The sequence below is a fragment of the Salinicoccus sp. ID82-1 genome (assembly GCF_021991715.1).
In the GTDB taxonomy this organism is placed as follows: Bacteria; Bacillota; Bacilli; order Staphylococcales; family Salinicoccaceae; genus Salinicoccus; species Salinicoccus cyprini.
The window spans coordinates 342,937-385,158 of record NZ_JAGFLY010000003.1 but is presented as its reverse complement, the minus strand read 5'-3'; the positions used below and the strand labels follow the sequence as shown (position 1 = coordinate 385,158).

Below are 42,222 nucleotides of genomic sequence, written 5' to 3'. Positions count from 1 at the left end.
ATATGGCATTCAACTGAATATTGTCCGGTGGCGATGGCGGAGAGGCCCCACCTGTTCCCATGCCGAACACAGCAGTTAAGCTCTCCAGCGCCGATGGTAGTTGGACTGACGTCCCGTGAGAGTAGGACGCCGCCGGGCAGTATCTTTTTTTATTACAGATTTATTCCACAGTAGCTCAGTGGTAGAGCTATCGGCTGTTAACCGATCGGTCGTAGGTTCGAATCCTACCTGTGGAGCCATTTTTTTGTTTAAATACATATACTATTGTGGCCCGTTGGTCAAGCGGTTAAGACACCGCCCTTTCACGGCGGTAACACGGGTTCGAGTCCCGTACGGGTCATTTGAATGGAGAATTAGCTCAGCTGGGAGAGCATCTGCCTTACAAGCAGAGGGTCGGCGGTTCGAACCCGTCATTCTCCACCACGGAGGGGTAGCGAAGTGGCTAAACGCGGCGGACTGTAAATCCGCTCCTTCGGGTTCGGCAGTTCGAATCTGCCCCCCTCCATTTTTTCTAATAGCATTGGGCTATCGCCAAGCGGTAAGGCAACGGTTTTTGGTACCGTCATTCGTAGGTTCGAATCCTGCTAGCCCAGCCATTAGAGCCATTAGCTCAGTTGGTAGAGCATCTGACTTTTAATCAGAGGGTCAGAGGTTCGAATCCTCTATGGCTCACTAATGACATCTTCCACCAGGAAGGTGTCTTTTTTTTTATTCCTGATATTTTTATGCACGTCCCATTACACAATTGCATAAAAATCCAATGTTGTATACTATAGAAAGTATGAGGTTATAACAAAGGGGGATTTTTATGAATCAGAATGTACATATAATAGGTGCCGCAACAGCATTCGGTCAGCCTCGGTTGGGGGTTGACCTCGGTCCTGATGCGATCAGGTATGCAGGGATCGTACAGAGGTTGAAAGAATTGGGCATATCTGTTGTCGACAAGGGCAATATCAGAGGGGATTTCGATATTGAAGCAGGACAGGAAATTGAAGTGAGAGATGATAATCTACTGAACTATGATGCCGTTAAACGATTTAATACAGCGCTTGCTGGTTTAGTGGATGATACAGTTGGGAATGGTGCCTTTCCATTGATACTGGGAGGAGATCATTCTCTGGCGATCGGATCTCTTGCTGGAATGAAAAACCATTATGATAATCTAGGGGTCATCTGGTATGATGCGCATGGTGATCTTAACGATAGTAGAACATCACCGACAGGCAACATCCATGGTATGCCACTTGGTATATCCTGTGGATTTGGAGATCAGGCGCTGATCGATCTTTATGAAGAAGGTCAGAAGGTCAAGCCTGAGAATGTTGTACTGATTGGAATGCGTGACCTTGATGAAGGTGAAAAGGCTTATATTAAAGAGAATGGCATACTGACTTTTACGATGATGGATATCAGGGTCAAGGGCATCAGGACGGTCATGCAGGAGACGATGACGTATCTTTCCGATAGATGTGATGGCATCCATCTTTCACTCGATGTCGATGGACTCGACCCATCAGAAACACCAGGAACAGGGACGCCTGTCGTTGGCGGTCTGTCACTATCTGAAACGCAGCTTGCAATGCAGATGCTGAATGAGTCGGATAGGATCACCTCGATGGATCTGGTGGAAGTGAACCCGCTGCTTGATGATAAAAACATGACAGCAGAGAAGGCAGTGGAGATTGCAGCATACCTTTTCGGCAAAAAACAGCTATAAAATACAAACAGCATCTCTTTGAGATGCTGTTTGTATTTTATGACCTATTCTTCCCCTAGAGGCAGAATCTGAACTTTATAGTCCTTGGTATTTTTGGCATTCTTCTTTTCGGAACTGTCTTTGACAAAGTTCCGCAAATCTTTTTTGAACTGCTTAAGCTCTTCTTCTTTCATATGAAGATTATACGACATGCTGTCTTTTTTCTTTTCATCCTGGCTGTATTTCAGAAGATCGATGTTCGGAACGACCTTCCGTGCCACCGGTTCGTAGAACTTCTGGATGATGCTGTTTTTCTCTTCGGTTTTGACGACATGAATAATTTCATTTTTAAGCAGTTCATTCAGATGATAGTGGATTTTGGCCCGGGGAATATCCAGTTCATCAGCAAGCATCTGTCCAGTTTTGGGTTTTTCAGCGAGCATGGTAAGCAGTTCGATCCTAAAAGGGTCACTCACACTTTTCAATTGAGCCAAGTTATCAATTACGAGTAATTTTTTCATGGAGAAACACCCCTTATAATGTATATTTATAGTATGATTAACTGTAAATGCGATGTCAATTAAATAAACATTGGTTTTGTGCACTCTATAACACTTGTAACATTTGTTGCATATTTTTCTATTTGGTATGATGGAACTGTTAAGACAGTGAAAGGGGCACCTTTATGATCGGACAGCGGATTAAAGAAATACGCAACAACAATAATCTAACCCAAGAAGAACTGGCAGACGGCATCATTTCAAGAACTTATCTCAGTCTCATTGAGAAGGGGAGTGTACATCCTTCTACCAATGTACTGATCAAACTGAGTGAAAGACTCGACTGTTCGGTGAATGACTTCATGCAGGAAGTTTCCCATTTCCGTTATAATGATGTAGAGATTCTGAGGGAAATCGCCTATTATGAACAGAAGATTGAACAGGAGGACTACACTTCCCTCCATTATTTCATAGAAAAGGAATACGAAGCTGTGGAACAGATTCCGGCGCCTGACAGCGGAAGGATCCATCTGCTGTACGCAAAGTACTTCAAGCACTCAGGCGACAGACGCAAGCTGAATTTCCATGTGGATCGTGCACTGGAGCTGCTATCGACGGTTTCGATCAACCAGTCTTATATCGATGCAGTTATACTTAAGGTGGGACTATTGGCTGATGAAGACGCATATGAATCATCTCTTGACCTTCTCGAAGATACGCTGTATACCATTCTCAGGTTTTCCGATCTTGACCTTGGTGTCATCAGAATCATGTTTGAAGTGGCGGAGTGCTACCAGAAGTGTGGTGAGTATTTCACTTCGTCCCGATTTGCAGCACGTATAAAAAAGCAATCGAAGATGCTGCATATCGACTATCGTCGCGATGCGCTTCTTCTGCTTGAAGGCAAGAACCTTGCCATGCTGAAGAAATTCCATGCGCTGGACGTCTGGACTTCCGAATCGCAGGATGCCATGTCCAGGCTTTTGAACTGCTACGCGAAGTACAAGAACGGCAACATAAAGGCAGCAGAAGAGAAGTATAAAGATATTGATTTCGACCTGGAGGCTCTCGGACAGGATAGGGTACTTTACGATATCCATAAGGAGTTGGAAGAGAGACTGGGTTTTATATGAATGATTAAGTGAGGGACGCATTATGCAGACAGACAATTTTTTAGAAAGTGTCAATACGGCAACCGTAATTTCGAGCATTGTCGATCTGCTGATTGTATGGTATGTGATATATCTTCTGATCAGAGTGATGAAGGGAACAAAAGCCATTCAGCTGATAAAAGGAATATTTCTGATTCTTATCGGCCGGTCAATCAGTAACTTCTTCGATCTGACAACAACAACTCAGATGTTCGATACCGTTCTCGAGTGGGGTTTCCTGGCGATTATCGTCATCTTCCAGCCTGAAGTCAGACGTGCACTCGAGCAGCTGGGACGTGGCAGCCTGTTCCGTACGAATGGGAGTGGCAGCTCCACAACGGAGAAGGATAAACTCAGGGAAGCCATGATCAAGTCTGTACGGTATATGGCAAAACGGCGTATCGGTGCTCTGATCGTCTTTGAAAAGGAGACAGGGTTGAAGGACTATATAGAAACAGGCATACCGATCCACGGAAATATCACTTCCGAGCTGCTGATCAATATATTCATACCCAATACGCCGCTGCATGATGGCGCGATGATCATCCAGGGCAATACGATTGCGACAGCCGCAAGCTACTTGCCGTTATCCGACAGCAACAAGATTGCCAAGAACCTCGGAACACGGCATCGTGCGGCTGTAGGGGTTTCAGAAGTGACGGATGCTTTCACCGTAGTCGTTTCAGAGGAGACGGGGAACATATCTGTGACCTACGACAGTAGGCTGACAAAGGAAATCACACTTGAGGAACTGGATAACCTGCTCCAGACACACTGGAACATACTCCCACCTTTGAAGGAAGGAGGCGGTCTATTTGCTAGAAAGTAAATGGGGATTGAGATTTGTTGCGCTGCTTCTCGCCTTGTTCATGTTCCTATCGGCCAATAACGTATTCGACGAGCTGCTGTATAACAATGAGAACGTAGCCGAGACCGAGGTGGTTGAAGGAATCCCTGTGGAAATCCTCTATGATGAGGAAAGCCAGTATGTTTCCGGTGCTCCCGAGCAGGTGAACGTACAGCTCTACGGCAATACCTCGAATGTCAAACGGCTTCAGACGACAAGAGATCTGAGTGTTGTACTGGATCTGCGGAACCGGAATCTTGGTGAGTATGAAGAGCATTTCACAGTGGAAGGTCTTCCTGACAACGTAACAGCCGAGGTCGTTCCAGAGACTGCGAATGTGAACATCCAGGAACTGGTGACCCGAACGTTCGAGGTACAGGCTGAGGTCAGTGAAAGCCGGGTCGGACCGAATCATACGCTCGAGTCTGTACAGATAGAGCCTGAAACTGTTACTGTAATGGGTGGAGAAAGTGAAATGAACCGCATACAGTACGTACGCGCAACACTGGATGACAATTCGAGAATTACACAGGACAGGGTGGATGAAGCGGAAGTCAGCGTGTTCGATACGCAATTCAATAAGCTTGATGTCCGCATCGATCCAACAAATGTACGTGTGGAAATCAATGTTGAGGAACGTAGCAAGGAAGTACCTGTCAGCTATGAAGTGAATGGTGAAGTTGCTGAGGGCTATACCTTGGGTGACGTGGCGCTCAACTACGATACCATTGAAGTTTTCGGTACGGAGGAAGTACTGTCAGGCATCGATGAAGTCAACGTTGCAGTGGATGTATCCGGCATGGAGAGTTCGACAATACGGGATGTTTCGATAGATGTACCTGAAGGTGTGGACAGAACAGAACCGGCGGTTCTTCAGGCAGATATAGAAATTGAACAGGATAATGGATAAAACTTGCAGAAAAAAGGAGAACGTCATGGGTAAATATTTTGGTACAGATGGAGTAAGAGGGGTCGCTAATACAGAGTTGACTCCGGAATTGGCATTCAAGTTGGGTAGATTTGGTGGTTATGTACTGGCGGGCCAGAAAAGTGAGAATAGGACAGTCCTTGTAGGACGGGATACACGTATTTCAGGTGAAATGCTTGAGTCTGCACTCGTTGCTGGACTGCTTTCCATCGGAGCGGAAGTAATGCGTCTTGGCATCATTTCCACGCCGGGTGTGGCCTATCTGACGAAGGAGATGGACGCAGATGCAGGTGTCATGATCTCTGCTTCACACAATCCGGTCGGAGACAACGGCATCAAATTCTTCGGTTCCGACGGCTTCAAGCTGACGGACGATCAGGAAGCAGAAATTGAAAAACTTCTTGATATGGATGAGGATACACTGCCAAGACCGACGGGAGTCGATCTCGGACACAAATCGGACTACTACGAAGGTGGCCAGAAGTATGTCAGCTACCTCAAGTCTACTGTGGATGAGGACTTCGAGGGCATGAAGATTGCACTTGATGGTGCCCATGGTTCCACTTACTCACTTGCACCATACCTATTCGGGGATCTGGAAGCAGATACAGTAACCATCGGATGCAGTCCGGATGGCACGAACATCAATGCCGGTGTCGGTTCTACGCACCCTGATAAGCTTGCAGACCTCGTCAAGGAGGAGTCGTGTGACTTCGGCTTTGCTTTCGACGGTGATGGCGACAGAATCATAGCTGTGGATGAGAAGGGCAACATTGTTGATGGAGACAAGATCATGTTCATTCTGGCACAGCATATGAAGTCTGAAGGAGACCTGAAGGACGATATGGTCGTCTCGACCATCATGAGCAACCTCGGCTTCTACAAGGCGCTTGAAGCGCACGGTCTGAAGAGTGATAAGACGAAAGTCGGTGACCGCTACGTGGTCGAAGAGATGAGAGCAGGCGGCTACAGCCTCGGTGGCGAGCAGTCCGGCCATATCATTATGATGGACTACAATACGACAGGAGATGGCCTCCTGACAGGTCTTCACCTCGCTTCCATCATCAAGTCCACCGGCAAGACACTTGGCGAGCTCGCAGCACAGGTCGAGACGTTTCCTCAGGAGCTTGTCAATATCCGTGTATCCGACAAGTACAACGTCGTAAATAACGACGTGGTTGCGAAGAAGATAGAAGAAGTGGAAGCGGAGATGGATGGTAATGGCCGTGTGCTCGTCAGAGCTTCCGGCACCGAACCGCTTGTGCGTGTCATGGTAGAGGCGGAGACAGAAGAACTGGCTGTCAGATACAGCAACCTCATCGCCGACGTTGTACAGGCGGAAATGGGCCTCGAATAGCATATGAACCTCCAGATACTGAATCTGGAGGTTCATTTTGTTTATTCTGACTTTAAATGCATGTAAAGTGCATATATGTATTGCAGTATATACATATTTAAATTACAATGTCTATGGTGGGAAATGAAGGAGGAAAGTCAGTTCAATCAAATCGGAATAGCGCCTGGGCAAGCTGTGCTTGCTGACGAGGAGGACAGTCATCGATTATCGGCGGATACTGTCCCGGATACTGAAGTATTCGTTAGATCAGCTGTTAAAACTGTCGGGCGACCGATGGGACAGAGCACTGGTCGTATACAAAATTCAAAAGCCGAAAGGACGTTTTTTTAATGTGCGGAATCGTAGGATATATCGGAAGTCAGGATGTTAAGGAAATACTGCTGTATGGTCTCGAGAAAATGGAGTATCGCGGCTATGACTCTGCAGGTATTGCAGTCAGAAACGACGAAGAAGTGGAAGTATTCAAGGAAAAAGGCAGAATCAAGGATCTCCGTGCGAAAGTCGATATGGACTTTGATGCGACAGTGGGCATCGGCCATACAAGATGGGCGACGCACGGTGTACCGAATGTGAAGAACGCGCACCCGCACCAGAGTGCGGATGGCCGCTTTACACTTGTTCATAATGGTGTTATCGAGAACTATGAGCAGCTGAAGAGAGAGTACATTCCGAATGTGGATCTCGTTTCCAGTACGGATACTGAAATCATTGTAGAAATCATTTCAAGCTTTGCACGAGAAGGCATGACGACAGAAGAGGCTTTCAACAAGACATTGGAAATACTGCATGGTTCCTATGCCGTTGGTCTGATGGATGAGGAAGAGAAAGATGTCATCTATGCAGCGAAAAATAAATCTCCACTACTCCTGGGCAGAGGCAATGGCTTCAATGTTATCACTTCCGATGCCATGGCAATGCTCCAGCAGACGAATGAATTCGTTGAGCTGATGGACGGCGAAGTTGTTCTGCTTAAAGCAGATGAAATCATCATCAAAGATAAGACTGGTCGCGAAATTGAAAGAGAATCCTACATCGCTGAGATTGATGAAAGCGATACTGAAAAAGGCACTTACGAGCACTATATGCTCAAAGAGATCAACGATCAGCCAGCAGCAATGAGAAAGATCATCCAGGAGTACCAGGATGAAAATGAAGAGCTGAAGATCGATCCTGAAATCATCGGTCAGCTGAAAGATGCAGACAGGCTCTACGTCATCGCTGCAGGAACAAGCTACCATGCAGGACTGATCGGGAAGGAGTTCTTCGAGAAATGGGCAGGCGTACCGACAGAAGTGCATGTTGCTTCAGAATTCGTCTACAACACACCGCTGCTTTCTGAAAAGCCGCTGTTCATCTTCATCTCACAATCCGGAGAAACAGCAGACAGCCGTGCCGTACTCGTTGAAATCAAGAGACGCGGCCACAAGTCGCTGACAGTGACAAACGTTCCAGGATCCACACTTTCAAGAGAAGCGGACCAGACACTCATTCTGCATGCAGGACCTGAGATTGCGGTTGCTTCGACAAAAGCGTATACAGCACAGATCGCAGTCCTTTCCATCCTGGCACAGGTTGCAGCAAGAGAGTCCGGCAGAGACATCGAAATCAATCTCATGCAGGAACTCGCTAAAGTGACAACAGCCATTACAGCAATCATCGATGACGCGCCAGTGATCGAGCAGATTGTCAACGAATACCTTGAAACAACAAGAAATGCGTTCTTCATCGGCAGGGCGATGGACTACTACGTTGGACTCGAAGGTGCACTGAAACTTAAAGAGATTTCCTACATCCAGGCAGAAGGATTCGCCGGCGGGGAACTCAAACACGGTACCATTGCACTGATTGAAGAGAACACACCAGTCTTCGCACTGGCAACACAGGAGAAGATCAACCTGAACATCCGTGGAAACGCACAGGAAGTCGCAGCACGCGGCGCCAAAGTGTGCATGGTATCCATGGAAGGACTCGACCAGGAAGGCGACACATACGTCATTCCACACGTCCACGAGATGCTTACACCACTCGTATCCGTCGTTGTATACCAGTTCATCGCGTACTATGCAGCACTGCACCGCGGCAACGATGTCGACAAGCCGAGAAACCTGGCGAAATCCGTTACGGTGGAATAGTATAGAAATAAGATGAATACATTGTAGAACTGAACCGGAGTTTCCCATCTAGAAGAGGGGAAACTCCGGTTTTTTAATATCTGAAAGACGATCGTACCAAAGAATTAGAATATTTCTGTATCAATCCGTTAAAAATGATGTGCACAATGTCGGGAATGTTCATGCTGCAGTGTTTAGAATATTAGATAGGAAGGAGGCGAATGGAATGAATCTGCTGAAGGATTTAAACGAAGCATTGGCTTATATCGATACAAATATTGAAGACGACATTGACATGAACGAAGTCGCCAAAATTTCTCGCAGTTCCGAGTACCACTTTAAAAAGACTTTTGCATATTTATCCGGAATGACTTTACTGGAATATATTCGAAAGAGACGTTTAACAAAAGCGGGGCTTGAGCTGGTAGACCATCGCTCTAAAGTGATCGATGTTGCGGTGAAATACGGTTATAGCTCACCTGATTCATTTGCAAAAGCATTCCATCAGCTGCACGGCATAAATCCTTCGGAAGTAAAAGATGGAAAATCTCTAAAAGCCTTTCCGCGCATGACCTTCCAGTTGACTATTCAAGGAGGAGATGAAATGGAGTATCGTATCGAACAAAAGGAATCATTCAGCATAGTCGGAATAAAGAAGCGTGTTGGAATTGTTTTTGAAGGAGAAAACCCAGAGATAACAGCAATGTGGAAGTCCTTGACCATGGACAAAATAGAAGCACTGAAGAGGCTCTCCAATACTGAACCAGAAGGGATCATCCAGGCTTCTGTAAACTTCTCGGAAGAGCGCATGGAAGGAAAGGGGACTCTTGATCAGTATATAGGTGTAGCAACAACACAGGCATGTCCTGATGAGTTTATCGAGCTTGAAGTATCTGGCGGCTCAACGTGGGCGATATTTGAATCAAGGGGGCCGTTCCCGGGTACACTACAGGAAACCTGGGGGAAAATCTACTCAGAATGGTTTCCATCTTCAAATTACGAGGCGGCAGAAGGGCCTGAGATACTATCTATCAAGAGCAGGGACTTGTCCTCACCTTCGGTAGAAAGTGAGATATGGATTCCTGTTAAGAAAGTCACTGGATAGTGATTGTCTGATGAGTGAGGAGTGACTCGTATATGGTACAAAGTTGTTCCAGGTTTCACAAACAGTTCATTGTCTTACAATCATTTTCTCTTATAATATATGAACAATAAGAGTGTATAAGGAGATATGCAAAATGAGTCAGGAGAATTTGATGATGAAGGCTCTGTCGATGGACATGATCACAGCTAAAATGTTCAACGAACTTCATCTTGCTTCTATAGAAGAATACGGTGGCGAAGAAGGTCGTAGACTTGTCGGAAATGGTCTCGAAGCATTTGGTCTGAAAGATGCGGAAGCGCTGGCCAAGAAGGCGACTGCTGAAGGGGAGAACCACTTTATCTATGAATATCTACAACAGGACGTCCAAGGCGAAGAGAAATATGCGGAACTGACGGCATTTGCGCGTTTTTCAAAAATGTTTGCACAGATTTCAAAACAGATTGTCGATAAATATGGCGAAGCGGGAGAGGATGTTGTCAGGCTTGCTGTTGAACGTTTCGGTAAGAAGCGTGGACAAGGCATCGCACAGCGTGCGCGTACCAATGGCCTCGAAAACACCGCAGAAAACTACTTGAACAACTATGATATGGCAAGAAGTGAACTGTTCGAAGTGGATACAGTTCCTGGCAAGGGGGAATTTGAACAGACGTTCACGTATTGTCCACTCGGTCAGCAATGGGCGGACGATGGTACAGGAGAATATGGTATTCTCTACTGCCAGATGATCGATCCGTCACTCGCCAAAGGCTACAACAAGAACTTCGAAGTGGTCCACGATGAATTCGTGCTACGTGAAGGCCAGTGCCACTTCCACTTCAAAATGAACGAGAACAAGTAACCAGCAGTCATCTGCTGGTTTCTTATTTGAATGATAACTTCATGGATTTTCAGGTATACTATATTGAGCGTCGTCTGAAATCATTTCTAAGGTCCATACCCTTTATGAATGTATATTGGGGCAATATATGATAGAATGACGGACAATATGCATTGGAAGGAGATTCGCACGAATGAAGAAATGGCTATTGGGGCTATCTCTCGGTACATTTGCAGTGGTTATGACTGCATGTAGCGGCGGGGATGAATCAGCGGAGAATACGAATGAGGAAGCACAGACGCAGGAGGAAGTGGCATCAGACAGCAGTGAAGAAGCTGCAACGACAGAAGGCAGTACGGAAGAAGGCGCGGGGCAGCAGATGGAGATGCCTGAACCGGACCTTGAAGATGTTCCGGATGTTGTCGCTACAGTGAATGGTGAGGAAATCACCAAGGATGAGTTCGAGCAGGTCTATACAGCACAGTTCCAGCAGGCTGCCATGCAGGCGCAGATGACAGGACAGGAAATGGATCAGGCACAGATGAAACAGCAGATTGCTGAAGGCATGGTCAGCCAGGAACTGCTTAAACAGGAAGCCGAGGACCGTGGCATCGAGGCTACTGATGAAGAGATTGATGCAGCAATCGACGATCTTGTTGAGCGGAATGGTCTCGAATCCAGAGAAGCGCTCTTCACTGCGCTGGAAGAACAGGGACTGACAGAAGAAGAGGCGAGAGCGGAGCTTCAGTCAGGATTGAATCAGGATCAGCTGATTTCTGAAGAAATAGGCGAAATCGAAGTGACCGAGGAAGAACTTCAGACCTTATATGATGATACGGTTCAGCAGCAGGAGGAAGCGGGTTCAGAACAGGAGCTGCCTCCATTCGAAGAGTTGAAACCGGATCTTGAATCACACCTCAAGCAACAGAAGGAAGCGGAAGCAACTCAGAATTATGCTTCAGAACTTCGAGAGAATGCCGACGTTACAATCAACCTGTAATATGTACAAATCCTTTTCAGCTGAACATAGCTGGGAAGGATTTTTACTTTTAATTGCTGAACAAATATGATGGTTGAAAATCCTTGGATGATTTATAATATGGATAATCATAGGAGTCAGAGGAGGAATGGGCATGGCTGCATTTCAAGAGTTTCTGGATAAGATGGATAACATGGAACACAAGGAAAAGCTGGCGGAAGTTCTTGAATGGGTGCATCAGAAGTATCCGGGGCTTGGCACGACAGTCAAATGGAACCAGCCGATGTTTACAGATCATGGTACATTTGTTATTGGATTCAGCATATCGAAAAAGCATTTTGCCATCGCTCCTGAAACGGCGGGTATCAATCACAATAGGAAGCATATTGAAGCGGCAGGATATGATCATACGGAGAACATCATCCGTGTACCTTGGGAAAAGCCTGTAAACTATGGACTGCTCGAAAAACTGATAGAATTCAATATTGAAGATAAAGCGGACTGTACAACATTCTGGAGAAAATAGTCCTCGCAAAGGAAGCCGAAAGGCTTCTTTTTTTGTAAGCCGAAAACTTGAAAGTCAAATAAGGTCAATGTATACTATGAATAGTCAAAGTTAGTCAGTAAATACAGCTTTTTATTTAAAAGACTATATATGAATTATGAGCATCTTTGTTGAAACAGTAATTGAAAGGGTATATAATTTTATTATAGTCAAATATAGTCAAACTTTTAAATAGACGTTATACAATACAAGGAGGAATAATTCATGAAATGTCAAAATTGCGGTATCAATGACGCACATGTCAATCTGGCGATGAATATCAACAACCAGCAGACTGAAGTGCATCTATGTAATGAATGTTTCCATGAAATCAGAAGCCAGATGATGGGCGGAAATGATTTCTTCTCCGGATCTCCTTATGAAAATAATAATGCCAATAATAAATATTTCCAGGGAAATGGAGCAAGCCGGACAGGCACGAAAACGAGACAGAAGCAGAACAGCGGGAAGAATGGCCTGCTGGATCAGCTGGGCAAGAATGTTTCGGATCAGGCCAGAGGCGGCGGCATCGATCCGGTGATCGGTCGCGACAAGGAAATCAAGCGTGTCATCGAGACGCTCAACAGAAGAAATAAGAACAATCCGGTACTGATCGGTGAGCCGGGTGTCGGTAAGACGGCAATCGCGGAAGGCTTGGCCCTCAAGATTGTCGAAGGTGCAGTCCCTGCCAAACTGACGAATAAGGAAATCTATGTGCTGGACGTGGCTTCATTAGTAGCCAATACAACAATGCGCGGACAGTTCGAAGAGCGTATGAAGCAGCTGATTGCTGAACTCCAGGAACGTGAGGATGTCATCCTCTTCATTGATGAAATCCACCAGCTGGTCGGCGCGGGAAGTGCTGAAAGTTCACAGATGGATGCCGGCAACATCCTGAAGCCTGCACTGGCAAGAGGTGAAGTGCAGATCATCGGTGCGACGACACTGAAGGAATACCGTCAGATTGAGAAGGATGCAGCACTGGAACGCCGTCTGCAGCCGATCATCGTCAAGGAGCCGACACTTGAAGAGGCTGAACTGATTCTGCAGGGCATCAAGGATCGTTATGAAAAGTTCCATGAAGTCCGCTACAGCGACGAAGCGATCCATGCATTCGTCAGCCTGTCGGACCGCTATATCCAGGATCGTTTCCTGCCGGATAAGGCAATCGACCTGATGGACGAAGTCGGTTCAAGACTGAATCTCTCCAATGCAGAAGGGGATTCAGCAACCATCCAGCAGCGTCTGACCGAGATTGCACAAGAGAAGGATGCAGCAGCCGAGCGTGAGGATTATGAAAAGGCAGCTAATCTCAAGTATCAGGAAATCCAGCTTGAGAAGCAGCTTGAAAAAGCGAAGGACAAGCAGCAGACACTTGATGTGGATGTTTCCGATATCCAGCTGATTGTGGAAGAGAAGACGGGCATCCCTGTAACGAAGCTGCAGTCGGACGAACAGAAGAAGATGCGTGACCTTGAAGGTCAGCTCGGTGAGAAAGTCATCGGACAGGCAGAAGCGGTCGGCAAAGTGGCAAAGGCCATCCGTCGTAGCCGTGCCGGTCTGAAGTCCAAATACCGTCCGATCGGTTCATTCCTGTTCGTCGGTCCGACAGGTGTCGGTAAGACGGAACTGACCAGAGCGCTTGCAGAAGAGCTCTTTGGTTCCCGCGATGCAATGATCAGACTCGATATGAGCGAGTACATGGAAAAGCATACTGTATCCAAGATCATCGGCTCTCCACCAGGGTATGTTGGACATGAGGAAGCGGGTCAGCTGACCGAGAAAGTCCGTCGCAATCCCTACAGCATCATTCTGCTTGATGAAATAGAGAAAGCACATCCGGATGTCCAGAACATGTTCCTGCAGATCATGGAAGATGGTCATCTGACGGATTCCCACGGACGTACAGTAAGCTTCAAGGATACCGTCATCATCATGACAAGCAACGCTGGTACAGGGGTGAATACTGTGAGTGTCGGTTTCAGTCCCGACAAGCACGAATCGGTGTCCACACTCGACAACTTGAGCGACTACTTCAAGCCGGAGTTCCTCAACCGTTTCGATTCAATCATCAACTTCAACCAGCTGTCTGAAGAGAACCTTATCCAGATCGTCGATCTGATGCTTGCCGATCTCGAGGAGACAGTCGAGGAAAATGAAATCAGCATCTCAATCACTGATGAGGCGAAAAGCGAACTTGCAAGACTTGGCTACGATAAACGCTTTGGTGCAAGACCCCTCCGCAGAGTCATCCAGGACAAGATTGAAGATCAGCTGACAGATCTGATTCTCGAAGAAGAAACTGTAGACAATGTGAAAGTCATTGTGGAAGATGGAGAAATCATAGTGGCAAAAGCCTGATATAGATGAAAAGGAAGCCGAAGACAGATCGACTCTGTCTTCGGCTTTTTTGTTTATTTTACTTATTACACGATTATTTGTATAGTAGAGAAGAATATGGAATGGAGGCGGTCTGTTGTGGTAAAGAATCCATTGATCAGGAAGTTCGATAGACAGGCCAGAAGCTATGACAGAAGACGTGATGGCGATTCCACACGCAAGTACCGGCAGCGCATATTTTCAGGAGCAGAAGGCCGGGTGCTTGAAGTTGCAGTAGGGGCAGGGGCCAACTTCCCCTTCTATGATGCTGATATTGAACTAACAGGCATTGACTTCAGTCCGGAAATGCTGAAGGCGGCAAGAACCGCCGCAAGAGATTATGCATTCGATGCCACCTTTATCGAGGGCGATGTGGAGCGTGCCGTTTTCGAGGAGAACAGTTTTGATACCATCGTATCCTCCCTGTCATTTTGCGCCTACCAGGACCCGGAAAAAGTACTGGAGCAGTTCCAAAAGTGGTGCAGGCCGGAGGGTCGGATACTCATGATGGAGCACGGTCTCAGCACAAACGGGATGGTGGCAAAGATCCAGCAGATTTCAGACCGGCTTTCATTGAAACTGGTCGGCTGCCACCAGGATCGGCATATTACAGAAATCGTCCAGCAGTCGGACCTCGAGCTTGTAGAGGAAGAACGGCATCTGATGGGATGCCTGTACCTATTGTGGGCAAAGCCGTAATCGTCTATGTTAGAATATGAACCAGATTCATTACAATCGAGCGCAGGATCATCAGATGGCGCAGGTTGGAAGGGAGTTTGACATGAGACGCTTCAGAATACTTGTCCTGGCAGCGATGATGGGGACAGTCATCGCAGGCTGTGGAATGAACAATGATGACAATAATTTCGATCAGCAGCAGACGATCAATGACACAACGGAACAGCCCATGGATGATGGTTCGCAGTAGGGAGGCCATCATCCTTCTTTTGTTTGGCAGATGACGCAAAAGGGAACAGTCTTCCAAATACATTTAGGAGGCTTTACTGTGCAAAACCATCAGCTATATATCAACGGTCAGTATGTCGACTCTACAGGAGATGACTGGATTGACATCATCAATCCGGCGACGGAAGCAGTGATTTCACGCACACCGAAAGGTACCGAAGATGATGTTGATAAGGCAGTTCAGGCAGCTACTGATGCCCAGCAGAAATGGGAACTGACACCAAATATCGAACGAGGCAGAATCGTACGCAAGCTGGGTGATGAAATAGAGAACCATAGGGACGAATTCATCGACCTCCTTCAGGAGGAGCAGGGCAAGGCTTATGAACTCGCCAGCGGTGAAGTGGATCTCGCCATCGACTACTTCAGATATATGTCCGAGTGGGCAAGAAGGATGGAAGGGGACATCGTTCCGAGTGACCGTGAGAATGAAAATATTTTCGTCTACAAGAAACCGATTGGTGTTGTCGCCGGCATCATTCCATGGAACTTCCCGGTATTCATACTGGCAAGAAAAGTCGCAACAGCGCTCGTCACAGGCTGTACCATTGTCATCAAGCCAAGCCAGCATACACCGAACACCGCCATGGCATTCACAAAAATTGTCGATGAAATGGAAGAGATGCCGGCTGGTGTCTATAATGTCGTCACCGGTTCAGGATCTGAAATCGGCAATGCACTGGCATCCCACAAGAAAGTGCATATGGTGACGATGACAGGCAGCATCGGTGCCGGCACCAAGGTGATGGAGGCAGCCGCGCAGAACATTACAAAAGTGAACCTGGAGCTTGGCGGCAAGGCGCCTGCCATAGTGACACAGAATGCAGACCTCGATCTTGCAGCAGAACAGATTACGACTTCAAGGCTTGCCAACAATGGACAGGCCTGCACAAACGCAGAGAGGGTCTACGTGCATGAAAGTGTTGCCGAGGCATTGAATGAAAAGCTGAAGGCCATTTTTGAATCCAAAACCATGGGCGATCCCCGTGAGGATAAGCAGGCGGATATGGGGCCACTCGTCAATAAGGACCGTCTCGACACGGTGGACGACATGGTTCAGACTGCCATCTCTGAAGGTGCCGAAGTTGTAACGGGCGGCGGACCGGCAGATATGGACCAGGGGTTCTTCTACAAACCGACGATTCTGACGAATGTGACTCACGAATCAACAATCATGACAGATGAGATATTCGGTCCTGTCATCCCGATTACGACCTACAGCACGCTTGATGAAGCGATCGAGAAGGCGAACGATACAGTATATGGTCTATCATCTTCCGTCTATACCGATGACCTGAATGAAGCGATGCGTGTCGTCAACGAAATGAAATTCGGTGAAACGTACGTCAACAGGGAAAACTTTGAAGCCGTACAAGGGTATCATGCCGGCATGCGCCAGTCCGGTCTTGGTGGTGCAGACGGCAAGTATGGCATGGAGGACTTCCTCGTAACACAAGTCGTATATATGCAGTACAAGAACGATAAGAAATAGAATGAACGGCAATGGAAAAGGTGCGCACCTCCAATATCGGAGGTGCGCACCTTTTCATGTTTCTAAAATCTATTCCATCCCCATCGATTTCTTATAGCCTTCAAGATAGGCGATTTCCGATGGAGACCCTTTTTCAAGGCTGCTCATGGCTCTATGCCAGAGCGGATAGAACGGTTCAGGTCGTGCCACAGATTCAATCCTGTCGTGTTCATCCTGTGTCAGAGTGATATCGTATGATGCGATATTCTCACGAAGCTGCTCTTCATTTCTGGCTGCGATGACGACAGGCCCGACATTCGGTCTGTCCTTGATCCAGGCCAGGGCAATCTGAGGCACACTCGCCCCGCGGTTGTCAGCCACTTCCTTCAGTGCGTCGATTACATCGTACAGGCGCTCCTCATCACGGACCCATGGTTCCGGCCAGCCTTCGCCCTGGCGCGTACCGGATGGTGCACTATTATTGCGGTCGATCTTGCCGTTCAGCAATCCTTCACCGAGCGGGCTCCAGATCATGTTGCCGACGCCGAGCTCACTGCCTGCAGGCAGCAGTTCATATTCGGCCTCACGCGCTTCCGGGGTGTAGTAGATCTGCTGCGTGACTGGTGGAATGAGACCATTCTGCTCCGCCATGGTATACGTTCTGGCGAGTGCCCAGCCACTGTAGTTCGATACGCCCCAGTAGCGGATCTTTCCGGATTTGACGAGATCATTCATCGTTTGTATTGTTTCTTCCACAGGTGTGTGGCCATCCCACAGGTGGACGAAATAGAGATCGAGGTAGTCCGTGCCAAGGCGTTCCAGACTCTTATTGATGGAATTTTCAAGGTTGATGCGTGAAGCACCTACAGCATTCGGATCATCACCGAGGTCGAAACCGGTCTTTGAAGTCAGCATCAGCTTGTCACGTCTTCCTTTGATTGCTGCGCCCAGTACTTTTTCTGCGTCACCTTTTGAATAGAGATTTGCAGTATCGAACATGTTGATGCCTGCATCGAGGCTGATGTCCACATGTCTTCTCGCCGTTTCTGCATCAATATTTCCTGTCGCTTCAAAGCCGTTTGTACCACTGAAAGGAATGGTACCTAGAATATACTTCGGTACTTTAAGTCCGGAATTTCCAAGATAGATGTAATCCATGATATCCTCCTCAGGAATCTTTTGGGAGTCTCTTTCCCTTTCGTTGCCAGGATAAACATGACGTACTTCCTATTACTGTTGGCAGTTCCTTTCGGTCAGCCAGCTGGAGAAGGCCAGCAGCGAATCGAAGCGGTAATCCGCATCGATTGTCTTATTTTCACTGCTGCTGATAAAAACCGTATGTGTCCCAGCTTTCTGGCCAGCCAGAATATCAGGCACCCTGTCACCGACCATGTAGCTGTCCCGAAGTGAAATATCATGACGTCTGGCGAGATCAAGAAGCATCCCAGCTTCCGGTTTTCTGCAACGACACCCGGCATCCGGCCTGTGCGAACAGTAGGCGATATCATCCACATGGGCGCCATGTTCTTCGAGCTTTTCGACCAGTGCTTCATGGATGGTCTCGAGATCCATCTCACTCATGAACCCAAGACCTACGCCGCCCTGGTTGGTGACGATGAAGACTTTCCATCCAGCTTCATTGAACTGTCTGACTGCTTCAGGTACGCCCCGAAGAAGGAAGAGCTCTTCTGGGCGGTTGACGAATTTCACCCGCTTCGTGAGGACTTCATTGATGACACCATCCCGGTCGAGAAAGACTGCCTTCTGCATGCCTGAAACACCTTCATTTGCCTTTTTGACTGCCATGCTATGGTTTTTTGGATTCATACAATCCCACCCATTGCTCCACTGTCATTTTTCCAGCCAGTTCTCCAATCAGATCATAAGGCACCTTGTCGAGATTGGAGAAGCGGATGCAGCTCTTGCCCATGTCGAGCTTCGTTTTCATATGCTTCGGATATTCCTCTATAAGCCATCCGTGTAGCTGTTCGTCCCGGTATATCCCCATGTGATAGATGGCAAGGTGTCTTTTCTGTGCAGCAACCCCTATGAAGGGCAGTGCTTCGCCGTCCACATGGTAGCCTTTTGGATATGTTTCTTTTGGAACGGTATATGTTGGCATGCCGTGCTGCATTTCTGCTTCGAAACCTTCTGGGATATTACCTCCGATCGTCTTCCATGTGTTTGAAAAGGCGGTCTTCCATCTGTCATCAATATTTTCAATGTATTCCTCGATATTCATCATGTCACTTCCTTTATCTTTTCATAATGGTGATACTTCAATTTAACCATAAAATGAAAACTCTGCTGTAAAAATACTCATTATGTCATCTGATGCTGCGCCTGTTCCGGTATGGATTATGACAAATGTCATGTCTTATTGCTGACACTTGCTTCTGTTTCATGTATACGGCATGGATTAGAATGAAACCAATAAGATTTTCAGAAAAGAGGGTTTTCCTAATGTCGAAACAGAAACAGGCACAGTTAAGGAAAGACGTCATGCCGTTTGCGAAGTCCCAGACGAAGGCGAGCATCATCCAGCTATTCAATACGATTATCCCATTTTTTGCACTATGGTTCCTGGCGTACCAGTCACTCAGCATATCATTCTGGCTCAGTCTGGTATTCAGCATCGGCGCTGCAGGGTTCATGATCCGCACATTCATCATCTTCCACGATTGTGCCCACCAGTCTTTCTTCAAAAGTAAGAAGTGGAACACCTTTTTTGGTACATTGACCGGAATCATCACACACTTTGCTTTTGAAAAATGGAAACGTGAGCACTCCATCCACCACGCAACGAGTGGTAACCTCGACAAACGCGGCATCGGTGACATCTGGGTCATGACTGTCGAAGAATATGAAGCGGCCGGCAGATGGGAAAGGCTCCAGTACCGCCTGTATAGAAATCCCCTCATCATGTTCGGTCTTGGACCGCTATCGCTGTTCCTGCATGCCAACCGCTTCAACCGCAAAGGTGCGAAGAAGAAGGAGAGCATGAACACATATCTGATCAACGTATCGCTCGTCGCAATCTATTGCCTGATCGGCTTTACGCTTGGCTGGCATGTGCTTCTGATGGTCCAACTGCCGATCATCTACGTTGCAGGCATGCTCGGCATCTGGCTGTTCTACGTCCAGCATCAGTTTGAAGATTCCTATTTTGAGAATGAAGCGGAATGGGACTATGTAAAGGCCGCTGTCGATGGCAGCTCCTACTACAAGCTGCCGAAGTGGCTCGAGTGGATGACAGGCAGCATCGGCTATCACCACGTCCACCACCTGGCACCGAGAGTACCGAACTACTCATTGGAGAAGGCACATGAAAGTACGCCGCCGCTCCACCAGGCAACGACCATCACTTTGAAATCAAGTCTCGAATCCATCAAGTTCAGGCTCTATGACGAAAAGGAAAAGACCTTCGTCACTTTCCGTGAAATGAAAGAGAAAATGAATGCTAAACATCACGCAAGTGTGGAATAGCAGAACAGATGGAAATCCTCCCGATTCGTCAGGGGGATTTTTTATTTACACGCTTTTATAAAAACACAAACCTGTTAAACTGGAAAAGATAAGAGATGAACTGAAAGGAGGCGGATGCACATGCGGGACTGGTATCATATATTTCCAAAGAATACGGGCCTGAGTCTATACATATGGATCATTTTCTGTGTCCTTCCTTTCTATTTCATCTTCCGTTCAACATCGTTATGGGAAATTGTTTTCGGCATCATCATGACCATGCTCTTCTTTACGGTCTCCTGGCTGACATTCAATAGGCGGGGGCCGCTGATCTATATCGGACTGAGCATAGAATTTGCCATCAATATTGTGATGACTGTACTGTACAGCTACGTTTATTTTGCACTGTTTGTTGCATTCTTCATCGGTAATATCAGCAGCAAGGCCGGATTCATCTCGATGTATGTCATTCATCTGGTGACGACGGTCACTGCCATCACCTTCGGCTTCTTCTACAATTACACCGTGCTGCTCGTTCACCTGCCATTTCTCATCATGACAGTGCTCGGCGTGATACTGGTACCAATCAACCAGTATAACCGTCTCAAGCAGGAGGCACTGGAATCAAAGCTTGAGGATGCCAATCTGAAAATCGCCGAGCTTGCCATTGTGGAGGAACGTCACAGAATCGCCCGTGACCTGCATGATACGCTTGGTCAGAAGCTGTCGATGATCGGTCTGAAAAGTGAGCTTTCAAGAAAACTGATAGACAAGGATGCCGAGGCCGCAAAGCACGAACTTGAAGATATCCAGTCGACTTCAAGGCAGGCACTGAAGGAAGTCAGGGAAATGATCAGTGATATGAAGGAAGCGAGTCTCGAAAATGAGATCGAGCATGTGAAAAAGCTGATGGATGCAGCACAGATCCGTTATGATATCACTACGGAGGGAGAGTTCAAACAGCTGCCGGTGCTGGTCGAGAACGTACTCAGCATGTGCTTGAAAGAGGCCGTGACCAATGTAGTGAAGCACAGCCAGGCACAGCTCTGTGTCATTGAAATGATTGATACGAATCGGGATATATTGATGAAGATCATGGATAATGGGGAAGGCGACGAAGTTGTGATACAGCCTGGTCATGGACTCCAGGGCATGAAAGAGCGTCTATCCTTCGTCAATGGCGCACTTCATATTACGAATAACAAAGATGGATTTGAAATCAACATTACAGTACCGAAAGTATTGAAACAGATAGAGGAGGAATGAAGATGATCCGCATTGTGCTGGCAGAAGACCAGAACCTTTTGAGGGGCGCACTTGCTGCACTGCTTGATCTTGAAGAGGATATCACTGTTGTCGGACAAGTATCCAGTGGCGCTGAAGCGCTGGACCTCGTTGCAAAGGAAGCTCCTGATATCTGTCTGATGGATATAGAAATGCCCGTCATGACGGGTCTTGAGGCAGCGGAGCATCTGAAGGATGCCCCTTGCAAAGTCATTATCCTGACAACATTCGCCCGTCCGGGCTATTTCGAGCGGGCGAAAAAGGCGGAAGTGAGCGGCTATCTACTGAAAGACAGCTCGAGCGAGTCACTGGCGCAGTCGATCCGTCAGATCATGACAGGCAGGCGCATCTATTCCCCTGAGCTGATCGATATTGCGTTTGAAGCAGCCAATCCACTGACAGCACGTGAAATAGAAATCATCCAGTCTCTGGCTGAAGGAAAGACTACAAAAGCGATTGCCAAAGATCTGCATCTTTCAAACGGCACAGTCAGAAATTATGTATCGATCATCCTCGATAAGCTCAATGTCGACAACCGCATCGAGGCAATTTCAAAAGCGGAGGAAAAAGGCTGGTTGAAATAGATATCCGACTTTCTGAATCGGTTATCGGTTAACTTCAATCACTGTTCCAGTTATAATGGAACTGGAAACGTTGCAGCAGACCAGGCGTATCTTACACTACATCATGGATCAGGAGCTGATTGAATGAAATATAGCTACGTATCACATCTCTACTGTCCGAAGTGCAGCAGTACCTACAGCACAAAAGATCAGCAGCAGCTATGTACATGTGGTTCTCCACTGCTTGTTGCATATGATATGGAAGGCATAAAGAAAAACCTGACACCAGATCATCTGAAAGACCGCAAACCGGATCTATGGAGATATCACGAACTGCTTCCTGTGGAAGACGAAAGCAATGTCGTTTCACTTGGGGAAGGCATGACCCCACTTGTCCACCTGCCACGTCTCGGTGATGCCATGTCACTAGAAAATCTCTACATAAAGGACGAGGGGCTTGTACCGACTGGAAGCTTCAAGGCACGGGGTGCAGCAGTCGGTGTGTCGAAAGCGAAGGAACTTGGTGTAGAGGCGCTTGCCATGCCGACCAACGGTAATGCTGGCGCAGCTTGGGCGCTATATGCGGCGAGAGCGGGCATCAGATCGACGATTGTCATGCCTGAGGATGCACCGGAAATCACGAGAAATGAAGTCGCCATATCAGGGGCCGACCTCTATCTTGTCAACGGTCTGATCAGTGATGCAGGTAAAATTGTCGGAAGTGCCGTCAAGGATCAGGAACTGTATGATGTTTCCACACTCAAGGAGCCTTACCGGATTGAAGGCAAGAAGACGATGGGGCTGGAAATTGCAGAGCAGTTCGGCTTCACCATGCCGGACGTCATCCTGTATCCGACGGGCGGTGGTGTCGGTCTGATCGGCATCCATAAAGCCTTGAAGGAGCTTAGGACGCTCGGGTGGGTGAAAGGCGATCTGCCGAGACTGGTCGCCGTCCAGGCAAGCGGGTGCGCTCCCATCGTCAAAGCATGGGAAGCAGGAGAACGGGAATCCGAGTTCTGGCATGACTCAGAAACAAAAGCCTTCGGCATCAATGTACCAAAGGCGCTCGGAGATTTTCTTGTACTCGATGCCCTCTATGAAACAGACGGTTGTGCAATCGCCATCGATGACACGGAGATGCTGCGGGAACAGAAGCATGTAGCAAATCTTGAAGGCAACTTCGTCTGCCCGGAAGGGGCGGCGGCATTTGCAGCGGCACGCAGACTGAGGGAAAACGGATGGCTTGCTGAAGATGAAAAAGTGGTCGTACTGAATACCGGAGCCGGCATAAAATATCCGGATACTGTGGACATCGATCCTATTATGCTCGAAAAGGGCGATGTTCTGCCAAAGTAGCCTGCTGATTGGTTTCTTATGTAATAACACCCCGATAGCATTTGCTATCGGGGTGTACTAGTGTGCCTAGAATTCGAGTGTATCTCCATTTTCAGGAACAGTCAGCTTGTCGCTGAATCCTTTGTCTTCTGCATACGCTTTAAGGTCAGCTTTGGAAAGGTTCCAGTGGTTTACGGCTTCCATGTGTACAGCAACGATGTCTGCTTCAGGTGCTGCTTTGGATACTTCAAGCACGTCGTCTTCTTTCATGACAAGTGAACCGCCGACCAGGAACTGGTTGTCCCCAGCATTGACAACAATGACGTCAGGATTGTGGGATTTTATTTCTTCTTCTACACCGTCATACCATACGGTGTCACCAGCAAGATACAATGTCTTCTCGTCTTCATGTTTGAAGACAACGCCGCATACAAGTCCTGCAGCCTGGAGGATTTCCCCACGTCCGTGCTCACCTTGTGTTTTTATAAGACTGATGCCTTCAAATGCTGTATCATTGGAAAGAGGCGTTACATTCGTGAAGCCGGCTTCTGCAACGACATTTTTATCTTCATCATTTTGTGTGAATACAGCGATGTCCTTAGGCAGTGCTTCCACTGCAGCAGCATCCCAGTGGTCCGGGTGCAGGTGGGTAACGATGACTGCATCTGCTTTTGAGACAACATCTTCAACTGAAACAGGCAATTCCTGAAGCGGGTTGCGCTGATCCATACGTGGGGCTGGAGCTGGAACGCCGCCTTCGCCCATTGGTGGCAATGCGCCTTTTTCAGAGAGCATTGGATCGATGAGGAAAGTTTTGCCTGCATATTCAATGAGTGCGGTAGCATTACGCAAATGATTAAATTTCATTAAAAATCTTCCTTTTTGTTTTACTATATTTCCTATACCCATTTTATAATTTTCAAGTTGCAGATGTACATGGATTCGATAAAGTGTTTAGCCCATTTCACTTTATTTCTGAAAGGAGTTGGGGCAGTTGAACGAAACAGATAAGGAAATACTCGAGGTGCTTCAGAATAATGGACGCATGACAATGAAAGAACTGGGTGAGAAAGTGCACCTTACAGGCCCTGCTGCGTCGGCAAGAGTGGCCAAGATGGAGGACCAGGGAATCATCGAAGGGTATACCATCAAGGTCAACCAAGAGAAAATGGGCATGCCGATGCATGTTTTCATAGATATTTTTACCGGCAGTCCCAACCATGAGCCATATCTTGCATTCATAGATGAGGAGAAAGAATATGTTGCAAATAATTATAAGGTGAGCGGAGAGAGCTGCTACCTGCTGGAGTGCAGATTTCCATCAAGCGGTGCATTGGATGAATTTCTGACGGCACTCAGCAGGCATGTAAGCTATAAGGTATCGATTGTAATCTGAATCGTTTCGAAATCAGAGTCCAACTCCGTACCATGAGAGTGCCTGATATCCGAAATAGAAGGAAACGAGGGTGAGGATACTGAAAATCAGATTCTCGACCTTGCTCCCTGTACGGATGGTGAGAGGGAAGCGGACGGTAAGGTTCAGTGGAAAGAACAGTTTGATGCCGCGCTTTGTCCCCATGTCCAGTATGTAGTGGCTGATCATGCCCGTCAAAAGTCCGTACTTCAGGACATCGTTCGGAAAGAACCGGTCGATAAGAAACGATGCAAGTACCAGAAACAGCAGGCTATGCGTGAAGGTCCGGTGTCCGAAAATCAGATTGATGATTCTGGATAGGATGGGAAACCTTTTGCCGATCATGCTGCCGCTATGACAGATGTCGGGCAGGAGGGCACCCGCTATTCCCGCACCGACCATGATCAGTGGATTTTCATTTGCTGTATGGGCAACAGCAAGACTGGCTGCGATGCCGCCCAATATATGTGTCTTTCCAGTCATGATGCGACCTCCTTATTTTTTATTGAATAACAATTATAATATATTATATGCGTTTTATCTGTATTTTTATAACATCAAAGATGAATATGTTCACTATTTGAAAATAAATGTTTGGTTTGCGACAAATCCGGATATGATTCGAACGATTCACCCAAGAATCATCATGTTATGATGTATGGAAACGCAATGAGGAGGAAAATGATATGGATGGTACAAGAAGAAATGATATAAGGCCGGGAACAAAAGTGAAGGTGGTGCAGAAGCATCATCAGCGTTCCGGTGAACTGACGGAAGGTGTTGTCGCAAGACTGCTGACAAACTCGGCGACGCATCCGCATGGCATCAAAGTGAAACTCGAGAGCGGCATCGTAGGCAGAGTGAAGGAAATCATCCAATAGGAAAAAATACTTCCGTATCGAACCTCGGATAAATGGTACTTTAAAATGTATCGTTGTCCGGGGTTTTTGTATGCATTGAAAAATTATTGATGCAAACAGATTTCTCTATTGACAGAGCAATGAAAAAGGATTATGATACATCTCGACTCTAATAAAAGTACTTTGAACAAAGTATAAGAAGAAAGAAGGAAATAAGTGGTGAGTTTTAAAAAGTTCCTGGGAACGAAAGGTGCAATAGCCACAATTTTTATGGGTGTATTTTATGCGGTTGCCATGCTTGGCATATTCCTGCCGGGCTACTCTGCGATACCCGGAAATATTGATCAGCTGCACATTGCCATCGTCAACGAAGACGCTGGAGAATATGGCGGAGAGATTGCTGACCAGCTTGAGGAGAATTTGCCTTTCAAGGAGATAGCTACTGATCTGACAAATGAACAGGCAATGAATGACCTGGAACATAATGGGTTGGCGATGGTTGTACACATTCCCGAAACATTCTCTGAAGATGTCGCAGGCGGAAAGGGAAATGCAGCCATCGACTTTACTACCAACGAAGCTGCACCACAGATGGTGTCATCTACCATGACTTCGATTGTTTCAGAAATCAATAACCAATTGGGCATGCAATTTTCACAGCAGACAGCACAAGGTGTGCTGATGAATTTCAATGTACCAGAAGCACAGGCTGCTGAACTGTCTGCACAGATTGAATCCGCATATGTTGGAAATGTGGTCAGCATCAACGAGGTGCCGGATGGCATGAACAACAGTATGCTGCCGATGTTCCTTACAATGGCCGGTTATACAGGTGCCATGATCGGTGCGATGCAGCTGATTAGTGCATATCGGGAAAATCGTGCTAAGGCGAGTAGAACGAGACTGTTCATCTATGTTCAGATGACAGCCCTGATTGTCGCAGTCACCTCAACATTGATTGCCATGGGCATCGTCTACCTGATCAACGGTCCAAGTGCCGACCTGCTGCTTGAACTGGCAGGACAGCAAGTATTGAACTATGTCGTTGCCTTCAACTTCACTGCCATTCTTGTATTTCTGGTCGGTGAAGCCGGCATGATCTTCAACTTACCGATTCTCCTGATGCAGACATTGGCAAATGGATCCACAATGCCACGCGACCTGATGTATGCACCATATGAATGGATGAGTCATATTTCCCCAATGTACTATTCCGTCCAGGCCTATACTGCAAATCTTTACGGTAGCATCAGTGCAGGTCCATTTCTCTGGTCGATGGCTGCAATCGGCGGGATAGCAATGCTGATCAACATCATGATTGTTGCATTTGTTCATAAGCCGGTTGAACTTGACACACCAGTAGCTGATGACAGCAAAATGCCGACTCCGGCGGAAGTGACACCCTGAAGTCTGTTACAATGAAGATAATATGCTTTACAAAGGAGTAGTCGGATGTCCATTCAAATATTCATACTGAGCCGGCTCATGCAGGACAACAGCTATCCCTACAAGCTGAAAAAACAGCTGTCCGAGCCTCTGCCACTCGATGAACTGGCGAACCTGACCGAAAGCAAGCTGTACTACAATTTCGATGCCCTGGCCAAAAAAGGTCTGATTGAAATTGTAGAAGTGATCAAGGAAGACCACCGTCCGGACAAGCAGGTTTTTGCAATTACGGATAAAGGCCGTGAAGCATTGCCGAAGCTAATATACAAGTTATTTGAAAATGCAGGCGATATTAAGGATATGATAGTCGGTCTGACATGTCTGAAGTATGTCGACCGCGAGGAAGTTGTTCGTATATTGGAGAACAAGGCGGTCAGCATCGAAGAGCGCTGGGCATACGTCAGGGAAATGGAAGACAGGATTCAGGTGAACGAAACCAACGCGAAGATGGTTGATCTGATGAAAGGCTATGTCACAGCCAGAAAAGAGCATACACTCCACTGGCTCAAAATAGTAATCGAACGCATCAGGAATAATGAAATATGAATCAGTTCTGAGAAAGCCGGTCCCTGCTGCATGGACAGGCTTTCTCTTTTTATGATGGTGCAGTCTTTTCAGAAAGGTTATAATCATCAGGTGAAAACCAATTCTATAGAATATTAAAGTAATCGAGGAGGGGAAACGTTGATCTCATTTGTTCTGACTTTAAAACGGCTGATCTCGGCAATATTCCGAATAGGCAAGGAACCCTTATTCAGAACGTTGCTGCTGACATTGGCAATCATCCTGTTATCCGGGACTCTTTTCTATCATCAGACGGAGGGATGGACACTGCTCAACTCGTTCTATTTCGCTTTTGTCAGTCTTATTCCGACTGGTATTAACACTGGTTTGGCACCAGAAGCTTCACTCAGCAAATGGTTTACCATGATCTATCTCATAGTCGGCGTTGGTGTGATGCTCATGCTGCTCATAAGATTGGGGTTTGCAATCATAAAACTTGAAAAACCAGAAGATGACCAGCATATATCAGTCGATAATAGAAATGAAAAATAGTAAAAGGTGCTTTTTGTTTTGGAGTACCTGAAAAATCCCCGTAAGGTTGCACTTTGAGTACAATCACACGGGGATTTTCTCTATGGGATGCCGAGTCCCTTTTGCTATTTTGTTTCAGGCTGTGCATCCACCATATCGTCCGGACGTGCACGGTATACGCGCAGTGCCATCAGGAAGGCGGCGATCGAGATGACGAATCCGATGAAGTAGACAAGTTCAACACCAGCGACCATGGCTTCGTTGACTGTCGCCGGATCATTCGGTGCATCTGCATTCGACAGGAAACTTGCCTGTCTTGCATTCAATACACTGATGAACACGGATACGCCGATTGCACCAGCCAGCGGCTGCAATGTGGATACTACAGCGGTACCATGTGGATACATGTTTTTCGGCAGCTGGTTGAGGCCATTCGTCTGAGCAGGCATCATGATTGCCGAAACGGAAATCATGAGAAGCATGAAGCTGACGACGATGACCCATACCGAAGTGCTGGTATCAAGACGGCTCATCATGAACATCGTGCCTGTCAGTATGAGCGTCGCAGGAATCATCATCGGTCTTGGTCCGACCTTATCGAACAGCTGGCCCATGAATGGGGAAAGCGCACCATTCAGCAGGCTGCCCGGCAGCAGAAGCAGACCGGCGGTAGCAGCACTCAGCTGCAGTGGCCCCTGCATGTATATCGGCAGAATGATTTCTGATGCGAACATGGTCATGACGATGATCAGGAACATGATGACGGCATGCCGGTACATCGGGTACTTGAACACCCTGAGATCTATGATCGGCTCATCGAGACGCAGCTGTCGATAGACAAATAGGGAAATACCGATCAACCCAACAGCGATGGATAACAGTACTTCAGGGCTGGCGAAGCCCGATTCGCTCTCTCCTACGGAGCTGAAACCATAGATGGTGGCCCCAAAACCGATGGTTGAAAAGATGACGGAAAGAATATCGATTTTAGGACGTGTCACTTCTGATACATTGACCAGGAAGAAGAATGCAAACACGATCGAAAATAGCGAGAATGGAATAACTGTGATGAAAAGGAATCTCCATCCAAGATATTCTACAATGATACCTGAGAGTGTAGGGCCGATGGCTGGTGCAAACATGATGACCAGTCCGACAATGCCCATCACCTTTCCCCGTTTATGGGGTGGGTACATCAGCAGGAATACGTTGAACATGATCGGCATCAGCATGCCGGTACCGACTGCCTGTATCATCCGGCCGGCAAGCAGGACGCCGAATGTCGGGGCCGAGGCGGCAATGATGGTTCCTGCGGTGAATACAATCATCGTACCGAGGAAGAGCTGTCTAGTCGTAAACCACTGTATCAGGAGTGCAGATACGGGTATGACAATCCCCATCACAAGCATGAAGCCGGTGGCCATCCACTGTACTGTCGGCAGGGAGACATCAAATTGCTCCATCAGCGTAGTAAGGGCAATATTGAGCAGCGTTTCATTCAAAATTGCAAAGAATGCACCGATAATAAGAGAAAGCATGATGGGCAGTGTCTTGATATCGGGATTATCCGACAAGTATTCATATTGGGTCGCAGTATTTTTTTCCATGAAAAGTTCTCCTATTATGTATTGGATTTGAAGGCATAATACTATGACTGCATTTGATTATATTAGTATGCACCCTTTCATAACACAAGAATTATGCCTGCTGACTCAGGCCACTGTCACACCAGTCATATCAGAGGTTTTGAGATGCTGCCATACAAAAGGCGGTGGAGGTGCATTTGCAATCCATACATCTTTAGTGTAATATGCTGAACTATAGTATGTTTATTAAATATTCGGAAAATATTGGAGCGTACTATAAAAAAGTGTTTATAATCTACGGAGGCGAACTATTTAACATGTCCAAACTTTGGAATGATGTGGACGCGTATTTTACTTCCCAGCTGAATGCTGAAGATGAAGTGATTACAGGGATTCTCGAAAATGATGAAGAAAGAGCTGAAGCAACAAGTGGTCAAGGCAAGTTTCTTCAGCTGTTGGCGAGAATCAAAGGTGCAAAAACGGTGTTGGAAGTAGGTACATTGAGTGGCTATAGCACACTATGGCTGGGTAAGGCGCTGCCGGAGGAAGGCAGAATGGCAACCATCGAATCCAATCCGGAATATGCAGAAACAGCGCTCAAGCACATTAGAGCTGCTGGACTGGATAACAAGATCGAAGTGATCGATACACCTGCAGAGAATACATTGCCGAAATTGCTGGAGCGAGGCTACCCGCGTTTTGATTTCATATTCATCAATGCCAACCAGCAGCGTTATCCGGACTATCTGGAAGCGGCGATCGGCATGGCCAAAAGCGGCTCGGTCATTGTAACGGAACGCAAGATAAATGAGACATTTGAAGCGGAGGAGGCAACGTGCCCTAAAATGCAGCGTTTCCTGCAGATACTTACAGATCATCCACGTGTGGACGCGACAGCGGTCCAGACAGTCGGCAGCAGTGGACATGATGGATTCATCATCGCCGTACTCGATTAATCATATAATATGAACCATGACCCGATGCCAATTCGCGCAAGCAGATTGGAGTCGGGTTTTTATCATCATTCCGGATGAATAAGAATGCCCGTTTCAGAATATCTGCCATCATGATAAGATGATGGAAAAGTGAGGAAGGGAATGCCATGCTCAAACGTTTCAACAGATTCATACAGAAATGGCTTGCGCTACTGACACCGCTCAGTCTCATCATTGGCGTGCTGCTTGGTGACTTTGGCGCATCCTTCCTGTTTCTTGTACCCTGGCTTTTCGCCTTCATGACATTCACCGGCGCGCTGGGGATGGATTTCAAGGATTTCGGTATGGTGGCAAAACACCCGAAAGCGATTCTGATGAGCATTGTGATGCTGCACGTCCTGCTGCCTTTCTGGGGATACATGCTTTCTTCACTGCTGTTTGATGACCACCTGCTGATCATCGGTTTTACGCTGGCAGTGGCAGTACCGACAGGAGTCACATCGGTCATCTGGGTGGCGATCACCCGAGGCAATCTGCCGCTGGCACTTTCCATCATTCTGCTGGATACACTGCTGGCACCGGTCATACTTCCGATCATTCTCGTCATGGTGGGCGGCACGGCGGTCAACCTCGATTCCGGTGAACTGATTACAGATCTTTTCTGGATGATCGTACTGCCGACACTCCTCGGCATTCTGCTGAATGAGATGACACGCGGCAAGGTGAAAGAAACGGTCTCGCCAAAGCTCGCCCCCTTTTCAAAGCTCAGCATACTGCTGATCATCCTGATCAATGGCAGCGTCATCGCTCCCTATCTGCAGACTTTCTCATGGAACATTGTCGCAATACTGTGCCTCGTACTGTTCATCACCTTGTCGGCATATGCTTTTGCACTCGTCATCGGTCATTTCCTGTTCAAAGACCCATCCATTGCTACAACAGTGACCTATACCGTCGGCATGAGGAATATATCCATCGGTGTCGTCATCGCAACGGCATACTTTCCGCCGAAAGTGGCCATGCCGGTTGTATTCTGCATGCTGTTCCAGCAGGTCATCGCCTCTTTTGCGAGCAGCTGGATGCTCAGATACCAGGATCATATGGAAATATTGAAATATAACTCTTTGAAGTAATCGTATGGATATGTCGATGGTTTCGAGGGTATAGTGGAAACATTGAAGTTCTATTATTCATATTGAGGAGGCTGTATATGGAAAAGTTCAGAGCACTGGTTGTTGACAAGAAGGATGCAGAAACAACAATGGAGATCAAGGAGATCGGCATGGATGACCTTTCCGAAGGGGAAGTGACCATCAAGGTCGCCTATTCCAGCGTAAATTATAAGGATGGCATGGTGGCAGTGAAAGGCAGCATTGCAGAGAGGTTTCCGATCATTCCTGGAATCGATCTTGCCGGTACAGTCATATCATCTGAAGATGAGCGCTTCAAAGAGGGTGACGAGGTGATCGCGACAAGCTACCATATCGGTACGCGCCACAGTGGCGGATTCAGTGAAGTTGCAAGAATTCCGTCGGAATGGGTTGTGCCACTGCCTGAAGGGCTGAGTCTGAAGGAATCGATGGAACTCGGTACCGCCGGTTTCACCGCAGCGCTATGCGTCCAGCGGCTTGAGGAGAATGGACTGGAACCGGGTCCCGGCAAGGTGCTCGTTGACGGCGCAAGCGGTGGTGTCGGCAGTCTTGCGATCAACATGCTGGCTGATAGGGGCTATACTGTCGTTGCCAGTACCGGCCGTACAGAAGAAGCGGAGTATTTGAAATCTCTAGGTGCCGACACGGTGATCCACCGTGACGAAGTCACGGACGAAGATGGGAAATCCACGAGGAAGAGGCAGTGGAAGGCAGCAGTCGATCCTGTCGGTGGCAAGACGCTGCAATATATATTGAGCAGTCTCGACTATGGTGGATCTGTCGCAACATGCGGGCTTGCCGGTGGAATCGAAGTCGAGACGACAGTACTGCCTTTCATCTCCCGCGGCATCAACTGGCTCGGCATCGACTCTGTCAAGTATCCGATGGAACAAAGACTGAAAGTATGGGATCGTCTCGCAGATGACCTGAAACCTTCTGCACTTGAGACGCATATTGCCTATGAAGCAGCACTTGAGGAACTGCCGGATACGCTCAATGATATTCTGAAAGGACATGTCAGAGGTCGTGTCATCGTCAAATTCTAAAAAACACCCTTCATCCACAATGAAATGGATGAAGGGTGTTCGTTCTATTTGGCAAATGCTTCTTCTTCGAGCATTCTGATTTGTGCGTCTACATATTCAGCAGACAGATTGTTTTCAGCGATATACCTGTTTCTCGGATGCTTGGTGCATTCGATTGAACATCCGCCAAGGTGCTTCGCTTCATTTTCCTCTGAAGCAAGAATCTGGTCGTTGCAGTCCGGATTTGCACAGTTGATGTAGCGTTCGCAAGGAGTACCGTCGAAATGATCTTTGCCGACAATATTATGCTCCACCTGGTTGACCGGTACTGTCAGCCTTTCGTCGAAGACATACATCATGCCGTCCCAGTTCTGCCCTTTGGCGACCGGATCTTTGCCATATGTGGCAATACCGCCGTGAAGCTGTCCGACATCATCGAAACCTTCACGCTTCAACCATCCTGAAAACTTCTCACAGCGGATGCCGCCGGTGCAGTATGTCAGAATACGTTTGCCTTCGAGCATTTCACGATTCTCCTCAACCCATTCCGGCAGGTCGCGGAACGTCTCGACATCCGGACGGATGGCGCCACGGAAATGTCCGACATCATATTCATATGTGTTCCTTGCATCGAGGACAACTGTGTTATCATCCTGCATCTGTTCCAGAAAATCTGCGGGCTCTACGTATTCCCCTGTAATTTCATGCGGGTTGATATCCTCTTCCAGACTGAGATTGACCAGTTCAGGGCGTGGACGGACATGCATCTTCCTGAAAGCATGGCCTTCGGCCTCATCGATTTTGAATACGATGCCTTCAAACAGCGGGTGCTGCTTCATGTATGCCATATACTGCTCCGTGTCTTCCACAGTACCGGATACAGTACCATTGATGCCTTCACCAGCAACAAGAATACGGCCTTTGAGATTCATGCTTCTGCATAATTCGAGGTGCTCTGCAGCGAAAGCATCCGGGTCTTCAATATCATTGTAGTAGTAATAGAGTAAAACTTGATAATCCATTTCTTTTCCACCTATCAAATTATATTTGCAGGATATACCTGATAGCTGCACGAAGAAAAAAAGCCCCTTCATGCAATGGTTTATTATACCAATTCCCCACTGCATTTGAAAGGACTTTCTACACTTGTCAACAAATCTTCAATTTCAAGACGCTACACGCCTTCAGCGCCTCCAGGACGGGGTAGATCGGCAGCACCGTACAGTTTATGCGCGTCCGACTGGTCGATCATGATTGCCTGGATATCACCGATCCGAGTGTCGGCAGTCTGTTCCTTGAACGACTGGTCAAAATGATAGCCCATTCTTTTCATAGTTTCAAGCACGTCATCATCGAGGCCATCCTGCCATTGTGTCTCGAGATCCCGTGTGACATAGATTCTCGGTTCGCGGATTGCTTCGTCCAGTGGCATGTTATAGTCGATGACATTGATAATGGTCTGTGCCACCGAAGCAACAATGGTCTGCGCACCTGGAGAGCCCAGGGTGAAGAAGGGTCTGCCTTCGTGGAACAGGATGGTCGGACATTTGGAACTTGTCGGATACTTCTGTCCATCGGGCTCATTGACCTGGCCAGGTTCCGCTTCGAAATCGGTCAGGTCATTGTTCATGATGAATCCGTGACCCGGAACCATGATGCCGGAACCGTAGATACGCTCGATGGAAGAAGTACATGCAGCAACATTGCCCCACTGGTCGACAGCGGTGAAATGGGTGGTTTCAAATCCTTCGTTGTCCACATAGCGATCGACTGCACTGACACCATCCCTGCCTTCCTGATACTTCCATGGATCACCGTGCATATATGTTCTGGCACGGTCTTCGGTGGAAATCAGTGATCTGCGTTCATCGATATAGTCCGGATGCAGCAGGCCGTCAATCGGCAGTTCGTGGAAGTCCGAATCACCAATATGAGTATTCTTATCCGCAAGTGCCAGCTGCATGGTCTGGGCCAGCAGATGGTACTTTTCAGGGGAATGCGGATCATATTGTGAAATGTCGAGACCTTCCAGAATCTTCAGCTGCTGCGCCACTGCAATACCGCCGCCGCTCGGCGGCGCAGGCATGGCGATATCGAAACCTCTGTACTTTGTCCAGAGCGGCGTTTCAATCTTGACATGGTAGTTGATGAGGTCCTGATGGGTCATGACACCTCCCTGCTCCTTGACGGCATCGACTATGGCATCGGCAATCTCCCCTTCATATACGGAATCAAATCCTCTATCCCTGATGATCCTCAAAGTTCTGGCGAGTTCGGGCTGGACGATGGAATCCCCTTGCTTGAGTGGCTTGCCATCCGGCATGAACTTCTTCCGCGCCTCTTCGCCAAGACGATGTGAGAACAGTTCAAGTGTGCGTTCCCAAAGGGAGTTTACATTGAATTCCGATTCGGCAAGACTGATGGCAGGTTCAATCAAAGTCTCAAGAGGCAACGTGGCATATTTCTCATAGAGATGACCGAGCCCCTTCATGATGCCGGGAACGCCGACGGAACTGCCATGTGTAGAGCGCTTGTCGAACGGTATGACTTCACCATCTTCATCGAGGAAGCATTCTGGTCCGAGTTCGGCCGGCGACCGGGAATGTGCATTGATCACCTTTGTCTCCTGCTTTTTCCTGTCATGGCATACAATGAATCCTCCTGCGCCGATGCCTGTATTCATGCCTTCGACGACAGAGAGGGCGAGCTGGACGGCGATCAGGGCATCAAATGCATTTCCGCCCTGTTCGAGCATCTGGTTGCCGGCATGCGTCGCTTCTTCAATTGCACTGGCTACCATGCCGTATGAACCTGTATCTCCCTTGGTCTGATTTTCTGTACTATAGTGCTTCTTCTGCACTTCAAAGATGTCTTCGATACTTGTCATGATTCATCTCTCCTGTTCTGCTTCTGTAGAGCGTTATAGATGTATAGCCGAAAATCCATACCAGTAAACACCGGTTCAGCCCCAGGTATGAGGGAATAACGAATCACAGAGTGGAAATTCACCATGAAAATTGGTAAAATCATATAATTGGATATTGAAAGATATGAGGTGGATGATGTATGGACAGACAGAAGGCAATTGTAGTTTTCTCCGGTGGACAGGACAGTACGACATGCATGTTCCATGCCATGGCACACTACGATGAAGTGGAACTTGTCACGTTCAATTACGGACAGCGTCATAGCACGGAGATAGAAGTGGCCGAGAACATCGCAAAGGAGCAGGGGCTCAAGCATCGTGTGCTGGACATGTCACTGCTCGGACAGCTGAGTCCGAATGCACTGACGGATCATGACATGGATATTGCGGCAGATGAGGAAGCGGGTGTGCCGAACACTTTCGTTCCGGCAAGGAATATGCTCTTTTTGTCGTTTGCCTCTGCAATTGCCTATCAGGTTGGAGCGAAGACGATCATCACGGGCGTATGCGAAACAGATTTCAGCGGTTATCCGGACTGCCGGGACATCTTCATCAAATCGATGAATGTGACCGCCAATCTGGCAATGGATCGCAATTTTGTCATCGAGACACCTCTGATGTGGCTCGATAAGAAGGAGACCTGGGCGCTTGCGGACAAGTATGGCAAGCTCGATTATATAAGAAATAGAACACTGACATGCTACGAGGGCGTCATCGGGGACGGCTGTGGCGAATGCCCGGCCTGCCAGCTCAGAAATGCCGGTCTCGAAGCATACTTGGATGAGAAGGAGGGACAATGATGTACCAGACACCTGCACACGACTACCAGTATGAACTCAATAAGGATCTGAATTTCTCTGCAGCCCACTACGTCCCTGACGAGCGGGCGGGCAAATGCAGCAGAGTGCATGGCCATACGTATTTTGTAAACATTACCATTGCCGGTGATGAGCTGGACGATCTCGGTTTCCTCGTCAATTTCTCTTCACTTAAATCGCTGATCAGTGATGCATTTGATCATACGCTCCTCAATGAGCATGAACGCTTCAAGGAACGTCCGCCGACATCGGAGACATTGGCGGAGACCATATATGACATGGTTGAGACATTCATTGCCGGATTGGACAACCGCCCGGTCTGTCTGCAGATATACTTGCAGGAGACGCCGACAAGCTATGTCATCTACCGGCCTAAGGAGAGCAGAAAATAATGAAAGTACCCGTACTTGAAATTTTTGGACCGACCTTCCAGGGGGAGGGTGCCGTCATCGGACAGAAGACGATGTTCGTCAGGACGGCCGGATGCGACTACAGCTGCAGCTGGTGTGATTCCGCATTCACCTGGGATGGCAGCCAGAAGGAGAATATACGCATGATGACCGCCGATGAAATTCTGGCATCGCTAGATCATCTCGCAGCCGGCAACTATAACCATGTGACGATTTCCGGAGGGAATCCGGCACTGCTCAAAAACATGCAGGAATTCGTCACCAAGGCGAAAGAAAGAGGTATCAGGCTCGCTGTGGAAACTCAAGGGACGGTGTACCAGGAGTGGCTGAGTGAAATCGACGATGTCACCATCAGTCCGAAGCCGCCGAGCTCCGGCATGGTCACGGATTTCGAAAAGCTTGAGCGCGTAATGGCCGGGCTTGATCAAGGACCTGCACACTACAATCTGAAAGTGGTCGTCTTCGATGAGAAGGATTTTGAATATGCAGCAGATGTGCATCAGAAGTACCCGGATGTCGACTTCTATCTTCAGGTCGGCAACCCCTACCTTGGAGATAATGTCGATAACCATACAACAAGACTTCTTGAACGCTATGAGAGGCTCGTGGATATGACCATGGCAGATGCCCGGATGAACAACGCGAAAGTATTGCCCCAGTTGCATACGCTGCTGTGGAGCAATAAGCAGGGCGTCTGAATTCAGGTACTTTTTAAAAGAAGAGATGCAGAAACTGATATACTATCCATGGAACATAGAAAAGAGGAGGCGTCATCATGGAAGTTGAAATCTGGTCCGATATAGGATGTCCATTCTGCTATATCGGCAAATATAATTTTGAAGTGGCATTAGATCAATTTGATGCGAAGGATCAAGTGAAGGTAAGTCATAGAAGCTTCCGTCTGGATCCGACAGCATCAGTAGAGCCTGTAGAAACAATGGTAGAGCTGCTGGCTAAGAAATATGGGCAGAGTATCGAAGAAGCAGAGCAGATGAACATGCAGATCAGTGAGGCAGCCCGCCCCGCGGGTCTGGAACTTAATTTAAATACAGTGGTTCCTTCAAATACGATGGACGCCCATCGTCTCGTAAAGCATTCTGAAAGCGCAGGAAAAGAGGATGTGGCTCTGGAACGCCTCTATAGAGCTTATTTTACAGAAAATAGAAATGTAGCAGACAGGGAGACACTCCTGGAGATCTCAGGAGACATCGGACTGGAAATTTCCGATGTAGAGAAAATGCTCTCTGCTGACGATTATAAGGAAGCAGTCATAACTGATCAGAACGAAGCCAACCAGCTCGGTGCTCAAGGAGTGCCGTACTTTGTGATCAATCGCAAATATAGCATTTCAGGTGCACAACCACCGGAAAAGTTTCTCGAAGTATTGAAGCGGATCCAGCAGGAAGAAAAGGCATCGGTTGATCTGAGTGACGGTCAGGATGCCACTTGCACGGATGAATACTGCGAGTAGAATGAAGAATTGATGGAGAGGTACTTAGCGATACCCTCTATAAAAAACTAGGATGCATTGGAACCGGATGTACATTTCGCTACAAGGTTCCTCTGCATAAAAGGAGAAAGAATGATGAGTGGAGAAAATACGCAGGATCTGAGCCTGCTCGGCAACCAGAATGTAAAATATGATTTTGACTATAACCCCGATGTATTGGAGACGTTCGACAACAAATACCCGGGACGCGACTATTTTGTAAAATTCAACTGTCCGGAATTTACAACACTTTGTCCAATTACAAGTCAGCCTGACTTTGCGACACTGTATATCAGCTATATTCCGGATGTCAAAATGGTGGAGAGCAAAGCGCTGAAACTCTACCTTTTCAGCTACAGGAATCATGGTGGATTCCATGAGAGCAGTGTCAACATGATCATGGATGATCTGATCAATCTGATGGATCCGAAATATATTGAAGTATGGGGCAAGTTCACTCCGCGCGGCGGCATTTCCATCGACCCATACTGCAACTATGGCAGACCCGATACTAAATATGCCGAAATGGCGGACTACCGCATGATGAATCATGATATGTATCCGGAAAAAGTGGATAACCGCTGAAGCGGGAATAGTAAAAGGAGCCTGAAAAGGCTCCTTTTTATTGTGATACTGTACGATTCGTTTTATTGAAAGTGATGATTCTGAACAGGTGGTATATTGCGCCATACAGCACAAGCAGTGGCGTGATGATCAGCAGCAGGAAGAAGAGCAGGCCTCCAGATTCACGCAGGCCGAAACTTGCAAAGAAGTCCTGCGTTGCGATATCGGATAATGGTGGATAGAATGCATATACATAAATCAGTCCGATGACGACGAGCGTAAAAATATAGAATACCAGATTTGTAATATGGTATGGTATTGTGTTTTTATCGAATTTCAGCATGTTTAAATCCCCTCTATATTAATATCGACTCCCATTATACACTATATTATAATAATATGGATATAAAAAATGGAAAATAATGAATTGTGTAAAAATTGAGGAGGTACTTATGAGTATCAGAAAAGCGGTATATGAAGATCTGGACACTGTTATGCAGATAAAGGAAAAAGTTGTGCCCCTGATGATTGCTGCAGGCAACAGCCAATGGAGCGATGATTATCCGAATCGTGAGCGATTCAGCAGAGATATTGAGGCCGGCTCCTTGTATGTCTACGAAGAAGCGGGCACAACAGTCGGTTTTGTAGTAGTGGATGACGACCATCCTTACCCTTACGACGATATACCATGGTCGCTCACACGCGAGAACAGCAAGGCGATGCACCGGATGGCAGTCGATCCATCAAAGCAGGGTCATGGCATTGCCCGCAGGATGATGGCGGCGATGGAGGCGCATATCAGGTCGGAGGGCTATGGGGGCATACACACGGATACTTCTCTTGAAAATGAAAAGATGCAGAAGCAGTTCGAGAGAAACGGCTACCAGTTCAAAGGGAAATTGAACCTGGATGATAATGAGGACGACTGGTATGTCGCCTATGAGAAGACCTTTGACTGAACGTTCCAAAACTTGTGTATATGGAGTAGTTTTTTACTGACTACTTATAGTAGCATGGAGGAGTATGATTTGCAGATAAGGAGGAATTTTAAGTGAAATTAATACTCAGGCTGATTGCAGGAATTGCTGTCGGCATCGGCATCGGTGGGCTCTACTATGGTCTTGATGCTTCAGAGGGAATGTCGACCATCCTCGCATTTCTGGTGAGACTGCTACTGACTTTCGAATCGATTCTAGGTAGTTTCATATTTTTCATGATTCCATTGATCATTCTTTTCTTCATCGCCAATGGTATTTCAAAAATCGGAGTAGGATCAGGGAAAGTGGTCGGCATGACACTCGGTACAGCCTACATATCGACGCTTGGAGCCGGTATCCTCGCATACCTGGTGGCAATGATGGTCATGCCCCGTATTACTGATGGCGGCAGTGTACCGGAGGAGGGGACTGGACTTGAGCCCTTCTTCGAGTTTGAAATCGCTCCGCTCATGGATATTCTGACAGCACTCGTTCTGGCATTCGCATTCGGCATCGTCATTACGCTTACGAAGTCGGCGCTTATGGAAAAATGGTTCGAGGAAGGCAAGAATATAGTGGAATTCATCATAGAAAAGGTCGTCATCCCGATTCTGCCATTCTATATTGCAGGTGTGTTCGCCGGAATGGCCGCACAAGGCACCGTATTCGATACACTCGCCGTATTCGGCGTGGTCCTGCTCGTAGCCATACTGCTTCACTGGGTATGGATCACCATCCAGTACACGATAGCAGGCGCACTGCTGGGCAGAAACCCATTCAAAATGGTCAGAACGATGCTGCCGGCCTACTTTACAGCACTGGGTACGATGAGCAGCGCAGCAACAATACCGGTGACACTGAGACAGACCAAGGAAAATGGCATCCGCAGCAGGGTGGCCGACTTCGTCATCCCACTATGCGCAAACATCCACCTCTCGGGCAGTACAATTACAATTGTCAGCTGCTCCGTTGCAGTCATGACAGTACTCCCGGATTATGAACTGCCCGGCTTCTTTACGATGCTCGGCACAATCATGCTGCTTGGTATCGTCATGATCGCAGCCCCTGGTGTACCGGGTGGGGCAATCATGGCCGCAAGTGGTGTGTTGATGAGCAACCTCGGCTTTACAGAGGCAGCAGTGGCATTCATGATTGCACTGTACATGGCACAGGACAGCTTTGGTACTGCCGCCAACGTTACAGGGGATGGTGCGGTCAGTGGCATCATCCAGGCATATGAGCGGAAACTGAACAGCTAGGAATTGAACACTCCTATGGATTGTTCTTGGACATTTCCTTGATGAATATTACAGAAGGGACGACGATACCGAGGAATCCTTCAAACAAGGATAGAAATCGCACCACGCCGACAGGCGTAAAATCGCCATAACCAATGGATAATAGGGTGACACCGCTATAGTAGAGTATCTCCCAAAAGGTATAGTCAGTTACAGATTCTCCAGTGTTACCATTTATGTAAATGGATGTCTGAAACGAAATAATGTAGTAGATGACGGCGAATATGACGAACAATGCGAACATTACAGTGAAGATGTACAAGTAGAGTGGCCAGTTGAGGGAAAGACTGTGTCTGTCACCCAGCTCGCCTTTCTTCTTGGCGAAAGCGCCAAGCTGGAATGCGATGAAGACCACAAGAATGCCTAGAAAAACGTGAGCCATGAAATTCCTCCATGATTGAAAATTTGTTTATAATGGTATGTAGTACAAATTCGAAAAATAAAGGATATCGATTATGAACAAATTTCTATACCTGATTATTGTAATCTGCTTTTTGGATCTGTTCGTCCAGCTGCCGATCATTACACCATTTGCACTTTCCCTAGGTGCAGATGAATATACAGCCGGAATAATCGTAGCTATCTATTCCCTGTTCAATATGGTCGGAAACGTCTTTGGAGGCTTTCTATCGGACAAGTTCGGCAGGAGGAATATGCTGCTTTTTGGAATGGGGCTGCAGATCATCATACTATTGACCTATACTGTGGTCCCTTCCGTCGGTCTGCTGATACTCATCCGCATCGTCCATGGCTTCTCAAGTGGGCTGCTGACACCGGCAGCGTTCAG

The 42,222-nt window shown here is 47.4% G+C and carries 45 protein-coding genes, 6 tRNA genes and 1 rRNA gene (1 of these 52 only partly in view); 41 read left to right on the top strand and 11 right to left on the bottom strand.

What is annotated here, in order from left to right:
• Positions 1 to 23: 23 nt before the first annotated feature.
• From rrf to rocF, 8 genes are all read left to right on the top strand, one after another.
• Positions 24 to 138, top strand: a 5S ribosomal RNA gene (gene rrf, locus J4760_RS09770).
• 26 nt (positions 139 to 164) lie between these two features.
• A tRNA-Asn gene (locus J4760_RS09765) sits at positions 165 to 239 on the top strand.
• 29 nt (positions 240 to 268) lie between these two features.
• Positions 269 to 340 (top strand) — tRNA-Glu (locus J4760_RS09760).
• A 7-nt stretch (positions 341 to 347) separates the two neighbouring features.
• Positions 348 to 423, top strand: a tRNA-Val gene (locus J4760_RS09755).
• Between the two features lies 1 nt (position 424).
• A tRNA-Tyr gene (locus J4760_RS09750) sits at positions 425 to 505 on the top strand.
• A 16-nt stretch (positions 506 to 521) separates the two neighbouring features.
• Positions 522 to 596, top strand: a tRNA-Gln gene (locus tag J4760_RS09745).
• Between the two features lie 3 nt (positions 597 to 599).
• A tRNA-Lys gene (locus J4760_RS09740) sits at positions 600 to 672 on the top strand.
• A 136-nt stretch (positions 673 to 808) separates the two neighbouring features.
• Entirely contained in the window at positions 809 to 1,720 is a 912-nt protein-coding gene (rocF, locus tag J4760_RS09735) for an arginase (RefSeq protein ID WP_145290338.1), read from the top strand.
• A 44-nt stretch (positions 1,721 to 1,764) separates the two neighbouring features.
• On the opposite strand, the gene J4760_RS09730 is transcribed toward rocF, so the two are convergent.
• Positions 1,765 to 2,220, bottom strand: a complete 456-nt coding sequence (locus J4760_RS09730) for an ArsR/SmtB family transcription factor (RefSeq protein ID WP_237605553.1) — start codon at positions 2,218 to 2,220, stop codon at positions 1,765 to 1,767.
• Between the two features lie 164 nt (positions 2,221 to 2,384).
• On the opposite strand from J4760_RS09730, the gene J4760_RS09725 reads away from it, so the two are divergent.
• The 13 genes from J4760_RS09725 to aldA all read left to right on the top strand — a co-directional run bounded on the left by J4760_RS09725 (position 2,385) and on the right by aldA (position 16,875).
• Entirely contained in the window at positions 2,385 to 3,332 is a 948-nt protein-coding gene (locus tag J4760_RS09725) for a helix-turn-helix domain-containing protein (protein WP_237605552.1), read from the top strand.
• Positions 3,333 to 3,354: 22 nt separating this feature from the next.
• Positions 3,355 to 4,179 carry a diadenylate cyclase CdaA gene (gene cdaA / locus J4760_RS09720; protein ID WP_237605551.1) on the top strand — a complete coding sequence of 275 codons (825 nt, stop codon included), beginning with the start codon at positions 3,355 to 3,357 and terminating at the stop codon, positions 4,177 to 4,179.
• Positions 4,166 to 5,107: a CdaR family protein gene (locus J4760_RS09715; protein WP_237605550.1), complete on the top strand. Its 942-nt coding sequence runs from the start codon at positions 4,166 to 4,168 to the stop codon at positions 5,105 to 5,107. Before cdaA ends, J4760_RS09715 begins: the two co-directional genes overlap by 14 nt.
• Before the next feature lie 25 nt (positions 5,108 to 5,132).
• On the top strand, positions 5,133 to 6,482 hold the full coding sequence (gene glmM / locus J4760_RS09710; protein WP_145290351.1) for a phosphoglucosamine mutase: 1,350 nt from the start codon (positions 5,133 to 5,135) through the stop codon (positions 6,480 to 6,482).
• A 329-nt stretch (positions 6,483 to 6,811) separates the two neighbouring features.
• Positions 6,812 to 8,614, top strand: coding sequence for a glutamine--fructose-6-phosphate transaminase (isomerizing) (gene glmS, locus J4760_RS09705; RefSeq protein ID WP_237605549.1), 1,803 nt, complete (start codon positions 6,812 to 6,814; stop codon positions 8,612 to 8,614).
• A 205-nt stretch (positions 8,615 to 8,819) separates the two neighbouring features.
• The gene (locus J4760_RS09700) at positions 8,820 to 9,698 is read left to right on the top strand and encodes an AraC family transcriptional regulator (RefSeq protein WP_237605548.1); all 879 of its coding nucleotides are present in this window, start codon (positions 8,820 to 8,822) and stop codon (positions 9,696 to 9,698) included.
• 133 nt (positions 9,699 to 9,831) lie between these two features.
• Positions 9,832 to 10,536 (top strand): L-2-amino-thiazoline-4-carboxylic acid hydrolase, encoded by a 705-nt coding sequence (locus tag J4760_RS09695; RefSeq protein ID WP_145290361.1) that lies wholly within the window; start codon positions 9,832 to 9,834, stop codon positions 10,534 to 10,536.
• Between the two features lie 172 nt (positions 10,537 to 10,708).
• A complete protein-coding gene (locus tag J4760_RS09690) occupies positions 10,709 to 11,515 on the top strand; it encodes a SurA N-terminal domain-containing protein (RefSeq protein WP_237605547.1) in 807 nt (268 codons plus the stop codon).
• Between the two features lie 133 nt (positions 11,516 to 11,648).
• Entirely contained in the window at positions 11,649 to 12,020 is a 372-nt protein-coding gene (locus J4760_RS09685; protein ID WP_237605546.1) for an iron chaperone, read from the top strand.
• Between the two features lie 243 nt (positions 12,021 to 12,263).
• Positions 12,264 to 14,399 carry an ATP-dependent Clp protease ATP-binding subunit gene (locus tag J4760_RS09680; protein WP_237605545.1) on the top strand — a complete coding sequence of 712 codons (2,136 nt, stop codon included), beginning with the start codon at positions 12,264 to 12,266 and terminating at the stop codon, positions 14,397 to 14,399.
• A gap of 117 nt (positions 14,400 to 14,516) precedes the next feature.
• On the top strand, positions 14,517 to 15,116 hold the full coding sequence (locus J4760_RS09675) for a class I SAM-dependent methyltransferase (RefSeq protein WP_145290371.1): 600 nt from the start codon (positions 14,517 to 14,519) through the stop codon (positions 15,114 to 15,116).
• An 82-nt stretch (positions 15,117 to 15,198) separates the two neighbouring features.
• Positions 15,199 to 15,345, top strand: coding sequence for a hypothetical protein (locus tag J4760_RS09670; protein ID WP_186365556.1), 147 nt, complete (start codon positions 15,199 to 15,201; stop codon positions 15,343 to 15,345).
• Positions 15,346 to 15,423: 78 nt separating this feature from the next.
• On the top strand, positions 15,424 to 16,875 hold the full coding sequence (aldA, locus tag J4760_RS09665) for an aldehyde dehydrogenase (protein ID WP_237605544.1): 1,452 nt from the start codon (positions 15,424 to 15,426) through the stop codon (positions 16,873 to 16,875).
• A gap of 69 nt (positions 16,876 to 16,944) precedes the next feature.
• Here aldA and J4760_RS09660 read toward each other — a convergent pair whose 3' ends face one another.
• The 3 genes from J4760_RS09660 to J4760_RS09650 form a co-directional block, all read right to left on the bottom strand.
• Positions 16,945 to 18,012 (bottom strand): aldo/keto reductase, encoded by a 1,068-nt coding sequence (locus J4760_RS09660; RefSeq protein ID WP_145290381.1) that lies wholly within the window; start codon positions 18,010 to 18,012, stop codon positions 16,945 to 16,947.
• A gap of 72 nt (positions 18,013 to 18,084) precedes the next feature.
• On the bottom strand, positions 18,085 to 18,624 hold the full coding sequence (locus J4760_RS09655) for a D-glycero-alpha-D-manno-heptose-1,7-bisphosphate 7-phosphatase (protein ID WP_237605564.1): 540 nt from the start codon (positions 18,622 to 18,624) through the stop codon (positions 18,085 to 18,087).
• A gap of 37 nt (positions 18,625 to 18,661) precedes the next feature.
• Positions 18,662 to 19,096, bottom strand: coding sequence for a DUF1801 domain-containing protein (locus J4760_RS09650; RefSeq protein WP_237605543.1), 435 nt, complete (start codon positions 19,094 to 19,096; stop codon positions 18,662 to 18,664).
• Between the two features lie 221 nt (positions 19,097 to 19,317).
• Here J4760_RS09650 and desA point away from each other — a divergent pair, with 221 nt between their 5' ends.
• From desA to J4760_RS09630, 4 genes are all read left to right on the top strand, one after another.
• Positions 19,318 to 20,340 carry a Delta(5) desaturase DesA gene (gene desA / locus J4760_RS09645; RefSeq protein WP_237605542.1) on the top strand — a complete coding sequence of 341 codons (1,023 nt, stop codon included), beginning with the start codon at positions 19,318 to 19,320 and terminating at the stop codon, positions 20,338 to 20,340.
• A gap of 120 nt (positions 20,341 to 20,460) precedes the next feature.
• The gene (locus J4760_RS09640) at positions 20,461 to 21,585 is read left to right on the top strand and encodes a sensor histidine kinase (protein ID WP_145290386.1); all 1,125 of its coding nucleotides are present in this window, start codon (positions 20,461 to 20,463) and stop codon (positions 21,583 to 21,585) included.
• 2 nt (positions 21,586 to 21,587) lie between these two features.
• Positions 21,588 to 22,187, top strand: a complete 600-nt coding sequence (locus J4760_RS09635) for a response regulator transcription factor (protein WP_145290389.1) — start codon at positions 21,588 to 21,590, stop codon at positions 22,185 to 22,187.
• Positions 22,188 to 22,310: 123 nt separating this feature from the next.
• Positions 22,311 to 23,522, top strand: a complete 1,212-nt coding sequence (locus tag J4760_RS09630) for a threonine synthase (protein ID WP_237605541.1) — start codon at positions 22,311 to 22,313, stop codon at positions 23,520 to 23,522.
• 66 nt (positions 23,523 to 23,588) lie between these two features.
• Here the strand turns inward: J4760_RS09630 and J4760_RS09625 are convergent, their stop codons facing one another.
• A complete protein-coding gene (locus tag J4760_RS09625; protein WP_145290394.1) occupies positions 23,589 to 24,368 on the bottom strand; it encodes an MBL fold metallo-hydrolase in 780 nt (259 codons plus the stop codon).
• Between the two features lie 127 nt (positions 24,369 to 24,495).
• Between J4760_RS09625 and J4760_RS09620 the strand changes: the two genes are divergently transcribed.
• A complete protein-coding gene (locus J4760_RS09620) occupies positions 24,496 to 24,897 on the top strand; it encodes an Lrp/AsnC family transcriptional regulator (protein ID WP_145290397.1) in 402 nt (133 codons plus the stop codon).
• A gap of 12 nt (positions 24,898 to 24,909) precedes the next feature.
• Here J4760_RS09620 and J4760_RS09615 read toward each other — a convergent pair whose 3' ends face one another.
• Positions 24,910 to 25,398, bottom strand: a complete 489-nt coding sequence (locus J4760_RS09615; RefSeq protein ID WP_145290399.1) for a metal-dependent hydrolase — start codon at positions 25,396 to 25,398, stop codon at positions 24,910 to 24,912.
• 203 nt (positions 25,399 to 25,601) lie between these two features.
• On the opposite strand from J4760_RS09615, the gene J4760_RS09610 reads away from it, so the two are divergent.
• The 4 genes from J4760_RS09610 (at position 25,602) to J4760_RS09595 (ending at position 28,277) form a co-directional block, all read left to right on the top strand.
• Positions 25,602 to 25,796: a YwbE family protein gene (locus J4760_RS09610; RefSeq protein WP_237605540.1), complete on the top strand. Its 195-nt coding sequence runs from the start codon at positions 25,602 to 25,604 to the stop codon at positions 25,794 to 25,796.
• Between the two features lie 198 nt (positions 25,797 to 25,994).
• Complete coding sequence (locus J4760_RS09605) at positions 25,995 to 27,182, top strand: YhgE/Pip domain-containing protein (protein ID WP_237605539.1); 1,188 nt, start codon at positions 25,995 to 25,997, stop codon at positions 27,180 to 27,182.
• A gap of 45 nt (positions 27,183 to 27,227) precedes the next feature.
• Positions 27,228 to 27,767 carry a PadR family transcriptional regulator gene (locus J4760_RS09600; RefSeq protein WP_145290408.1) on the top strand — a complete coding sequence of 180 codons (540 nt, stop codon included), beginning with the start codon at positions 27,228 to 27,230 and terminating at the stop codon, positions 27,765 to 27,767.
• A 138-nt stretch (positions 27,768 to 27,905) separates the two neighbouring features.
• Complete coding sequence (locus J4760_RS09595; RefSeq protein WP_145290410.1) at positions 27,906 to 28,277, top strand: potassium channel family protein; 372 nt, start codon at positions 27,906 to 27,908, stop codon at positions 28,275 to 28,277.
• A 104-nt stretch (positions 28,278 to 28,381) separates the two neighbouring features.
• On the opposite strand, the gene J4760_RS09590 is transcribed toward J4760_RS09595, so the two are convergent.
• A complete protein-coding gene (locus J4760_RS09590; RefSeq protein ID WP_237605538.1) occupies positions 28,382 to 29,863 on the bottom strand; it encodes an MDR family MFS transporter in 1,482 nt (493 codons plus the stop codon).
• Between the two features lie 296 nt (positions 29,864 to 30,159).
• On the opposite strand from J4760_RS09590, the gene J4760_RS09585 reads away from it, so the two are divergent.
• From J4760_RS09585 to J4760_RS09575, 3 genes are all read left to right on the top strand, one after another.
• The gene (locus tag J4760_RS09585; RefSeq protein ID WP_145290416.1) at positions 30,160 to 30,798 is read left to right on the top strand and encodes an O-methyltransferase; all 639 of its coding nucleotides are present in this window, start codon (positions 30,160 to 30,162) and stop codon (positions 30,796 to 30,798) included.
• A 146-nt stretch (positions 30,799 to 30,944) separates the two neighbouring features.
• Positions 30,945 to 31,910, top strand: coding sequence for a bile acid:sodium symporter family protein (locus J4760_RS09580; protein ID WP_145290418.1), 966 nt, complete (start codon positions 30,945 to 30,947; stop codon positions 31,908 to 31,910).
• Positions 31,911 to 31,987: 77 nt separating this feature from the next.
• Positions 31,988 to 32,974, top strand: a complete 987-nt coding sequence (locus J4760_RS09575) for an acrylyl-CoA reductase family protein (protein WP_237605537.1) — start codon at positions 31,988 to 31,990, stop codon at positions 32,972 to 32,974.
• 44 nt (positions 32,975 to 33,018) lie between these two features.
• On the opposite strand, the gene trhO is transcribed toward J4760_RS09575, so the two are convergent.
• Both trhO and ggt read right to left on the bottom strand, forming a co-directional pair.
• Positions 33,019 to 33,975, bottom strand: coding sequence for an oxygen-dependent tRNA uridine(34) hydroxylase TrhO (gene trhO / locus J4760_RS09570; RefSeq protein WP_237605536.1), 957 nt, complete (start codon positions 33,973 to 33,975; stop codon positions 33,019 to 33,021).
• 152 nt (positions 33,976 to 34,127) lie between these two features.
• On the bottom strand, positions 34,128 to 35,840 hold the full coding sequence (gene ggt, locus J4760_RS09565) for a gamma-glutamyltransferase (RefSeq protein ID WP_237605535.1): 1,713 nt from the start codon (positions 35,838 to 35,840) through the stop codon (positions 34,128 to 34,130).
• 179 nt (positions 35,841 to 36,019) lie between these two features.
• Here ggt and queC point away from each other — a divergent pair, with 179 nt between their 5' ends.
• The 5 genes from queC to queF all read left to right on the top strand — a co-directional run bounded on the left by queC (position 36,020) and on the right by queF (position 39,181).
• Positions 36,020 to 36,679 carry a 7-cyano-7-deazaguanine synthase QueC gene (gene queC / locus J4760_RS09560; protein WP_145290430.1) on the top strand — a complete coding sequence of 220 codons (660 nt, stop codon included), beginning with the start codon at positions 36,020 to 36,022 and terminating at the stop codon, positions 36,677 to 36,679.
• Positions 36,679 to 37,089, top strand: a complete 411-nt coding sequence (gene queD / locus J4760_RS09555; protein WP_145290433.1) for a 6-carboxytetrahydropterin synthase QueD — start codon at positions 36,679 to 36,681, stop codon at positions 37,087 to 37,089. The genes queC and queD overlap by 1 nt, the downstream gene beginning before the upstream one ends.
• Complete coding sequence (gene queE, locus J4760_RS09550; RefSeq protein WP_237605562.1) at positions 37,086 to 37,805, top strand: 7-carboxy-7-deazaguanine synthase QueE; 720 nt, start codon at positions 37,086 to 37,088, stop codon at positions 37,803 to 37,805. Before queD ends, queE begins: the two co-directional genes overlap by 4 nt.
• Before the next feature lie 77 nt (positions 37,806 to 37,882).
• The gene (locus J4760_RS09545; protein ID WP_237605533.1) at positions 37,883 to 38,578 is read left to right on the top strand and encodes a DsbA family oxidoreductase; all 696 of its coding nucleotides are present in this window, start codon (positions 37,883 to 37,885) and stop codon (positions 38,576 to 38,578) included.
• Positions 38,579 to 38,692: 114 nt separating this feature from the next.
• Positions 38,693 to 39,181 carry a preQ(1) synthase gene (queF, locus tag J4760_RS09540; RefSeq protein ID WP_145290441.1) on the top strand — a complete coding sequence of 163 codons (489 nt, stop codon included), beginning with the start codon at positions 38,693 to 38,695 and terminating at the stop codon, positions 39,179 to 39,181.
• Between the two features lie 37 nt (positions 39,182 to 39,218).
• Here the strand turns inward: queF and J4760_RS09535 are convergent, their stop codons facing one another.
• Positions 39,219 to 39,503, bottom strand: a complete 285-nt coding sequence (locus J4760_RS09535; RefSeq protein WP_237605532.1) for a hypothetical protein — start codon at positions 39,501 to 39,503, stop codon at positions 39,219 to 39,221.
• Positions 39,504 to 39,612: 109 nt separating this feature from the next.
• On the opposite strand from J4760_RS09535, the gene J4760_RS09530 reads away from it, so the two are divergent.
• The gene (locus J4760_RS09530) at positions 39,613 to 40,119 is read left to right on the top strand and encodes a GNAT family N-acetyltransferase (RefSeq protein WP_145290447.1); all 507 of its coding nucleotides are present in this window, start codon (positions 39,613 to 39,615) and stop codon (positions 40,117 to 40,119) included.
• A gap of 92 nt (positions 40,120 to 40,211) precedes the next feature.
• Positions 40,212 to 41,396: a dicarboxylate/amino acid:cation symporter gene (locus tag J4760_RS09525; protein WP_237605531.1), complete on the top strand. Its 1,185-nt coding sequence runs from the start codon at positions 40,212 to 40,214 to the stop codon at positions 41,394 to 41,396.
• A 13-nt stretch (positions 41,397 to 41,409) separates the two neighbouring features.
• On the opposite strand, the gene J4760_RS09520 is transcribed toward J4760_RS09525, so the two are convergent.
• On the bottom strand, positions 41,410 to 41,817 hold the full coding sequence (locus J4760_RS09520) for an ion channel (RefSeq protein WP_145290452.1): 408 nt from the start codon (positions 41,815 to 41,817) through the stop codon (positions 41,410 to 41,412).
• Between the two features lie 73 nt (positions 41,818 to 41,890).
• Between J4760_RS09520 and J4760_RS09515 the strand changes: the two genes are divergently transcribed.
• Positions 41,891 to 42,222: the start of an MFS transporter gene (locus J4760_RS09515; protein ID WP_145290455.1), read on the top strand. Its footprint extends 817 nt past the window's final position; the window shows 332 of its 1,149 coding nt (coding positions 1-332); its start codon is at positions 41,891 to 41,893; its stop codon lies beyond the right edge, outside the window.

Excerpts from the sequence above, each read along its gene's own strand:
- J4760_RS09700 (WP_237605548.1), top strand. The coding sequence starts at position 8,820 with ATGAATCTGCTGAAGGATTTAAACGAAGCATTGGCTTATATCGATACA.
- J4760_RS09695 (WP_145290361.1), top strand. The coding sequence starts at position 9,832 with ATGAGTCAGGAGAATTTGATGATGAAGGCTCTGTCGATGGACATGATC.
- J4760_RS09640 (WP_145290386.1), top strand. The coding sequence starts at position 20,461 with ATGCGGGACTGGTATCATATATTTCCAAAGAATACGGGCCTGAGTCTA.
- glmM (WP_145290351.1), top strand. The coding sequence starts at position 5,133 with ATGGGTAAATATTTTGGTACAGATGGAGTAAGAGGGGTCGCTAATACA.
- queF (WP_145290441.1), top strand. The coding sequence starts at position 38,693 with ATGAGTGGAGAAAATACGCAGGATCTGAGCCTGCTCGGCAACCAGAAT.
- queC (WP_145290430.1), top strand. The coding sequence starts at position 36,020 with ATGGACAGACAGAAGGCAATTGTAGTTTTCTCCGGTGGACAGGACAGT.
- J4760_RS09520 (WP_145290452.1), bottom strand. The coding sequence starts at position 41,817 with ATGGCTCACGTTTTTCTAGGCATTCTTGTGGTCTTCATCGCATTCCAG.
- J4760_RS09685 (WP_237605546.1), top strand. The coding sequence starts at position 11,649 with ATGGCTGCATTTCAAGAGTTTCTGGATAAGATGGATAACATGGAACAC.
- J4760_RS09655 (WP_237605564.1), bottom strand. The coding sequence starts at position 18,624 with ATGCAGAAGGCAGTCTTTCTCGACCGGGATGGTGTCATCAATGAAGTC.
- J4760_RS09580 (WP_145290418.1), top strand. The coding sequence starts at position 30,945 with ATGCTCAAACGTTTCAACAGATTCATACAGAAATGGCTTGCGCTACTG.
- J4760_RS09610 (WP_237605540.1), top strand. The coding sequence starts at position 25,602 with ATGGATGGTACAAGAAGAAATGATATAAGGCCGGGAACAAAAGTGAAG.
- glmS (WP_237605549.1), top strand. The coding sequence starts at position 6,812 with ATGTGCGGAATCGTAGGATATATCGGAAGTCAGGATGTTAAGGAAATA.
- J4760_RS09690 (WP_237605547.1), top strand. The coding sequence starts at position 10,709 with ATGAAGAAATGGCTATTGGGGCTATCTCTCGGTACATTTGCAGTGGTT.
- J4760_RS09680 (WP_237605545.1), top strand. The coding sequence starts at position 12,264 with ATGAAATGTCAAAATTGCGGTATCAATGACGCACATGTCAATCTGGCG.
- queD (WP_145290433.1), top strand. The coding sequence starts at position 36,679 with ATGTACCAGACACCTGCACACGACTACCAGTATGAACTCAATAAGGAT.
- J4760_RS09575 (WP_237605537.1), top strand. The coding sequence starts at position 31,988 with ATGGAAAAGTTCAGAGCACTGGTTGTTGACAAGAAGGATGCAGAAACA.
- J4760_RS09625 (WP_145290394.1), bottom strand. The coding sequence starts at position 24,368 with ATGAAATTTAATCATTTGCGTAATGCTACCGCACTCATTGAATATGCA.
- J4760_RS09600 (WP_145290408.1), top strand. The coding sequence starts at position 27,228 with ATGTCCATTCAAATATTCATACTGAGCCGGCTCATGCAGGACAACAGC.
- J4760_RS09615 (WP_145290399.1), bottom strand. The coding sequence starts at position 25,398 with ATGACTGGAAAGACACATATATTGGGCGGCATCGCAGCCAGTCTTGCT.
- ggt (WP_237605535.1), bottom strand. The coding sequence starts at position 35,840 with ATGACAAGTATCGAAGACATCTTTGAAGTGCAGAAGAAGCACTATAGT.
- desA (WP_237605542.1), top strand. The coding sequence starts at position 19,318 with ATGTCGAAACAGAAACAGGCACAGTTAAGGAAAGACGTCATGCCGTTT.
- J4760_RS09530 (WP_145290447.1), top strand. The coding sequence starts at position 39,613 with ATGAGTATCAGAAAAGCGGTATATGAAGATCTGGACACTGTTATGCAG.
- rocF (WP_145290338.1), top strand. The coding sequence starts at position 809 with ATGAATCAGAATGTACATATAATAGGTGCCGCAACAGCATTCGGTCAG.
- J4760_RS09660 (WP_145290381.1), bottom strand. The coding sequence starts at position 18,012 with ATGGATTACATCTATCTTGGAAATTCCGGACTTAAAGTACCGAAGTAT.
- J4760_RS09535 (WP_237605532.1), bottom strand. The coding sequence starts at position 39,503 with ATGCTGAAATTCGATAAAAACACAATACCATACCATATTACAAATCTG.
- trhO (WP_237605536.1), bottom strand. The coding sequence starts at position 33,975 with ATGGATTATCAAGTTTTACTCTATTACTACTACAATGATATTGAAGAC.
- J4760_RS09725 (WP_237605552.1), top strand. The coding sequence starts at position 2,385 with ATGATCGGACAGCGGATTAAAGAAATACGCAACAACAATAATCTAACC.
- J4760_RS09590 (WP_237605538.1), bottom strand. The coding sequence starts at position 29,863 with ATGGAAAAAAATACTGCGACCCAATATGAATACTTGTCGGATAATCCC.
- J4760_RS09635 (WP_145290389.1), top strand. The coding sequence starts at position 21,588 with ATGATCCGCATTGTGCTGGCAGAAGACCAGAACCTTTTGAGGGGCGCA.
- cdaA (WP_237605551.1), top strand. The coding sequence starts at position 3,355 with ATGCAGACAGACAATTTTTTAGAAAGTGTCAATACGGCAACCGTAATT.
- J4760_RS09650 (WP_237605543.1), bottom strand. The coding sequence starts at position 19,096 with ATGAATATCGAGGAATACATTGAAAATATTGATGACAGATGGAAGACC.
- J4760_RS09630 (WP_237605541.1), top strand. The coding sequence starts at position 22,311 with ATGAAATATAGCTACGTATCACATCTCTACTGTCCGAAGTGCAGCAGT.
- J4760_RS09585 (WP_145290416.1), top strand. The coding sequence starts at position 30,160 with ATGTCCAAACTTTGGAATGATGTGGACGCGTATTTTACTTCCCAGCTG.
- J4760_RS09545 (WP_237605533.1), top strand. The coding sequence starts at position 37,883 with ATGGAAGTTGAAATCTGGTCCGATATAGGATGTCCATTCTGCTATATC.
- J4760_RS09670 (WP_186365556.1), top strand. The coding sequence starts at position 15,199 with ATGAGACGCTTCAGAATACTTGTCCTGGCAGCGATGATGGGGACAGTC.
- J4760_RS09730 (WP_237605553.1), bottom strand. The coding sequence starts at position 2,220 with ATGAAAAAATTACTCGTAATTGATAACTTGGCTCAATTGAAAAGTGTG.